The sequence below is a fragment of the Halobacteriovorax sp. genome (genome assembly GCF_041587335.1).
Classification (GTDB): domain Bacteria; phylum Bdellovibrionota; class Bacteriovoracia; order Bacteriovoracales; family Bacteriovoracaceae; genus Halobacteriovorax.
Genome location: NZ_JBFGYP010000012.1, coordinates 1 through 44,291, shown reverse-complemented (window position 1 = coordinate 44,291; position 44,291 = coordinate 1). Strand labels below are relative to the sequence as shown.

General features: G+C 34.7%; 44 protein-coding genes and 2 tRNA genes. 19 read left to right on the top strand and 27 right to left on the bottom strand.

What is annotated here, in order from left to right:
- The coding region (locus ABX784_RS03565; protein WP_372652646.1) for a hypothetical protein at positions 1-212 on the bottom strand (212 nt) is incomplete at its 3' end.
- Positions 213-221: 9 nt separating this feature from the next.
- Positions 222-887 (bottom strand): hypothetical protein, encoded by a 666-nt coding sequence (locus tag ABX784_RS03560; protein WP_372652643.1) that lies wholly within the window; start codon positions 885-887, stop codon positions 222-224.
- Positions 888-962: 75 nt separating this feature from the next.
- Between ABX784_RS03560 and ABX784_RS03555 the strand changes: the two genes are divergently transcribed.
- The 3 genes from ABX784_RS03555 to ABX784_RS03545 are packed head-to-tail and all read left to right on the top strand — an operon-like array spanning position 963 to position 4,884.
- Entirely contained in the window at positions 963-2,327 is a 1,365-nt protein-coding gene (locus ABX784_RS03555; protein WP_372652641.1) for an aminotransferase class III-fold pyridoxal phosphate-dependent enzyme, read from the top strand.
- 8 nt (positions 2,328-2,335) lie between these two features.
- Positions 2,336-3,355: an arginine N-succinyltransferase gene (locus ABX784_RS03550; protein ID WP_372652639.1), complete on the top strand. Its 1,020-nt coding sequence runs from the start codon at positions 2,336-2,338 to the stop codon at positions 3,353-3,355.
- An 8-nt stretch (positions 3,356-3,363) separates the two neighbouring features.
- A complete protein-coding gene (locus ABX784_RS03545) occupies positions 3,364-4,884 on the top strand; it encodes an aldehyde dehydrogenase family protein (protein ID WP_372652637.1) in 1,521 nt (506 codons plus the stop codon).
- A 42-nt stretch (positions 4,885-4,926) separates the two neighbouring features.
- Here ABX784_RS03545 and ABX784_RS03540 read toward each other — a convergent pair whose 3' ends face one another.
- Positions 4,927-5,436 carry a hypothetical protein gene (locus tag ABX784_RS03540; RefSeq protein WP_372652635.1) on the bottom strand — a complete coding sequence of 170 codons (510 nt, stop codon included), beginning with the start codon at positions 5,434-5,436 and terminating at the stop codon, positions 4,927-4,929.
- 190 nt (positions 5,437-5,626) lie between these two features.
- Between ABX784_RS03540 and ABX784_RS03535 the strand changes: the two genes are divergently transcribed.
- Positions 5,627-5,701: transfer RNA gene (locus tag ABX784_RS03535), tRNA-Asn, on the top strand.
- 126 nt (positions 5,702-5,827) lie between these two features.
- A complete protein-coding gene (locus tag ABX784_RS03530) occupies positions 5,828-7,258 on the top strand; it encodes an HEXXH motif-containing putative peptide modification protein (RefSeq protein WP_372652633.1) in 1,431 nt (476 codons plus the stop codon).
- On the opposite strand, the gene ABX784_RS03525 is transcribed toward ABX784_RS03530, so the two are convergent.
- Together ABX784_RS03525 and ABX784_RS03520 are read right to left on the bottom strand one after the other, a co-directional pair.
- Positions 7,253-8,773, bottom strand: coding sequence for a tetratricopeptide repeat protein (locus ABX784_RS03525; protein WP_372652630.1), 1,521 nt, complete (start codon positions 8,771-8,773; stop codon positions 7,253-7,255). The two genes, ABX784_RS03530 and ABX784_RS03525, sit on opposite strands and share 6 nt — an antisense overlap.
- Before the next feature lie 12 nt (positions 8,774-8,785).
- On the bottom strand, positions 8,786-9,127 hold the full coding sequence (locus ABX784_RS03520) for a HesB/IscA family protein (protein ID WP_372652627.1): 342 nt from the start codon (positions 9,125-9,127) through the stop codon (positions 8,786-8,788).
- A 143-nt stretch (positions 9,128-9,270) separates the two neighbouring features.
- Here ABX784_RS03520 and ABX784_RS03515 point away from each other — a divergent pair, with 143 nt between their 5' ends.
- Positions 9,271-10,017 carry an FHA domain-containing protein gene (locus ABX784_RS03515; protein WP_372652625.1) on the top strand — a complete coding sequence of 249 codons (747 nt, stop codon included), beginning with the start codon at positions 9,271-9,273 and terminating at the stop codon, positions 10,015-10,017.
- Here ABX784_RS03515 and ABX784_RS03510 read toward each other — a convergent pair.
- On the bottom strand, positions 10,007-10,603 hold the full coding sequence (locus ABX784_RS03510; RefSeq protein ID WP_372652622.1) for a cob(I)yrinic acid a,c-diamide adenosyltransferase: 597 nt from the start codon (positions 10,601-10,603) through the stop codon (positions 10,007-10,009). The two genes, ABX784_RS03515 and ABX784_RS03510, sit on opposite strands and share 11 nt — an antisense overlap.
- Positions 10,603-13,758 (bottom strand): fused isobutyryl-CoA mutase/GTPase IcmF, encoded by a 3,156-nt coding sequence (gene icmF / locus ABX784_RS03505; RefSeq protein ID WP_372652619.1) that lies wholly within the window; start codon positions 13,756-13,758, stop codon positions 10,603-10,605. The genes ABX784_RS03510 and icmF overlap by 1 nt, the downstream gene beginning before the upstream one ends.
- Before the next feature lie 157 nt (positions 13,759-13,915).
- Here icmF and ABX784_RS03500 point away from each other — a divergent pair, with 157 nt between their 5' ends.
- A complete protein-coding gene (locus tag ABX784_RS03500; RefSeq protein ID WP_372652617.1) occupies positions 13,916-14,341 on the top strand; it encodes a 4Fe-4S dicluster domain-containing protein in 426 nt (141 codons plus the stop codon).
- Between the two features lie 14 nt (positions 14,342-14,355).
- On the opposite strand, the gene lspA is transcribed toward ABX784_RS03500, so the two are convergent.
- The 4 genes from lspA to ABX784_RS03480 all read right to left on the bottom strand — a co-directional run bounded on the left by lspA (position 14,356) and on the right by ABX784_RS03480 (position 19,063).
- Positions 14,356-14,826: a signal peptidase II gene (gene lspA / locus ABX784_RS03495; protein ID WP_372652649.1), complete on the bottom strand. Its 471-nt coding sequence runs from the start codon at positions 14,824-14,826 to the stop codon at positions 14,356-14,358.
- A 37-nt stretch (positions 14,827-14,863) separates the two neighbouring features.
- Entirely contained in the window at positions 14,864-16,363 is a 1,500-nt protein-coding gene (locus ABX784_RS03490; protein ID WP_372652614.1) for a sigma-54-dependent transcriptional regulator, read from the bottom strand.
- A gap of 14 nt (positions 16,364-16,377) precedes the next feature.
- Positions 16,378-18,216, bottom strand: a complete 1,839-nt coding sequence (locus tag ABX784_RS03485; RefSeq protein ID WP_372652611.1) for an ATP-binding protein — start codon at positions 18,214-18,216, stop codon at positions 16,378-16,380.
- 79 nt (positions 18,217-18,295) lie between these two features.
- Entirely contained in the window at positions 18,296-19,063 is a 768-nt protein-coding gene (locus ABX784_RS03480) for a hypothetical protein (RefSeq protein WP_372652609.1), read from the bottom strand.
- A gap of 234 nt (positions 19,064-19,297) precedes the next feature.
- Here ABX784_RS03480 and ABX784_RS03475 point away from each other — a divergent pair, with 234 nt between their 5' ends.
- Positions 19,298-20,134 carry a TIM barrel protein gene (locus ABX784_RS03475; RefSeq protein ID WP_372652607.1) on the top strand — a complete coding sequence of 279 codons (837 nt, stop codon included), beginning with the start codon at positions 19,298-19,300 and terminating at the stop codon, positions 20,132-20,134.
- A 50-nt stretch (positions 20,135-20,184) separates the two neighbouring features.
- On the opposite strand, the gene ABX784_RS03470 is transcribed toward ABX784_RS03475, so the two are convergent.
- From ABX784_RS03470 to ABX784_RS03460, 3 genes are all read right to left on the bottom strand, one after another.
- Entirely contained in the window at positions 20,185-20,691 is a 507-nt protein-coding gene (locus ABX784_RS03470) for a hypothetical protein (protein ID WP_372652604.1), read from the bottom strand.
- A gap of 72 nt (positions 20,692-20,763) precedes the next feature.
- Positions 20,764-21,207 (bottom strand): hypothetical protein, encoded by a 444-nt coding sequence (locus ABX784_RS03465; protein WP_372652602.1) that lies wholly within the window; start codon positions 21,205-21,207, stop codon positions 20,764-20,766.
- Between the two features lie 11 nt (positions 21,208-21,218).
- Positions 21,219-21,932, bottom strand: coding sequence for a hypothetical protein (locus tag ABX784_RS03460; RefSeq protein ID WP_372652599.1), 714 nt, complete (start codon positions 21,930-21,932; stop codon positions 21,219-21,221).
- 60 nt (positions 21,933-21,992) lie between these two features.
- Here ABX784_RS03460 and ABX784_RS03455 point away from each other — a divergent pair, with 60 nt between their 5' ends.
- Complete coding sequence (locus tag ABX784_RS03455; RefSeq protein WP_372652597.1) at positions 21,993-22,184, top strand: 4Fe-4S dicluster-binding protein; 192 nt, start codon at positions 21,993-21,995, stop codon at positions 22,182-22,184.
- On the opposite strand, the gene ABX784_RS03450 is transcribed toward ABX784_RS03455, so the two are convergent.
- From ABX784_RS03450 to ABX784_RS03435, 4 genes are all read right to left on the bottom strand, one after another.
- Complete coding sequence (locus tag ABX784_RS03450; RefSeq protein WP_372652595.1) at positions 22,181-23,089, bottom strand: NDP-sugar synthase; 909 nt, start codon at positions 23,087-23,089, stop codon at positions 22,181-22,183. The genes ABX784_RS03455 and ABX784_RS03450 overlap by 4 nt on opposite strands.
- Positions 23,079-24,095 (bottom strand): aminoglycoside phosphotransferase family protein, encoded by a 1,017-nt coding sequence (locus ABX784_RS03445; RefSeq protein WP_372652590.1) that lies wholly within the window; start codon positions 24,093-24,095, stop codon positions 23,079-23,081. The genes ABX784_RS03450 and ABX784_RS03445 overlap by 11 nt, the downstream gene beginning before the upstream one ends.
- Positions 24,092-24,862 carry a hypothetical protein gene (locus ABX784_RS03440; RefSeq protein WP_372652588.1) on the bottom strand — a complete coding sequence of 257 codons (771 nt, stop codon included), beginning with the start codon at positions 24,860-24,862 and terminating at the stop codon, positions 24,092-24,094. Before ABX784_RS03440 ends, ABX784_RS03445 begins: the two co-directional genes overlap by 4 nt.
- Positions 24,863-24,963: 101 nt before the next feature.
- Positions 24,964-25,626 (bottom strand): LysM peptidoglycan-binding domain-containing protein, encoded by a 663-nt coding sequence (locus ABX784_RS03435; RefSeq protein WP_372652586.1) that lies wholly within the window; start codon positions 25,624-25,626, stop codon positions 24,964-24,966.
- Between the two features lie 287 nt (positions 25,627-25,913).
- Between ABX784_RS03435 and ABX784_RS03430 the strand changes: the two genes are divergently transcribed.
- From ABX784_RS03430 to ABX784_RS03400, 7 genes are all read left to right on the top strand, one after another.
- Positions 25,914-26,900, top strand: a complete 987-nt coding sequence (locus ABX784_RS03430; protein ID WP_372652583.1) for a hypothetical protein — start codon at positions 25,914-25,916, stop codon at positions 26,898-26,900.
- Entirely contained in the window at positions 26,890-27,090 is a 201-nt protein-coding gene (locus ABX784_RS03425; RefSeq protein WP_372652581.1) for a hypothetical protein, read from the top strand. The genes ABX784_RS03430 and ABX784_RS03425 overlap by 11 nt, the downstream gene beginning before the upstream one ends.
- Positions 27,090-27,557 (top strand): 2-amino-4-hydroxy-6-hydroxymethyldihydropteridine diphosphokinase, encoded by a 468-nt coding sequence (gene folK / locus ABX784_RS03420; protein WP_372652578.1) that lies wholly within the window; start codon positions 27,090-27,092, stop codon positions 27,555-27,557. Before ABX784_RS03425 ends, folK begins: the two co-directional genes overlap by 1 nt.
- A gap of 91 nt (positions 27,558-27,648) precedes the next feature.
- Positions 27,649-28,797, top strand: a complete 1,149-nt coding sequence (locus ABX784_RS03415) for an acyl-CoA dehydrogenase family protein (RefSeq protein ID WP_372652576.1) — start codon at positions 27,649-27,651, stop codon at positions 28,795-28,797.
- Between the two features lie 3 nt (positions 28,798-28,800).
- The gene (locus tag ABX784_RS03410; protein WP_372652574.1) at positions 28,801-29,589 is read left to right on the top strand and encodes an electron transfer flavoprotein beta subunit/FixA family protein; all 789 of its coding nucleotides are present in this window, start codon (positions 28,801-28,803) and stop codon (positions 29,587-29,589) included.
- A gap of 10 nt (positions 29,590-29,599) precedes the next feature.
- Positions 29,600-30,556 (top strand): electron transfer flavoprotein subunit alpha/FixB family protein, encoded by a 957-nt coding sequence (locus tag ABX784_RS03405; RefSeq protein WP_372652572.1) that lies wholly within the window; start codon positions 29,600-29,602, stop codon positions 30,554-30,556.
- A 48-nt stretch (positions 30,557-30,604) separates the two neighbouring features.
- The gene (locus ABX784_RS03400; protein ID WP_372652570.1) at positions 30,605-31,792 is read left to right on the top strand and encodes a twitch domain-containing radical SAM protein; all 1,188 of its coding nucleotides are present in this window, start codon (positions 30,605-30,607) and stop codon (positions 31,790-31,792) included.
- 42 nt (positions 31,793-31,834) lie between these two features.
- On the opposite strand, the gene ABX784_RS03395 is transcribed toward ABX784_RS03400, so the two are convergent.
- The 4 genes from ABX784_RS03395 to ABX784_RS03380 all read right to left on the bottom strand — a co-directional run bounded on the left by ABX784_RS03395 (position 31,835) and on the right by ABX784_RS03380 (position 35,118).
- Positions 31,835-33,004 carry a hypothetical protein gene (locus tag ABX784_RS03395; RefSeq protein WP_372652563.1) on the bottom strand — a complete coding sequence of 390 codons (1,170 nt, stop codon included), beginning with the start codon at positions 33,002-33,004 and terminating at the stop codon, positions 31,835-31,837.
- Positions 33,005-33,210: 206 nt separating this feature from the next.
- Positions 33,211-33,402 (bottom strand): hypothetical protein, encoded by a 192-nt coding sequence (locus ABX784_RS03390; protein WP_372652561.1) that lies wholly within the window; start codon positions 33,400-33,402, stop codon positions 33,211-33,213.
- Positions 33,403-33,426: 24 nt separating this feature from the next.
- A complete protein-coding gene (locus ABX784_RS03385) occupies positions 33,427-33,960 on the bottom strand; it encodes a hypothetical protein (protein ID WP_372652559.1) in 534 nt (177 codons plus the stop codon).
- A gap of 9 nt (positions 33,961-33,969) precedes the next feature.
- Entirely contained in the window at positions 33,970-35,118 is a 1,149-nt protein-coding gene (locus ABX784_RS03380; RefSeq protein ID WP_372652557.1) for an Mrp/NBP35 family ATP-binding protein, read from the bottom strand.
- Between the two features lie 179 nt (positions 35,119-35,297).
- On the opposite strand from ABX784_RS03380, the gene ABX784_RS03375 reads away from it, so the two are divergent.
- Together ABX784_RS03375 and ABX784_RS03370 are read left to right on the top strand one after the other, a co-directional pair.
- Positions 35,298-35,870 (top strand): hypothetical protein, encoded by a 573-nt coding sequence (locus ABX784_RS03375; protein ID WP_372652555.1) that lies wholly within the window; start codon positions 35,298-35,300, stop codon positions 35,868-35,870.
- A 30-nt stretch (positions 35,871-35,900) separates the two neighbouring features.
- Positions 35,901-37,961, top strand: a complete 2,061-nt coding sequence (locus tag ABX784_RS03370; protein WP_372652553.1) for a lytic transglycosylase domain-containing protein — start codon at positions 35,901-35,903, stop codon at positions 37,959-37,961.
- Here ABX784_RS03370 and ychF read toward each other — a convergent pair.
- The 5 genes from ychF to ABX784_RS03345 form a co-directional block, all read right to left on the bottom strand.
- Positions 37,951-39,060, bottom strand: coding sequence for a redox-regulated ATPase YchF (ychF, locus tag ABX784_RS03365; RefSeq protein ID WP_372652551.1), 1,110 nt, complete (start codon positions 39,058-39,060; stop codon positions 37,951-37,953). The genes ABX784_RS03370 and ychF overlap by 11 nt on opposite strands.
- Before the next feature lie 12 nt (positions 39,061-39,072).
- Positions 39,073-39,642 carry an aminoacyl-tRNA hydrolase gene (gene pth, locus ABX784_RS03360; RefSeq protein ID WP_372652548.1) on the bottom strand — a complete coding sequence of 190 codons (570 nt, stop codon included), beginning with the start codon at positions 39,640-39,642 and terminating at the stop codon, positions 39,073-39,075.
- Between the two features lie 12 nt (positions 39,643-39,654).
- Positions 39,655-40,599 (bottom strand): ribose-phosphate diphosphokinase, encoded by a 945-nt coding sequence (locus tag ABX784_RS03355; protein ID WP_372652546.1) that lies wholly within the window; start codon positions 40,597-40,599, stop codon positions 39,655-39,657.
- Positions 40,600-40,622: 23 nt separating this feature from the next.
- Positions 40,623-40,697, bottom strand: a tRNA-Gln gene (locus tag ABX784_RS03350).
- Between the two features lie 55 nt (positions 40,698-40,752).
- Positions 40,753-42,624: a transglycosylase domain-containing protein gene (locus ABX784_RS03345; RefSeq protein WP_372652544.1), complete on the bottom strand. Its 1,872-nt coding sequence runs from the start codon at positions 42,622-42,624 to the stop codon at positions 40,753-40,755.
- 143 nt (positions 42,625-42,767) lie between these two features.
- On the opposite strand from ABX784_RS03345, the gene ABX784_RS03340 reads away from it, so the two are divergent.
- On the top strand, positions 42,768-44,243 hold the full coding sequence (locus ABX784_RS03340) for a hypothetical protein (protein ID WP_372652542.1): 1,476 nt from the start codon (positions 42,768-42,770) through the stop codon (positions 44,241-44,243).
- Positions 44,244-44,291: the final 48 nt, after the last annotated feature.

The window sequence follows — 44,291 nt, the reverse complement described above, 5'->3', positions numbered from 1 at the left end:
TGCCTAAGATGTAGGGAGTTTGAAAGTAACCTCAATTCGTTATCAGAAAAGTTCTCTAAAACTTTAATCCTTCTTAAGAATTTAGGAATAGAATTTTTATTTGATGAAAAAAGAGGGTTTGACTGCCAAAAGTATTTCAAGATAGGAATATCTAGCTTTGGAGGTAACTCTTTATTAGTCTCAATATCTTTTTCAAAGCTTTTGTTTGTCATTCTACCCTCTTAAAGTATTCCAATATCTTCTTTTTTAACCCAACCAGATAAACTGACAGGGTGATCGATATAGAACCACTCACTATCTTGCTTACCTAAAATAAACTTTAAGCCACCTGGCAATGTTGCTTTCACATCATAAACAGACGAAGGCCCTTCATATACTTTCATCTCATTTATATTAACTGCAAAAGTCTTACCTGCTAAAGCTCCTTGATGTATTCCAATTGGAAGAAAAGATAAAGCAATCAGTAGTGCAAGAGCGTACTTATTTTTAATTTGTTTAAATTTAAAAAGAAGAACAGAGAGTATCAAAAGTACCAAAGTAATACTTATGCCATATGAGATAGGTATTTGAGATACAATACCAATAAATTGATCAGATACATCATTTGACAAGGTTAGATCTATCCCTTGTATCTTCGATTTAATTACAGATAAGTTATTTAGTAAATCAGATCCAATATATCCCTTTTTCATAGCAAGCTCTAAATGGTAACGCCCCGGTCCAAGGTCACCCATCTTGGTATAAACTGTCCCAAGATTATAGTGAAAGTCGACATCGGAAAGCTGACTCTTACTCCTGAGAAGTAAATCAATCGCTTTATCAAACTTGCTATCTAAATATAGTGTCTCTAATGACTTTGATATTTCATTTATGTTAGTATTCGCCATGAGCATATTATCAACTTAGCACATTAATAATGCAAGTTGCGGTAATGTATACACTTTAAAATTTGAGGTTTTTTTATGACAATTGGTGTTTCAAACGAGGAAGTTCTAGACCTTTCTAATAAGTTATTTTCAAGTATTCTTCTTGAGCAAAAGAAGTTCATGGGTCTTAAAGGTCCAGATGCTGGAAAAGAAAATATGAATGAAGAAATTCTAAGCAAGTATGAAGAAGGTAAAGGTCGTGGCTTTTTCTTCAAGTACGTTTCTTCAGGAAGAGGGCATGGTCCATTTACTGAGTTAGTAGATGGCTCAATTAAGTACGATCTTATTGGAGCAATTGGTCCAAACTTACTTGGACACTCTCATCCGTTATATATCAAAGCACATCTTGAAGCTGCTACTGGTGATGTAATGATGTGTGGAAACCTTTTAACTCATCAAGAGCCACAAAAGCTTACAGAAGAAATTATTAAGTCAGTAAAGGGAAGTAGATTAAAGCATTTCTGGTTTTCTGGATCAGGAAGTTTTGCAAACGATACTGCTTTAAAAATGTTGTGGCAAAAGAAAGACCCTGCTCACAAGCTTATTGCATTTGAAAAAGCATTTGCAGGAAGAAGTATTGCAACTCAAGATATTACTTACAATGAAGACTACAGAGTAGGACAACCAAAGTCTATTGATGTAGACCATGTTCCTCACTTTGATCAAAATGATCCAGAAGGGTCTCTCGAAAAAACTCTTGCAGCACTGAATGAACTAGTTAAGAAAAATAAAGATCAATACTGTGCCATCATGCTTGAACTTATTCAAGGTGAAGCAGGATTTGTATATGGTTCAAAAGAGTACTATCAAGGCGTATTTAAATGGGCAAAAGAAAACAACCTCTACATCTGGGTTGATGAAGTTCAGTCATTCGGAAGAACAACAGAACTATTTGCTTTTCAAATGTTCGAACTAGATGAATATGTCGACATAGTTACAATTGGTAAAGCGCTTCAAGCATGTGGAACACTATTCACTGAAGAATTAAATCCAAAGCCAGGACTTGTAGCAGGAACATTCAATGGGTCTACTGCAGCTCTTAATGCTGGTCAAAAAGTAGTCAACTATCTGAGAGAAGGAAACTTCTACGGACAAGATGGAAGAATGAAATATTTAGAAACTCAGTTTCTAACTAGATTATCAACTCTATCTAAAACAGTTTGTAAGGGAAAGATTGGTTACTCTGGTGGTGTAGGATCCATGATTTCATTTGAAGTTGGAGACTCATCTAAAGAAGTTACAATTTCTTTTATTAAGAAACTTTACGAGAATGGAATCATTTCTTTCATGGCCGGTAAAGAGCCTACAAGAGTTAGATTTCTTCTGCCAACATGTTTAACAGATGAACACATCGATGAAATTTTCAAAGTTATTGTTAAAACAGCGGATGAAGTACTTTAGGAGACTGCATGTTTAATCTAAGGCCAGCGAGGCTTAGTGATATTGAAGATTTATTTGTACTTAGCCAGCACTATGTCTTTATAAGTCTTCCATCAGATAAAGAACTTATAACTAAGAAAGTAAAGAGTTCAATTAAGGCATTTAAGAAGGCCTCAAAAGACATTAGTGAAGATACATATATCTTTGTTCTTGAAGACTTATCAAAAGGAAAAGTCATTGGGTGCTCTATGATTCATGCTCAGCATGGAACTGATGAAGAGCCCCATTTTTTCCTTTCTGTCTCACAGGAAAACAAATTTAGTGAATCTATTAATACAGGCTTTATTCATGGAACGCTTAAGCTTGGTTATGACACAAATGGACCAACTGAAATTGGTGGATTGATTTTAGACCCTAACTATAGAAACAATAATCATAAGCTTGGTAAGCAGTTATCTTATGTACGCTTTCTCTACATGGGTCTAAATCAAAAAAGATTTAAGGATACAATTCACTCTGAACTTATGCCTCCTTTCGATAAGGATGGACGCTCACCATTATGGGAGGCCATAGGAAGAAGATTTTTGAATATGGAATACCATGATGCTGACTTATTAAGTAGAAGTAATAAAGAGTTCATTCTAAGTCTTTATCCATCAGATACAATATATGAAACATTACTACCTCTTGAGGCCAGAAATGCAATTGGTAAAGTTGGACAAGACACATTACCAGTCAAAAGAATGCTTGAAAATATTGGCTTTAAGTACACTAAAGAAGTAGATCCTTTTGACGGTGGACCACACTATCGCTCTAAACTATGTGATATAAAACCAGTCAAGGAGCTCCAGGAGTTCGACCTAAAGTTTAATCAAGATGTTGATAAGAAAGATGTAAAAAACTACCTCGTTTCTTTGAAAGATAGTGATGATTTTATTGCTGTAAAAGTTAGTGGTGTAATAAAAGGTGGAAAGCTTTTAACAAACATGAAAGAAATGGAAGATTTAGAAATAAAAAATAATGCAAAAATAAATGCAATTCCACTTTAGGAGAATATATGACTTATGAATTGAAAGGTAACTTCTTTAATAATGAATTTACTCAACCTCCATTCTCTGGTCCCGAGGCTGTAGAGAAATGGATTACAAGAACAAGTCCCGCGGACTTAACTAAAACTCTATGGAAATGTCCAATTCATTATGGTCATGCTGAGGAAGTAGTCGACTCTGCAACTAGAGGTTTTAAAGAGTGGAGAAAATCTTCTATAGAAGACAGAATCTCTTACTTAAAAAAATATCAAGAAGTTCTAATTACAAAGAAAGAAGAAATTGCAAAAGCAATTTCATTAGAAATGGGAAAACCATACTGGGAAGCTCTTACAGAGGCTGGAGCACTGATTGCTAAAATTGATGTAACAATATCTGATTCACTTCCACGTGTTACTTCAAAGGTCTACAATGACATTATGCCATCAACAAATGGATATATTCACTATAAACCTATCGGACCATGTTTTATCATAGGACCATTCAACTTTCCTTGTCACTTAGCAAACGGACAAATTACAAGTGCTCTTATGGCCGGTAATACGATTATATTTAAGCCATCAGAAAAAACATGTTACTCGGCACAGCTAATGTTTGAATGTTTAGCACAAGCTGGTTTTCCTAGTGGTGTGATAAACCTTGTTCAAGGTGATGGTGAGATTGCTAGAAGAATTCTAAAAAGCAGAGATATTAAAGCTGTCTTTTTCACAGGATCTAAAGATATTGGTAGATCTATTTTAAAACAAACGCATGAAGACTTAGGAAAGTTAGTATCTCTTGAGCTTGGTGGAAAAAACCCTGCCATTGTTCATAGTGATGTGAATATTGACTATGTTCTTGGTGAACTAATTAAAGGGTCATTTTTAACAACAGGCCAAAGATGTACTTCAACTGCCATTGTTCCAATCCATAGAAGTATTTGTAACGAAGTCGTTTCTAAGTTTCACGAATTATCTAAGAAGATAATTGTAGATCACCCAATTGAGCACAATGAAACTCCTTTCATGGGACCCCTAGTAGACCAACAAGCTCTAGATAGCTACCTACTTTATGTTGGAATGGCAAAGAGAGAAGGCCTAGAAGAAATAATGAGAGGAAAGAAGCTAGAGAAAAAGTTTGATGGTCACTATGTTTCACCATCAATTCACCTTGCTCAAAAGTGGGATGACAAAAGTCACTTCTTATCGAGTGAAATCTTTGGTCCAAACTGTACATTTATTCCATACGATGAAATTGAAGAAGCAATTGATATTGCAAATAAAACAGAATACGGTCTAGCAGCTTCTATCTTTACAAAAGATCATTCTCTATATGAATTAGCACTAAGAGATCTTGATCATGGATACGTAAATCTAAATAGGTCTACAGTTGGTGCATCAGCGAAGCTACCTTTTGGTGGTGTAAAAAATTCAGGAAACTATCATCCTGCTGCTGTTACAACAATAGATGCTTGTGTATACCAACAGGCTTCTCTTGAGATTCTAAAAGAAGAAGAAGTTGATTTAAATAACATTGTTGGTTTAAAGAAATAAATATTAAGCGATGCTCTTATTTAGGAGCATCGCTTATCTTTACTAATAATGCTTCTTGTTTATTAAAACACCCGAGTCTACAGACTGAGAAAAGTCATCTTTCATTGCGCGCATCTGATCAACATCTACTGCAGCATTTTTCTTATATAGACTCAATACTTCAATTTGCTTTAATTTTGATTGAGAGTAAGCAAACCTTTCTTTCTCTTTAAAAATAAAGCTAGATGTTTCAACTAATTCACCATCTTCATTCAGAGCAGTATCTTTAACTTTTCTTCTCTCAAAGAATCGATCTATACATTCTTTAGCCTTCCCACCTGAATTTGTTTTAACTGATATCTCATCTTCATCTTTTTCTTTACTCTTAAAAGGTAAAATTTTTGCCATTTTTTCTGCATCAGAAAAGTCATGACTTACACCATCTAACCTTTGGCTAATAATATCTGTTAATGAGGATCTATTCTCTCCTGCTGAAGAACTCGTAAGTTCACTTATTTCCTCAGGTGTGAGTACTCGAAAAATTGACGTCAATAAAAAATTCTTAGCACTCATTGGGCTTCCTTTGGCTAAAACCTACCAAACCTATCGGGTATTACTGGAAATAACTTTAGCCAACAATAATTAATAAAATCAACAAGATAGACAGCTTCTCGTAAGTAAATACCCTTTGTTGGCAATTTTTTTATAAAAAGGTCTAGACAAAAATAGAGATGCCATTTATAAATGTAACTCTCACATCTACTGGGGTGTGGCGCAGCGGTAGCGCAGCGGACTGTTAATCCGTTGGTCGTGGGTTCAAATCCCTCCACCCCAGCCATTTTATTTTCAATTAAATTTATACTTTAAAACTTCTAGTCTAACTGAAATGATATCGTCTTTTCCTGCTCAGTTTACAATCAATATTTTAATAAGCTAAAAGATTTAAAACTCAAGGGGTTAACTGATGATAACGAAGAAAAATATTTTCGATCTAAAAACACATTCAAAAGTAAAGCAAGCTGTCTCTACATCATATGAAGAATTACTACACGATCTACGTGAAGACTTAACATCTGGCTATACTAATGAATTCTTTAGCGAAGGGTTTCTAGATCGTTTAAAAGAAATCATTGGAGATAAGGAATTAAACCTTTATTCTAACTTAAACTTTTACTGGTCTACACTTCTTGAAAATGTCATCTACCTCGTTCAACTACATGAAGAATGTGTAGAAATGAAAGCAGCAAAGAACGATGAAGAGTTTGCTGAAGTTGAAGAAGAACTTTTTAACTTCTGGAATGACAGTGATCTAACAGAGAGTTTTTTAGAACTACTTTCATTAGATAACTCAATCTTAGATTCATCTAAAGTTCTTCAGCCAATACTTGAGAATCAAATAGTTTCTTTCTTCTATTTAAATATATCTAAAAATCCACTACTCGGAGAAGAGAGCTATATCTACAAGGCTATCCCAGAGAAGGGAGACAATGATCAATGTCTATACCTTGGAAATACAAATCAACTTGTTCGTCTTGAACCTGCATGCGAAACCTTTCCAACTCTTCCAATTGTTGGAGTAAACAAGCATCAAAACCTTATCTATCTAGAGGGTGATAAAAGATACGTAATCACTGATGGACTAAGGCCACTAACTATTGAAAATAAAGAAATTCATGTTTTACCTAACTGTGAAAAAGGCTTCTCTAAAGTAGAAGAAGTTAGGACAAACATTACGAAGGCCCTCAGTATAATTAAGGAGAATTCTGAAAATCTTTATAATACATTTTCAAGCTTTTCTCACACCATTATACCAATAGATGAGCCATCAATTGTTAGCTACTCACAACAACAACTTCCTGGATTTTCATGTATCAATGTTTTTGAAAGAGACTTTGTTGATCTCATTGATGATCTTTTACACGAAAATGGCCATCACTACTTGAACGCACTTCTAAACTCAGAGGAACTAATCAATGAAGATGATGAGAAGATATACTTTTCTCCTTGGAGAAAGTCTCTAAGACCAATCAGGGGTATATATCATGGAGCCTTCACTTTCTACTGGGCCCTAGAACTATTCTCAACTCTATTTGAAAATGAAGTACTTAATAAAAAATTAAATAATTTCAACGAAGAACAAAAAAATAAAATAACTCTCAGATTCTTAGAAGAATTTGAAATGTTAACATTTTGTTTTGAAGACTTAGACTCTGCTTATGAGTCAGAGAAAGTAACTGATGAAGGAAGAAAGCTCATTAAGACAATTGAAGAACTTACTTTTGATAAGAAAGAACTTGCTCTAAAAGCTGTAGAGAGCTTAGATAAAGACAGTTTACAATCTCTAAATGAACTTAAGGACCTTCTAAAAAAAGAAGGAAAGCATTACAGATTATAACTTAACAAGCCTTGCCTGCATTTCATTTGCAGGCATAAGTTCCCCTTTCGCACTTGCAACTTCAATACCTTTTACATAGACCTTTTTGGCCTCTTCGATCTCACCAAGAATTTCTAAGGTTTTTCCTAGTAAAGTATAGGCGGTAGAGTATTTATCATCTACAGAAACAACACGCTTTAAATGCTCTTTAGCCTTCTCATATTCTTTTCTATAGAAATATACGTCCGCCATTCCAAAGTTAGCAATCGTATCATCTTTATCAATTTCAAGAACTTGCTTAAACATTGATTCACGCTGATTTATTTGATTCTCTTTTTCTTTTTCCTGCTCTTCTTTAATTTTCTTCTCTTTCGCAACTTTACCAAATTGAGCAAAAGACTTAACTGTAGCCAGGCCTTTTTCTTCTTCGGCCTCTTCAATTTTTCCAAGCCTCATAAGGTATAGAGACTTATTAGTATGTGCCATAACAGAAGTTTCATCTGTAGCTAAAAGCTTATCCATTAACTCTATCCCGAGTTCAAACTTCTCTTGTCTACCGTAAATAACTCCCAGAGACTCATAAGCATCTGAGAAGGCCGGAGTTAACTCAATTACAGCTTCTAGTGCCGCTATTGCTATCTCCACTTTTTCATTTTGAAATGAGCTTACAGCGTATAAATAGAGTTCATGCGAGAAGCTTTCTATACTTTGACCTACTGAGTAGTTTTTAAAGGTAAAGCTTATGCTTCTTTCGTCTTGATTAACATCAAAGGACTTATTTTCAATTCTGAATTCTCTAAAAAGCTTAACCATTGCCACATGAGCTGACTTAGTTATTACTTCTCCGCCTTTTCTATCATTAATTTTAAAAGGACCGAGATTAAGTTTCTCTACGTCTTTTGATTCAAGTAAAGATGGATAAAAACTTGCTCCTCTACCATTATGGACTTTAGCAACTGTCTCTTGACCGAGAAAGCAACCCTTTGTATATGAAACAGCAAGGTCATTAAGCCTCGTATTATTTATTAAATCTCCTGCGTGGACATCGACATTCCAAGTAGGCCAACCCGATTTAATTTTTAATTCTAGTTTTTCATCACTAGATAATTCTTTTAAGTCTGAATTCTTATCTGAAAAGCTTAAGCTTGAAGGAAGTCCATAGAGTAGACCACTTATAAACTCAGCTCTCTGAGTGTCCTTAGATATAGTGTAAAAGACCTTTCTTTCATCTTTAGAAAGTTCCACCTCATCCATTATGATAAATTTATTGAACTCAGCAATTGCAGAATCACTAACGTCACTTGGAAATAATAAAAGAAGTTCATTTTCTGTTTTTATATTTATGAAAAAGAATTGTATCTTCCCTGTTCTATCAACTCTAGAGTTTAAGTTAAACGTATTAACAGGCATTGAAAGTATGTCGTTAGTTGTTTGGCCTTGAAAAAAAGCCTCTCTATCCTTTCCAGATACTACGCACAGATCCCAATCCGAAAGAGTTCCCTTTCGACCTTCTATAAACAATTCAAATTCATTCATTATTTTATTCCATTAGACTGAGAAAGATTCTCCGCAACCACACGTATTTTTGGCATTAGGATTTACAAAGACAAAGCCCTTTCCATTTAAGCCATCCTTAAAATCTAAAATAACACCTTTTAAGTATATTGAGGACTTAGGGTCGATGAACACATTTACATCCCCAAAAGTACATATATTGTCGTTGTCTTTCTTTTGATCAAAATCAATTTTATAATTAAGCCCTGAGCAACCACCACCAATAACACCAAGGCGAAGACCATAGTCTAAACCTTTGTTTTCACTATCAAAGATATGCTTAATATGTTCTAAAGCTTTTTCCGTAATACCTACAATTTGATTATTTTCACTCATAATTATTCCATTTTCTTAATACTAGACTAAATTTGTACCATTTACCTACTTCTATCATACAACATTATCAAGACAAACGCCTTAATTTTCCCTATTTGTCCAAAACACGAAGGTGAATTATCATAAACATTGGAGATCACATTATGCCAGTGCATTTAATAATTAGAGAAAACAACAAAGATAAGAGAGTAAAGCTCACTTCTCGCCCAGTTGTGCTCGGTAGATCAAGTAAAACCCATATTCAAATCCAAGACCAAATGTGTTCAGGAAAACACTGTGCTTTTAAGCTAACTGAACAATTTAAAGTTTTAGTTAAAGACCTTGAGTCTACTAATGGTACCTACCTAAATGATTGTCAGATTATGGACTCGCATCTAATGCTGGATGACATTATTAAAATAGGCCAGTGTGAAATCTTCATAGACCATGCAGGATTATCACCAAAAGAGAAGGCTATTCTAACGAGAGATGAGCCGACGGCGCAGATAAAATTTGTAGACCTTCCCTCTAATCAAAAAGTTCTAAAGCCATCGCAAGTGGTTCGAGCAAGACAGCAAGCTGAAGGCTCTCCAGACACTCAAAAAGTGAAACCTCAAGCTCCAAAGAAATTCTTTCCAGATGCTGACAATGAAAAAAAGGAAGCTAGCTCTAACTCTGATAATAGCTCCAGCCCGAAGAGCTCATTAAAAGATAGAATTGCAGCGAAGGGAAAAAAAATTAATGAAAAGAAGCCTTCAGATAACCCAGGCATTTCAAATGAGCGACAAATAGACCTTGAAGAGTCTAGTGGTGACACTCAGTTTATTAAACTAGATGACTCTACCAGCTCAGGAAAGAAGAAAGACAAGCAATCATTTGCATCGAAAATAAAAAAGGCCTTTAAGAAGTAGGCTTTCCAGGTATCCACCAAACTTCATCTGAGCCCATAACTTTATTTGCATACCTAGAAACTATAAAAAAGAAATCTGATAGCCTATTAATATATTTAAGAGTCTCGACTGGAAGTTCTCCATTATTTTGAGACTCATATGAGCTAGCATATCTCTCAGCTCTTCTACAAGTAGTTCGAACAATATGAAATTGAGATGATATTTTATGGCCACCAGGCAAAACAAAATACTTTAAAGGCTCAAGCTTAGAGTCTATTAAATCTATTTCTTTTTCTAAATTTAATATATCTTCTTCGCTTATTTGAGGGAGAGAGTAGCTATCTCTTTTTGTTTTTTCACAGGCAAAAATTGAACCAATTACAAAAAGGTTGTACTGAATTCTTTTAAGAAATGGCACCAATGATAAAAGGTCACTATTTGAAAACTCTTCAATTAGAGATATTCCCATCCCAAGGTGAGAATTTAACTCATCAACTTCACCATAAATATGAATACGAGAGTCTCCCTTAGAAACTCTCGTCCCACCTACTAATCCAGTCGAACCTTTATCACCAGAACGAGTATAAACCTTAGACTTTTCAGTCATTACATATTCCTTCTGTATCTTCCACCAACTTGGTAAAGAACATTTGTTATTTCACCTAGAGTACAAAAATTAACAGTCTTTAAAAGTTCTTCAAAAATATTACCACCACTTAAAGCAACTTCTTGTAACTTAGCAAGCGCCTCAGTTGAGTGGTCTGAATTTCTATCTTTAAATGAATTTAATCTTGAAATCTGCTCATTTTTTTCTTCATCTGAGCATCTTGAAATTTCTATTTCTTGATTTAATTGCTCTTCAAAGTTATCTGCAATATATGTATTAACTCCAATAATTGGAAGCTCTCCATTATCTTTTAGAGTTTCGTAGTGAAGAGATTCTTCTTGAATCTTTCCTCTTTGGTACATACTTTCCATTGCTCCAAGAACTCCACCTTTATCAGAGATTCTTTCAAACTCATTAAGTACTGCCTCTTCTACAATGTCACATAGCTCTTCATAAATATAAGATCCCTGCATAGGATTATCTGTTTTATTTAAGCCAAACTCTCTATTTATAATCATCTGAATTGCCATAGCTCTTCTTACTGACTCTTCTGTTGGAGTTGTAATCGCTTCATCATAAGCATTTGTATGTAGGGAGTTACAGTTATCACTAAGGGCTAAGAACGCCTGTAGAGTTGTTCTAATGTCATTAAAGTCTATTTCTTGAGCGTGTAGTGACCTTCCCGATGTTTGTATATGATACTTGAACATTTGTGACTTAGTGTTAGCACCGTACTTATCTCTCATAGCTACGGCCCAAATCTTTCTTGCAACACGTCCAATAACTGTGTACTCAGGGTCTAATCCATTTGAGAAGAAGAACGATAAGTTTCCAGAGAAATCATCAATCTTCATACCTCTTGAGAGGTAGTATTCAACAAAAGTGAACCCATTAGATAGTGTGAAGGCAAGCTGAGAAATTGGGTTCGCCCCAGCTTCTGCAATATGGTATCCACTAATAGAAACTGTGTAGTAATTCTTTATCGCTGCTTTACAGAAGTATTCTTGAACATCTCCCATAAGCTTTAATGCAAATTCAAGAGAGAATATACATGTATTTTGAGCCTGGTCTTCCTTTAGAATATCTGCTTGCACAGTTCCCCTAACTTGTCTCATGATCTCCATTCTTTTTTCTTCATTCCAGAAGTCATTCTCACTTAGAGATTGTTTCATTGCCGTGTTCATAAACATTGCAAGAATTATTGGAGCTGGACCATTTATAGTCATCGAAACTGAAGTCATTGGGTCTATTAATGAGAAGCCTTTAAATAAGTCACCCATGTCATCAAGAGTTGCTATAGAAACTCCGGCCTCTCCAATCTTTCCAAATATATCTGGCCTCTTATCTGGGTCTTCTCCATAGAGTGTTACAGAATCAAAAGCAGTTGATAAACGTTTTGCTGGATCATTTTCTGATAAGTAATGAAACCTCTTATTTGTTCTTAAAGGTCCACCCTCACCAGCAAACATTCTTTTAGGGTCTTCATCTGCTCTTTTAAAAGGAAAGATCCCTGCTGCATATGGGAAGTAACCAGGTAAGTTTGCTCTCTTAATAAATCTATATTTTTCTGAGATTGAATCAAGCCTAGGATATGAAACTTTTGAAATCATTGACCCTGAAAGAGATTCAAACTTTGTTGGAACTTTAATTTCTTTATTTCTGACGGTATAAGAAAATTCCCCTGACTTATATTGAGAAATTGCATCTTCACAAATCTTTAGTTCTTTAAAAACTTCTGGAGAGATCGCCTCTTTAACTTCAGCAAGCTTTACTTTTAAGTCACTACTTTCAGGCATGATTTCTGTTGCTTTTAATAAAGCTTCATAATCCTTTAACTTTTCAAAGTTTTCTTTAGCTTCATTATTATAAGAGTTAACAGTTGATGAAATATCTCTTAAGTATAAGCTTCTTTCTGGAGCAATAATTTTTGTCTTATTCTTTGGTGCTCTCTCTGTTTTGATCCCTTCAATTTTTGATGTATCAAATCCAAATTGAGATGCTATCTCAGAAAATAAAGCATTTACTCCAGAGTCATTGAATTGAGATGCCATAGTTCCAAATATTGGTAGCTCATCATCTGTTGGAGCCCCAGGGTGTCCCGCAAATAGAAGATGATTTCTCCTATATTGCTTTCTAATGTCTCTTAGAGCATCTTCTGATCTTGGTTTTTCAAATTTATTTAAAACAATGAAGTTTGCTTGTTCAAGCATTTCAATTTTTTCTAGCTGTGTTGCCGCTCCATATTCCGGAGTCATAACGTAGATACATTTATCTGCAACTTTAGTAATTGCATCAGATGCCTGACCAATCCCCGAAGTTTCAACAATAATTAAGTCATAACTTTGCGACTTTAAGAAGTTCACTACTTTTTCAATCTGTGGTGATAGCTCTGTTTTAGAGTCTCTAGTTGCAAGCGATCTAATATAGAAGTTATCGTAACTTGAACTACCAAGCCTTATCCTATCTCCAAGCAGTGCTCCTTGAGTTTTCTTTTTAGTAGGATCAACTGAAATCAAGGCAATATTGCAATCACTATAGTATCTGTGAAACCTAAGTAGTGTTTCATCAATTAAAGACGATTTACCTGCCCCACCTGTACCTGTAATCCCAAGGACTGGAGTATCTTTTGATTTAATTTCAAATGGCAGATCTACACCATCTTCAATTGATGTAATTGCTTTAGATATTTCTAAGTTCGTTAATTTTTTATTTTCATAATCATTAAAATTCACACCCTCAAGAGTTGAGTAGTCGGCCTTAGCAATCATATCTTTAATGATCCCCTCTAAACCTAACTTCATACCATCTTCAGGAGAATATATTTTAGTAATACCTTTCTCATGTAGTGCTTTGATTTCAGATGGTGTAATCACACCTCCGCCACCACCAAAGATTTTAACATCTTTAGCACCTGCTTCATCTAGAAGCTCTCTTATGTACGCGAAGTATTCATTATGACCACCTTGATAAGAACTCAAAGCAACGGCGTTAGCATCTTCATGAAGACATGCATCTACTACGTCCTTAGCAGACCTATTATGTCCTAGGTGGATAACCTCCACTCCGTTGGCCTGTAGTAGGCGTCTCATAATATTGATTGATACATCATGACCATCAAATAAACTGGCTGCAGTTACGAATCTTAAGCGCTTCATCAACGAATTCTCCATAAAATATATTTAACACTAGTGAATTTACACCAGAGGGAATATATCGTATAAACCAGAGGTTGCAAAATCTCTTTATACATATGCAAATTTAGGCTATTATGAAGCTTAAACTGATTAATATTTACGCAGAAAGGTTATTCCTATGAGTGATGACAGAACAATTATTGTTGAGAACCCTTTTCACACGGCTAGAGTTAAGCCTGTTCGTAAGGGTAAGAAGCCACCGAAATTACTAGCGATTGTGCACCAAAGTGGTTGTACAGGCTGTGAAGTTTGCATTGCTGGCTGTCCGGTCGACTCTATTGAGTTGGTTGCCGGACCCAATCCAGAAAACCCAGGTTTTAATCAAACTGTGGAAATTGACCTCGCAAGATGCATTGGATGTCAGAATTGTTCGCAAGACTGTCCTTGGGAAACGATTACAATGTACAATTCAGATGATGCTTTCACTGCTTGGGGTAACGAAACTCTCAAATCAGAGCTCTACGTTACTGAAGATGTTCTCGGTGAGCTGAATGAAAAGAATGGTGTTGAGACTGAAGAAGAAGAACAAGAAGTAACTGCTTAATATAAAGGCCGCTCCTATGAAGCGGCTTTTTCATTTCTCTTTTTTTCTAAAAACATAAAATCAATAATTAACATAACAGCGGCAATACTTATTGCACTATCCGCAATATTAAATGCTGCAAAATGTTTTGTTCCTATGTAGAAATCAAACATATCGACTACGTACTCTAAGCTATATCTATCAATTAGATTTCCAACAGCTCCTGCAAAGATAAGACTATAGGTTGTGCAAAGCCAAGCGCTCGTATGTCTTGTGCTCCAAATCAGCCACAGCAACCAAAGACAAGCAATCGTTGGAAGAACTAAAAAGAAAGTAATTCTTATAAAATCTCCAGAGCCTGCACCCATTCCGAAAGCTGCGCCAGAGTTTTGCACATAGACCAAGTTAAAAAAACCTGGAATCACTGATAAGCTCTCACCTAAAGTGAAGTTTTGTTGAATCGCCCCTTTTGTAAACTGGTCCAAAAGGATAACCCCCACAATCATGAGGGACATTTTCCAAATTCTATCCATCTATCTATTCCTAATAATACGACTTAGGGTTAATCTCATACTTCTCAATCTTTCTAAGTAGTGTCTTCTTAGGTATATTTGCTTTCAACGCTGTTTGATTGATTTTACCCTTATTCATTTTTAATGCATGAATAATAAACTCTTTTTCAAATAGATCTTTAGCTACTTGAAAGTCCAATTTAATCTCATTATCTTCCGTCACTGTTGCAAAAGTAAATTGATACTTACTCACTTCAGAGTCTTCAACAATATTATCTACCACTGAGTCTTGGATACCTTTGAAATCGATCTGAACTCCTGATTCATCAGAATCTTCCTCAGGACGATCAACAATATTAGCACTCTTTTTTACAACGTCAGGCAGAGAAGAGATATTGATTTGCTCAGATGATTCAATAATAAAAGCATGCTCAATAACATTTCTGAGCTCTCTAATATTTCCTGGCCACGAATAGTTTTTTAGAACCTCTTGGGCATCTGGAACACAGCCCTTCATTTCTAAGTTATGAATTCCATTAAAATATTTCACATAGTAATTAATTAGAAATGGGATATCTGACTTTCTCTCCCTTAAAGGAGGAAGATACACAGGTAAAACATTTAATCTGTAGAATAAATCTTCTCTAAATGTTCCTTCTTTAATCATTTCTTCAAACGGCTTATGTGAAGCCGCGATGACTCTTACGTCACTTTTAATATCTCTATTTGATCCAACTGGTGTAAAAGATTTTTCCTGAAGTACTCTTAGGAGCTTAACTTGCATTGTTGGAGAAATGTCACCAATCTCATCTAGAAATATCGTTCCTCCATCAGCGTATTGAAACTTACCAATCTTTCTTTCACTTGCACCTGTGAATGCACCTTTTTCGTGTCCAAATAATTCTGACTCAATCAAGTTATCAGGAATTGCAGCAAGGTTAATTGTTACAAACCTTTCGTCTTTCAAAGGTCCATTGTAGTGAATTGCCTTTGCAACAAGTTCTTTACCTGTTCCTGATTCACCTCGAATAAGAACTGGAGTATTTACTTGTGCCAATTTTGAAATTACCCCAAATACTTTCTGCATTACATCTGATTCACCAACAAACTTATCATCTCCTCTTCCTAAAGAAAGAGAAGGTGCTGAGAAAATAGATGTCTCAACTAAACTACGCGCCTTTAATGCTCTTTTAATTAAGGCCACTAAGTTTTCTGAAGAGATAGGTTTTTCTAAATAATTATATGCACCTTCCTTAACTGCTTTAACTGCGTCTCCAACATTTGAATAAGCCGTTAGAATAAGAACAATAATTGATGGATCATATTTTTTAATTTCTGTTAGAGCCTCAATACCACTCATTTCAGGCATATTAACGTCCATAACAACTAAGTCATACTTTTCTTTATAAACACAACTGAGGGCCTCTTTACCATTATCTGCTGTATCTACTTTAAAGTGATGAAACTCTAGAGCTTGCTTAACAGAATCCTGTAAAACTTTATCATCATCTACAACAAGTACCTTGTGCATATTATTTCCTTTGTTTATTTATTCTTTAATTTTATTTTAAATGTGGTTCCATTCCCAACTTCTGAAGTCGCTTCAATGGTTCCACCATGTAGTTCTACAAAATATTTTACCAGATATAGTCCAAGTCCGGTCCCTTTAATTGAGTGACTTGCATCATTTTTTACCCGATAGAACTTCTCAAATATATAGTCTAGTTCTTCAGGAGGTATACCTACACCATTATCACTAATTGTTATGTATACCCATTGTTCATCATCCCAAGTTTTAACATTAACCTCAGAGCCTTCCCCAGAGTATTTTATTGCATTCTCAACTAAGTTTGCAAAAACTCTTTTCATCAAATTAACATCAAACTCAATAGGATATAGTGGAGATAATTCTTGTATTACATTTACATCTTTTGTCGATGCTTCATATCTTAAGTTATCAACCGTATTTTCAACGATAGAGTTTATATCCTTGGATTGCATATTCAATGAAATATTGCGCGATTCTACTTTTGTTAAATCTAGAATGGATGAAATAAACTTATTAAGCTCTTTAGTTGCATCAATTATAGACTGAAGACCTGTAGCGAGTTCTATATTACCTGCATTTTTATGCTTCATTACATCTGCCATACCAGCAATTTTTGCGACAGGAGTTTTTAGGTCATGACTCATTAAGGAAATAAAGTTTTGTTTTAGGTTTTCAACTTTCTTTAAGAGCTTAGTTTCTTCCTGAATAGCATATCTTCTCTGATACTCACCAATGGCCCTAAAGGGAACCCATATATAATATACAACAAACACAGTAAGTATTATATGAGTCACATAAAGCCATAAACCTAACATTGAAAATAGTAAATATGCTAAAGTAATCACTCCAAACATCAGTGCAAGTGCCATTGCAACACCTGTTGTCGGCCTCATTTTAGATATAATCACAGATAGAAAAAGAGAGATCAAAATAGCTAATACGTTAGATATATCTCTTGGAACTTGTAAAATCGTTTTATTCTGTAAAAAAGATTGAATAATCTGTGCATGGACAGCTAGCTTTGATGTTATATAGTCCTCTCTATTAAAAGGAGTTAGAACTGTATCGTTTGCATTAGATATATAGCTAGGCCCTATTAAAACAATCTTATCTTCAAAGAATCCCTTAGGAAAATTTCCAACTAACACTCTATGAAATGGAATCTTTTTTATTTTTCCTTTTGAAGATATTGGATTTGTATAATATCGAAATAAAGTGAAAGTTGCATCGGCCTCTTGTAGATAATATGCTCCTTGAATGGATGTAGCATCTAACTTTTCTAACCCTCTCTTCTCTCTAATGGCGTTTGCCATCCAGAGATGAAAAGACTCTTCTCCAGAAATATTTATAAGAGCTCTTCTAGAGATATCATCTTTAGAAAAAGTCACATTGTCTTTATTTAGTACAGATAATGAATAGCCTAGATCCCTTAAGTCTCTGGGAGGTAGGTGTTCATCCCAGTTGTCCATATTGGTGCCAAACCTAAAGACTCCTCCACTCTTTAAATAATTCTGAGTCAGGCCTTTAAATTTAATTTGAGATTCACTTTCTCTTGATGAGTCTGGCTCTAACAGCCCGACCATATACCCTACAGATGCGGGAGAATCGCTAAAGAGCCTTTCAATTAATACTTCATGGGAAGCATAAGTGTATGGAAAGCTCTCTCCAAGAAATTGGTCACTTTCCTCATCCATAGTGATTAGAACGATTTCATCTTTAAAGGAAATACCCCAATCATACTTAATTCTAAGGTCATAAAATATTGACTCTAATGATGCAAATGAGTACTGGAACAAAACGACTATAAAGATAATAGTAAAGATTAGTGGATACAATCTTGATGTATCTATCTTCTTTAAATAGCCGAGAATTATTTTTAATTGTTTCAATTAATAGCCAAAGTTATCAAATTTATTAAAGGCCGTGTTTTACCTTTAAGTAATATGATAACTTCTCTTTCCCTTCTTGGTGAGTGAGGGAAATTGTTTCAGTACAGATATGAAAAAGATATGACCTTTTCGCTACAGTATTTGTATTTATTTTAAATAGTCCTGCTTCAAGCTCATGCTTTAAGTCAAACTTTTCTAAAAATTTCTCGATAGCACTTTGCTCTATCGCCTTACCGTTGAGTACGTAGCTTTTTAAAATAGCAAAAGGCATAAGAAGATACTTTATGATTACAGAAATACCATCAAGTTTATAGCGCTCTAAGATACTACATAGTGCTAATGGGCTTAGAATAATACTAAAGAGAACTAAATAAATAGAATTTTTTCTAGCCACTCCTCTGCTAATAACAAAACAGGCCAAGCTTAAAACGGCTTCTAACTCTCTATCGCTTAATTTTCTTACAGTGTCAGGGTTCACTACTATTACGGGGCTTGAAAAGGCGTTATCTATGATATGCCATCCTCTTACCCTTCTAGAAGAATAAAGATTAACTCTTGGTATCGAGAATTTTAATCTAATATTTGATAGCATATATGCGATTCTATTTTGCTCTACTATCAACTTGGCCCTCATGAAACCAAGAAGGATTCGATCCCCGAACAAAAATTCAATAAGAATCCATACACTAAGGACTGCCGAGGCGTATATTTCTCCAAAGTTTGGAAGAATAATAAAGCCAAGCGCGCTAGTCACACCATAAAAAAATAAAAGAAAACCAAATAAAAACAGCATATTACATATCAAACAAAGAAGGTTGATCCTTACTTTATTACACCTTTTACATGAAATTATAGACAAGAATTCGTAATAGGGATATAACTCACCAAGTCAAGTGCATAAGATTCTCACGGTAGCTCATAACTATATGTTATTAAAGAGCTTTTCACAGTGCGTCTATCACCTGGCGCAATAGTGTGATATGACACTTTTTGCAAAATCAATTTAATAAACGCGCACGGGAGATATATGCAAGCAAATAAGTTATTGTTCGGTACTGCTGGTGTTCCAAATAGTACACAGAAGAAAAACAACCCTATCGAAGGTGTTAAGCAAATTCATGCTCTTGGGCTTGATTGTATGCAATTAGAGTTTGCTCATGGTGTAAGAATGAAGGAAGAAGTTTCTTCAGCACTTAGAAAAGTTTCTTATGAACTAGGTGTTCCATTAACTTCACACGGTCCTTACTACATTAACCTTAATGCTAGAGAGCAAGACAAGATTGACTCTTCTGTTGAAAGAATTATTCAAACAGCGAAGATTTCTGATCTATGTGGTGCTGAATCTATGACATTTCACGCTGCCTTCTACATGAAAGATTCTCCATTTGATGTTTTCGACCTTGTAGAAAAGAGTATGAACGTTATTGAAGAAAGACTAAGCAGACTTGATATTGAAATTGAACTACGTCCTGAACTTACAGGAAAAACAAGTCAATTTGGATCTCTTGATGAGTTAATTACTTTAACTAAGAACGTTTCTTCATGTGCACCTTGTATGGACTTTTCTCACCTATATGCGAGAACAGGAAAGTACAATACTGAAGAAGAGTTCAAGCAAGTACTTACTAGAATTAAAGACGAGATTGGAGAAAACTCACTAGCAAATATGCATATTCATATTTCAGGAATTAGCTCTAACTCTAAAGGTGATTTAAAGCACTTGAATCTAGCTAAGTCTAAATTCAACTGGCAAGACCTACTTAAGAGCTTAAAAGATTTTAATTGCGGTGGTTACATTATTTGTAACAGCCCTAACTTAGAAGAAGACGCTCTCTTAATGAAAGAATTTTATAATTCACTATAATAAAAAGGCCCTCAATTGAGGGCTTTTTTTATATCTATTTTTTTAAAAAATTACGCCGCAATTTCTCGAGACTCACAATACTTTTTAAGCCAGTTTAAAATATCTTCATTTTCATTTGGTAAGAAAATCAGGTAACTTTCTCCGCGTCCAAAAAAACAAACTGTCTTGTAGTCATAATCGATATTTGATTTAAATATTTCATTCATTAAAAATTCTTCATTAAAGTTTTCAAAAATCTTATAGTCTGAATTATTTAACTCAGAAAAAATTGATGGAAAATCTCCCCAGTTTCTAGGGCATGTATAACTCTCGTCTTTTAAGTTGAAGTGAAAAGATGACGTTCCCTCAGAATAGCTCATACATCCAAAACTAACACTTGAGCGAATTAACTTATTTTCCAGAAAGTGATCACTATTAGAGCTTTCAATATTTAAACTTGATCTCGACTCGAAGTATGCAGAGAGATTAGAGCTATCCTCTTTCTCCTCATCTACAGAGTGGTAAGTCTCAGAGACAAGTGTTGCCAGCAATGAATCATCATTTTTATTAGATTTCATAGCTTACTTGTCGGGTATTATTTAAAGAACTTTAGAAGAATACTCAGGATTACGTAATCCTGAGCACTTAGGCTATTTTGACTCTATATCTAATGGTTTTTCGGCATCGATATATGTTTTAACGTTTGTTACGTTTTGAATTTTCCAGGACTTTTCTACTTTCATCATCTCTGCAATTTTCTTATTATCTACTCTAAAGTCTTTACTCGTATCACCATATTGATCATAGCTAATTATATATGTGATGAAGCACTTTTCTTGTGAACAGTTTGAATGTGTAATTTTAAACTTTTTCTTTTTGAGTTTTGATAGGTCTGAGAAGTTTTCAAACTCTTCTTCTTCCATTGCCATTATGGAGTCATTCATTTCACCAATTAAATAATCACCCATCTCATTACGATCTAGATCACCGTTAAATCTTGCATTAACAAAAGTACTTAAAGTTTCTTCAGCACCTTTTTCTTTAAAGCAACCTGTAAGTAACAGTGCAACGACAACAATTAAAAGCCTACGCATTTCTTAACCTCTTAAATATTTATTGGATAAATTCCTCTATCACTAATTATATCATAGAAATCTATCCAGTTAAGACTAGAAGAATTTTGCTCCTTTATAACATAAAGCCCAAATCCATCCTTTGATTGCGTAGCAATTTTAGCATCAAAACTAAAATCTATTCCCTGGTAATTCATCTTTACAGAAATTGTATTGTTAATATTTAACTCAAGATTCTTGCAAGATATAAAGAAGCTTTCTCTTGACCAATTCTGAATAACCCCTAGGGCTTCTTTCCCAGACTCATCAGACAGAGTAACTTTAACCTTTTGTAGTCCTGAGCTTCTTAACTCTCTATTATCAAATCTTGGGTTATAGACAGATTCTTCTAACTCTAATTTCCATATCATTATGAAAAAGAATGAGAGAAAAATATAAAATAGATTATAAAAAAGAATTGTTTTATCAAAAGATTCAATAAACTGAAAAAAGCATATAAGACTAATTATAAAAGAAGTTACTATGACCTGAATGTAGGATAATTTTTTAACTAAGAATATTGTAATAATATTTGTCAGAAGTAATAAAACAACAAATATATAATCTGATACTAGTGTATATAATCTTTCAATATTTAAGGCCGAATAGCCTGTCTTTAAAGAAAATACAACATGAAGAAAAACAAATGAAAAGATTTGAAATAGTATCAAGTTATAAACGTTAGAACTTCTTTTTAATATTTTCATTGCTTACCCGGTAATATTTGCTAATTACTTATTCAAATTTATAGAGGTTATAATATTTCTATGAAACCAGAACTTGAAATAAATAACAGGTGCATTTCCTGTGATAATTGTAGGCTAATCTGTCCAGAAAAGGCCATTATAAAATTTCAGGACTCCTATGCTATAGATACCTGGTCCTGTACCCTTTGCTCTGTTTGTATCGAGGTATGTCCAGTTGATTGCATTAAATTAATTGAAAAAAACCAAGACTAGACTCCAGAGACTTTATCTTTATAGATAACTACTGTTCCCTGGCTTTGAGTTAGGTCTTTACCGTCAATTACAATATTGCCCAAACCATTCTCTAGAAATTCATCATTTAGATTAATACTGTAATCTACTCCTCTAGAATTATAACAGAGATCAGATAGTACCTTCTCTTTCATGAAGGCTTTATTTCTAATTAAAAATTCTTTAAAACGAGATCCTGGCATCTTAAGAACATTTCTCATTGAATTGATATACCTTTCAGTTGTTCCAAAGTCCCAATATTCAAATTCTTCAGGATGATATACAAAAACATCTTCGTTATTATAATCTGCAACAGTATCAAAGAACTTACTTGCTCCGTCACATGCCTTGAGCATCTCTAGGTTAATTATGCTTACACCACTAAATGTATAGTATTCTTTCGAAGAAGAAGGTTTCTCTATAGAACACAGTAAGCTATCCTTAACTATAAGTTCATTATACTGAGAGTTTGCAGGAACCTTTAAGCCTAAAAGACTTGCAACAGAGCTTTTACTTTTAAGTTTGAAATCATTTAAGCTTTGTTCCGACAACATAAGGAACTGATCACCATTGAGTATTAAAACTTGTCCTTCATAATTTAACTTTCTAGCTAAGTTATGAACTGCCCCACCTATATCTAAAAGCTCTTCTTCAAATATAATTTCTACATCTATTTCATTTGAATCAACGTAAGATTGAATTTTATTAGCTTGAAAGTGTGTATTTAAATAAATTTTTTCTGCGCCACACTCAATCGCATAATCGATTTGAAGTTCAAGTAAGCTTTTTTCAAAAACTGGCCACAATAACTTAGGAAGAGATGTTCCAATTGGTCCCATCCTTGTACCTAATCCTGCTCCTAATATATAGGCAACTTTAAGATTCATAATACTTACTCATAATTAAATTAAATAGATCTCTATACTCTGGATACTTTTTAAACTTATTTCTAAGTTTCTCCATTCCAAAGCCTATATATTTTAAATATCTGTTGTCATCACGATCTTGATTTATATATGCAAAACTACCAATCGCCTTAAACGTTCTCTGTATTGTCATTAAATCATAGATTCTATCAAACTTTTCTTTATCAATATTTTCATCAAAAGATTGTTCAATATAATACTTCTTCAATTTCTCAATATTATCTGCAGATAACTGAAAGTAGCAATCTTCTAACATCGAAACTAGGTCATACTGACTAACACCTTGTCTTGCATCTTGAAAATCAATAACAACAGGCTCACCATCTTTCATCATAATATTTCTGGAATGAAAATCTCTATGACAAAGAACCATCTCTTCACATGAAAGCTCTTCGACTAGTTGCTTAAACATATCATCATATAAACAACTCTCTTCAGTTGTTAATTCAATATCAAGAAAAGACTCTATGAAATATTTCTTAGTGAAGTTCATTTCAAACATAAATTTATCAACATCAAATTTGAGACTTCCCCAAGAGTATTCAATATTGGCAGGAATTTTATGAATATTGACAAGTATATCTATAATCTTCTTATATGTTGCAAAGATTTCATCTTCGCTTTGAAGTAAAGAAACATGTGATAGTAACGTCTTATTTCCCAGGTCTTCTTGTAAGAAATATCCTTTCTTAATATTATGATCATATATTTTTGGCACTCTTACATTGGAAGTAGAAAATATATTATAGACGTTTAAGAAATCATTATCTTTATCATTCTCCATTGGTTCACTGAGGCACGAGACAAAGCTATTTCTATCTGTCATAACTCGGTAGTACCTTCTGGTAGAGGCATCTCCTGTTAAAGATATAATCTCCTTTGGAGCTCGATCAAAATCTTTAACTCTAGCTCTTGTATTTTCAAATAACTCTTCAATTAAAAGTCGCTCACTCTCTTCAGGTCTCACTTCGATTTCCTTTTTATGTCTCTAACAAAGTAGTAATAATCAGGTGTGGAGTTTGCCTGTCTTCCTGAAAATGCTTCTTTATTCTTCAATTCTGATATGAAACTTTTAAATAAAAACTCTTCTCTCGATATAAGCTGTGTATTACCGTACTGAAGAGTAAAGTCTAATGTATTCTTATTCATTGTCTGTAACCAAATTAATAATGCGTAAGGGTCATGACCAGATCGCTTTAGAACATAGTATGCCCACTTATTAACTTCAGATTTAATACTCACCGGCAGTCTTGTATAATTAAGTATATCTTTTGTACTGATGTATCCCTTAGGTATTATTGTTTTTGCTGCGTATAACTCTCTTTGGCTAACTATTATCTCTTTTGTAAATGCAGCAATAAATATTTCTTCGTTTTTCATATAGTTAACGATTAAACCACTTGAAAAAAAGAAGTTTCCTTTTGGAAGAGAAAATAAAAATGGGATATTACTTTTGATGACATTAAAGCTTGGTTTTTCTGGTTCTTTTAGTAGGAGTTTATTATTTGTAACAATTTTAAAATATATTGATTCTAAATATTTTTTTGTCTTATTACTTAGTCTAACTTTTCGAACTCCATCAGTTCGTAAATAGCTTTCTCCAACAGAAGAGAGCTGATCTATATAGTCACGCTCTTTTGTTAAAAAAATATTTTCATCAAACTCATATTCATCTTTTTGTAGTAATGAACATGAACTCAGTAGAATAGAAAGTAGTAGTATAAATTTAGTCATTCTTTCAATTATACCAATGACTTCCTACAATACAAGTCAGGCAAATGAAAAGGCCTGCAATTATGCAGGCCCATTTCATTTTATTTATTTATATATAAATATTAGATATCTTCAGATGCGATGTCTCTGTCTGGTAAGTAATGTAGTGTGAACCCAGCAAAGATAATGTTTGGATCATGAATCATTTCTCTATTATTGTCCCAAATCTCTCTCCATCTCTGGTTTGTTCCGTACTTCTCTCCAGAAATAGATCCAAGAGACTCACCAACTTTAATAAGGTGAGGTAGACCTTGTGGGTTATAAGCAAAACCTGCAGAGTCGTGATTTAACATCATTCCTGTTGTTAAGTTTCTAGCTGAAACATTTGAGTTTAAAGACGATAAGTGTTGCCACTTTCTATAATCACCATAAAGCTTGAAAGCGATCCACATTAAAGTATCACCTTTCTCTACTGTATACTGACCACCAACTATACTAATATCAGATCCTGCAGCTACGCTACCCTCGGCCATTGGCTCTTCAGCAAATAAAGGAGCTGGCTCTTCTGACTCAGACATTGCAACTTCCTCAATAACACCAAGACCTTCATCTTCTTCTAAGAGTAGATCCTCATCTTCAGAGTCTACGATGAAATCAGCATCTTCAGCGCTAACTTCCTGCGATATATCTGCCATATTCTCAGCACTTTCTTTCTTTCTTTTACTTGAACAACTTACCCCTAGCGTTAAAAGCGCTAGAACTATGAGTATTTTTGATACTTTCATTAACATCTCCCCGTGATATCTAAATAGGTTTTCCATTACTTTAGATACTTGTCGGATAATTATATCAAGTACTTAATTTTTTTTAAGCTTTTAATTAATCTTTCCCATGTGATAGAAAAACAAGTACTTGGAGAGCAAATCTTTACTCAAAATATGCATTTTTTGTGAAAATGCTGGATTTCTTGTCAGTTTGACTACAATTCTTTGCTCATCCTCTATTTTTATCTAATAATAAAGATAGTATTGCCCTATTTAATAAAGCTGACTTAAAAGGTATTATTTTTTTAATGATGAGAAATCTATTAATTCTACTTACATTTATTTTCTTTACGCATAATTCATTTTCACAATCCATTGTGGATGAATTCAATGAGGACTCAGAAAGCAACCGCTTAGCCTCTGAGTTAGTTACTGAAAAGATTTCTAGAGTATCTAACTCTAAAAGAACCTACATCATTACAAATGAGAATCAATCATTCTACAAAGGCGACTTTATTACACTTGTACTAGCTAATAAGCTTGCTGCAAGGGCGATTGTTGCAAAAAATATAAATAACCTAGCAGGAATCAAAATTATAAAAATTTATTCCCTAGACTTATTCAAGAGCTTTACACCAGGCGTAGAAGTTCAAATTATACGCGGTGATGACAGCTTCTTTGGAGCTAAGAAATTAACAGAGGAAGACAAGGAAGAAGCTAACCTTCTAAAAGAAGAGGAAGACTTATTCAATGGGACACTATTAGAAGACGACCTATCTCTAGATGAGAATTCTAATAGGAATATCAAGACTGATAATATCATCTCTCTAAATGTTGGCCTTATTTCAGGACTTAATAATGATGGTTCAAGCCAAAACTACACGCACCTAAATGGTATGTGGATGTATCAATTTGAAGATAACATATGGGCAGAAATTGGTTACGGACAAAATATTATTAACGACTACCCAAGCCCTGGCTTTGACACAACAATGTCTAACCTTTTCGTTAGAGCAAAGTACACAATAAGCGCCCCTCTTTATTCTTATGTTCAACCTTATGTTGGCTTCCAAATGATTAGTGCTTCAAGCCCACAGGCCGGAGTAGATGATCCAACAGATGATATTACGCCAACACAAGCAGAACTAGACAACGAGATTTTATTAGTTGAAAACTTAAAAAAGAGACAGGTTATATTTGGTATTACTGTTTTAAAAAGACTAGTTCCAGGATGGTTTATTCGTGCTGACCTTGGCTCTGATATTATGAACCTAGGATTTAGCCTTGAATTTTAAACTACTAATGATGTTGAGCTTTCTTATATATGGATGCGGAGTAAAAGGTCCCCCAAGACCTCCAGCAGGGACAGCTGTTCCTTCATATTTAGACGCTTATTTAAAAAGTAATGATCAATCAACCCTTTCCTCTCCAAATGACGAAGAAAATACAAGTGATCAAGAAGCTCAACAAAAAGTTAGCAAGTAATGGCCCTAGTAATTGCCACTGGCTCAAACTTAGATAACAGACTACAAAACCTAGAAAAAGCGAAAGAAGCTCTATCCGCATCTTTTAAACTACTAGAGGAAAGTAATGTCTACGTATCCAAAGCTGTTGACTACCAAAACCAGCCAGACTTTTATAATCAAGTTCTTATTTTTGATAGCCCTAATACTGAGCCAAATGAACTTATGAGTGCACTACTCTCTATTGAGTCTACTCTTGGTAGGACCAGAGATATAGACAAAGGACCAAGGGTAATAGACATAGACCTTCTTTTCTTTGATGAGCATACTTTCAATACTCAGCACTTAACTCTTCCACACCCTAGATTATTTGAAAGAAGCTTTGTCGTTTTTCCACTTATGGAGCTATCGTACTTCAATGTACTAAAAAACAAATATGACTTTCATACAAACTTTGACAACTCTGCTTCAGTGCTAAAGTTTAGCTAAAATAATTGCTCCCTCATTGACCCCCAATCTTTATACTCATATAATTTTATTCATATCCAACTAGTTAAATCACCAATGCAAGGATGCAAATATGGTTAACTTTGACCTTTCAAGCGAACAGAAAGAAATAAAAGAAATGGCAATGAAGTTTGCTAAGAACGAAATGATGCCAAAGGCTGGGGAGTTTGATGAATCTGGCAAAATGCCAATGGACATCCTCACTAAAGCTTGGGAGCTTGGACTAGTGAACACTTGTATTCCTCCAGAGTTTGGTGGAACAGGTTTTACAACTCTTGATTCTATGATCATAACCGAGGCCCTTGCCTATGGCTGCCTGGGGATGAACACAACCTTAATGGCAAATGACCTTGCACTCCTACCTATTGCTTTAGGTGGAAATAATGAACAAAAAAAGAGATTCTTAACTCCATTCACAGAGTCATATAAAATTGCTTCTTTTTGTCTAACTGAACCAGGGAATGGATCAGACGCAGCTGGACTAAAGACCACGATAAAAGAAGATGGCGACCATTATGTTATCAATGGTCAAAAAATGTGGATAACAAATGCAGGGTACGCAGACTTATTTGTTATTTATTGCACTACTGACCCTGAATTAAAACATAAAGGTATTTCTTGTATTGTCTTAGACGATAAAAATGTTGCTGGATTAGAAATTGGAGCTAAAGAAAAGAAGATGGGTCACCGAAGTTCTGATACTCGTGCAGTTACATTCACAAATGTTCGTATACCTAAAGAAAATTTGATTGGAAACTTAGGTGACGGTTGGAACCTTGCAAAAATGACGCTTGACCACTCTAGACCTATGGTTGCTGCTAGCGCGGTGGGTGGAGCGCAGTGTGCATTGGATCACGCTGTAAAGTATGCTAAAGAAAGAGTACAGTTTAATAAGCCTATAGCAGGCCATCAGGCAATTCAGTTAATGATTGCAGATATGGCCATGAATGTTGAGGCTTCAAGACTCCTAGTTCATAAAGCCGCATGGCTTTTAGATCAAGGTAAGTCTAATACAGAACTAGCTTCATACGCAAAAGCGTTTGCAGCCGATAAGTTTATGGAAGTGGCTACTGATGCCGTACAAATCTTCGGAGGATACGGATACAGTAACGAATACCCGGTAGAAAAGATCATGAGAGATGCCAAGCTTATACAAATATATGAAGGGACATCTCAGATACAAAGATTGGTAATTGCTAAAGAAATTTTTTCAAGGAGCTAACAAATGAATATCTTTGTTTGCATTAAACAAGTTCCGGACACGGAAACAAAAATTACACCTAACGGTGATGGTACTTACATCGAAACTTCTTCGATTAAGTGGATTATGAATCCTTATGATGAGTTTGCTGTAGAGCAAGCGCTACTCACTAAGCAAGCGAACAGTGGTTCTACTGTTACTGTTGTTAGAGTTGGAGGTGTTAAAGACACTGAAGCTTTAAGAACTGCTTTAGCAATGGGCGCTGACGATGCAATTCTTGTTGAATCTGATGACAACTTAGATTCTTTTATGACTGCAAAAGCTCTTAAAGGTGCTATTGAAAAGTCTGGAAAGACTGCTGACGTTATCTTCACAGGGAAACAAGCTATTGATGACGACTGTCTTCAAGTTCCTCAACTTCTAGCTGGAATGCTTAACATTCCTTCAGTGTCAGTTGTTGTTGGTTGTGAAGAAGCAGGTGGAGCCTTTACTCTCAAAAGAGAAGTTGAAGGTGGAGCACTAGAAGTTTATGAAGTTAAGTCACCTGCACTAATTGCATGTAACAAAGGTCTAAACACTCCTAGATATGCTTCACTACCAGGAATCATGAAAGCAAAAAGAAAGCCACTTGCTCAACACTCTCTTGCAGATGTTGGTGTTAGTGATGCTGACAGAAGAGTTAAATACTCTAACTTCCAACTACCACCAGAAAAACCAGCTGGTAAAAAGTTTGAAGCAATGGACGAAGCCGTTCAAGCTTCAGTTGTAGCGGAAGTTGTAGGCCTTCTAAGAAATGAAGCGAAGGTAATTTAAGGAGTTAATCATGGCAAAAGTATTAGTATTTACAGAAGTTACATCTGACAATGTAAAGTCTGTTACATATGAAATTTTAGGAAAACTTGCTGGTAATGACGTTGACGTTGCAGCAGTAGGACAAGTTCCTGCTGGAGCAGTTTCAGAACTAGCAAAGTATGGTGCGGCAAATGTTCACTCACTAAAAGGTGATAACTTAGATAAGTATTCTCCAGAGGGATATGCCAATGCACTTAAAGAATTTATTGGTAACGGCGGATATGACTATGTATTCGCAGGTTCTACTTCTCTAGCAAAAGATCTATTCCCGAGACTATCTGGAATGTTCGATGCAGGAATGGCATCTGAAGTTACAAACTTTACAATGGATGGTGGAACGTTCGCAGGAACAAGACCACTATTTGCTGGTAAGTGTTTAGCTAAAGTTGAAATTGAAGGCCCTAAGCCTCACTTTGTAACTGTAAGACCAAATGCTCTAGGAATGCCATCATCAGAAAGTCCAGCCGCTGGAAATGCTGCTGACGCTTCTGTTGCTGCTGGTGAAATCAGAGCTGCCATTAAAGAAATTATTAAAGGCGCTTCTGAGAAGCTAGACCTAACTGAAGCAAATATTATTGTTTCTGGTGGTAGAGCAATGAAAGAAGCTTCTAACTTTAAGATCCTTGATGAGCTAGCTGATGCAATTGGCGCAACTGTTGGTGCCTCAAGAGCTGCTGTTGACTCTGGATATGCTCCTCACTCAATGCAAGTAGGACAAACAGGTAAAACTGTTGCTCCATCACTTTACATTGCTTGTGGTATCTCTGGTGCTATTCAACATTTAGCAGGGATGAGAACATCTAAATGTATTGTTGCAATCAATACTGATCCAGATGCTCCTATCTTTACAAAAGCTGACTACGGAATTGTTGGAGATTTATTCCAAATCGTTCCAATTCTTACTGAAGAATTAAAAAAGATTATGTAATAAAGATGCCACCTTCGGGTGGCATTCTTCTCTTTCAAAGTCTGTATTATGACTTCTCCAAATATAACAAAGATATGTTCAGCCCCCTGGGTGTCCCTTGCAATCAATGCTGATAAATCATTTTCATTATGCTGTAATACTCTACTTGATATTAACGTAGGAAGCTGGGATGAATTTAGTATTTTGGAAGTATTTCAAAGTGCTGATCTTTCTCATTATAGAAGTCAATTTCTAAAAGGCTCTTACGAGAAAGCGTGCAAAGGGTGCTACGCTGATGAAGAGAGCAACCTTCAAAGTAAGCGCGACGAATACATTAAGAGTTATAGGTTTGAACCTTCTCAACAAGCTTTCGCCTATTCTGATATAAAAAGACTTGAATTGTTTCTAAGCAATAAGTGTAATTTTAACTGTAGAACATGCGGTAGCTTTTTTAGTACCTCTTGGAACAAAGACAATTTAGCTCTATCAAGAGATACATTTATTCATAAACCTCCTACACAAAAACAAATGAAAGAGCTTCTTGAGATTTCTAAAAGCTTAGACTCTATTTATATAGCAGGAGGAGAACCCCTCATATGCCAAGAATTATACCTACTACTTGAATCTTTTGTTAAATTTAATAATGAATGCAATATAACCATTAATACAAACCTATCAACGCTTCAGTTTCAAAGGTTCGACCTTCTAAGCTACATTGAAGAACTGCCGAACTTAAATTTAAATATCTCTTTAGATGGCTTGTATGAAAAAGGTGAATATATTAGAAATGGATTAAACTTTAATCGACTTGAGACGTACTTAGATCAACTATCTACAACGAAAGTTAAAGTATCATTTATAATTACTGTGAGTATTTTAAATATTCTAGATATTGATAAAATAATTCTCTACATTGTAAAAAGTCAGCCTATTCAAAATTTTAGCATCGAAATTAACTTTGTTCAGGACCCTTCTTTTTATAATATTCAAATACTGCCAGACCCTGTAAAGTCGCTAATAATTGCTAGTTTATATTCTAGTATTATTGAATTTAACCTCTCTCCTAAGCTAAAGTACCATTCGTACAAACTACTCTCTATTTGCACTTTCCTAAAAGTAAGTAATAATCTATCTAACCTATCTAGCTTTTATCATGAAGTTTCAAAAATTGATCAGCTTAGAAAACAGAGCTTTGAAACGACCTTCCCAGAACTCTCTGCTACATTAAATTCCTATAAACGAAAAAAGCCAGAGTAGTTCGCTACACTGGCTTTTTTATATATGGGGGAGTTGTATTTATTATTTAGATGCTGGAGCTCTTTCTGTTTGACCAAAAGAAAATCCTCTTTCTTCTGTAATTCTTGCAAATTCTTCTTCAGTTTCTGGCTCTATAATTTCTTCTTCATCTTCGTAGCTTGCTTCTTCATCAATTTCATAAATATTATTACCTTGTGCAGCTCTTGAAAATTCTGCATCATTTTGCTCTTCAACAACTTCAATCTTATCAGAAGTTAAATCTCTCATTTCTTCTTTAGCATATGCTGCTTCTTCTTCAATTCTATTTAACTCATCCATTTTTTCTGCAGTTACAAAGTTTAACATTGCACCTTGAAGTGGACCTGTTGCAAATCTTATTCTATATCCATCTTTTCCGTTGTTAGTAATGATACCTGTTACTTCACCACTATTTGTTTCTCCAGAAAATTGACCTCCGGCCTTAATCTCTGGTGAGTTTATAAAGCTTAGTGGTTGCTCATAGTTCTTTCCAATTCCTACTACAACATTAAACTCTTCAATTCTTCCAGTGCTTACAACAATATTTCCTGAAACAATACTTTCACCTCTAAGAACATTTGGATCTTTAGTTGGGTGAAGTGCTCTTTCTAACATTAAGTCTTGAACTCTTTCTATTACTACGCCTGTAGTATTTTCTTCAGAAACTTCTTCAGTTTCTTCAAATCTTTCTACTCTTGCTACTTCTTGAACTTCTATCTTCTTCACTGCTTCTATAATTTCGTAACCTTTTCCATATTGTCTAAAAAGAGCAATCGTTCTTCCACTCTCATCTAAGTAAGAAACTCTAAGTACCATCGGCTCTTCTTCACCAACTTTAACAAGTGAAGTTCCTACTAATTCAAAATCCATTTCAACTTTGTTTTCTGATTCATTTGCATTGAAAACAACATTACTATTCTCATCTTGAATTCTTCTAATTTCCCACTCACCATCAATAATGCTTGAGTTTAATTTATTTAATGGAAGATACTGAACTGCAGGTCTTTTTGCAGACTCTGAAGCAACATGTCTAACAACCTTTTGATCATCTAGTCTCTTTACAACTTGAACAGTATTCTTGTTCATAAACTCATTTGAGTTAAAGTTGGCATCTCTAACTGCTTTTACTCCAACAAGAACTGAACTAGCTGTTAAGAATCCTGTTAATGTTTTAAGCGTCAGTAGTGACTTCATGATTTTCTCCCTTTTAAACTTACTTATATATAAGCAAGTACCGTGCCAAGCGTCATTGGTTATAAAAGGGGCATTATTACATATAACTGGACTCTAACCGCCTGTAATCATGTAGTCTTAAATTTATGAGATGGATTTAAATAAAAAAGGCCGTCTAGAATTTGGACGGCCTGTATAAAAAGTATATAGATTATTGAACAGCAGATTTATTCAGGCTGAACCTTTGTTCCTTCATAGTCACTATGGCTCACTCTAAATCTCTTAAGAGCAATTACAACAAGGTCATCAACCTTATACCCTGTGTTTTCAGACATTCTTACAAACGCTTCAACAATTTCTTTCTCAACATTAACAGTTAACTCTTTTAATTCACCTTTATTATGCTCTTGTGTCTTCAAACTAGCTCTCCAGTTATATTAAATTTATTTACTTACTACTTTTATAGCCTTCTTTTTCCTAAGAGAAACAAGGCCAGCTGTAACCTCAAAATCATAGAGATCACTATTACTATAAATATCCGATACTAATGAGTATTCCGTCAAGACACTCATTAGTTTAAATTCTGTATCCGTGACATTTGCGCCAGCTGAAACAAAATCACCGTTTAAAACCAACCGCATATCCATAGCAGGCCTTAACGCCTTGGATTCACGGTGTTTTATATATAATGATTGAGAATTGTTCTTAAAATCTTCATAAGCTAAATTAAAGTTCTTATGTTCTTCTAAAACAACCTCAGGCTCCACAATAAACTTAAGTGGAGTGTGATCCATATCGTCGAATAAAGCAAGATATAGTGCCTTTTCACCCTTTAAACCACCGTAACTACAGTCTACGATAAGACCGTCAGAAATTAAAACAATTCCTAAATACTGTCCGCTCGTACGATTAAGGATATTCACCCTTCCCGTAAATCCAAATGTAGTTTGCTCCTCAATGGTTCCAAGTAACGACAATTCTATCTCCTACTTTCCTAAAATCTTAGAAAAGAAACCCTTTTTCTCTTTACCATTCATCTTGCTATCAACTTTTGTTGCAAGATCCATATAGGCCTTCCAAACTGGTCTTCCCTCATGGTCCGATGAAGACATATAAGGAATTCCTGTATCAGAACCTACTCTTAAAGCTATCTCCATTGGAATTTCTCCAAGGAAATCAGAATTTAGCTCAGAACATGCCTTTTTCACGCCACCTTCACCGAAAATGAAGTATTTCTTCTCTAAATTATCATCTGGAACAAAATAGCTCATATTTTCAATCATTCCTAAAATTGGAACATTTACCTTTTCAAACATTTTCATCCCTTTTCTTGTATCTAAAAGGGCCACTTCTTGTGGTGTAGAAACAACTACTGCTGCATCAACCTCTGTTGCTTGAACCATGCTCAATTGCATATCTCCTGTACCTGGAGGAAGATCAATTATTAAATAGTCCAATTCTCCCCAATCTACATCAAAGAGAAATTGATTTAATACACCACCAAGCATTGGTCCACGCCAAATTACAGCATCGTCTTCCTGGATAAATAATCCAAATGAAATGAATTTTAGCCCAAATGACTCAATAGGGAGTATTTTCTTATCCTTATTTGCCTCTGGTTTGGCATTTCTCTTTCCAAGTAACATTGGCATAGAGGGACCGTAGATATCTGCATCTAGGATCCCTACCTTATAACCCTTATTTTTTAGAGACATGGCCATATTTACAGAAACTGTAGATTTACCTACTCCACCTTTACAAGATGATACCGCGAGAACATTTTTAACATTTGGTATACGCTTCTTATTAGCTCCAACTGGTCCATGACCCGTCTTTATAGAAGCTTGCTCCTGCTTTGGTGCAGCTGGTGCAGCTTTCCCTGCAAAAACGTCTTTAGAATCTTTAGAAACTGTCATTATAGTAATATTATCTTCTTCAAAATCTGCTTTTAGAAGTCCGTAAATAGAGTCTTCAATCACTCTTTTTTGAGCTGGTGATATCCCCTCACGATCATACTTAATAAGAACGTTCTTCCCATCAACCTTGACCTCTGTAATTCTCTCTTCCGCACCGAGAGTCATTCCTGTAGCAGGATTTGCAATTGTACGAATTAAATTCTTGATCTTATCACTCATGTATTACCTCTTTATTAGTCTATATATTTATAACTCGAAATAACTTATTCGTTAAGAACAATGATCCAAACTTGACTGAATTACTTGAATAACTTGAATTAATTTATTGGTGGCACTAGGAATAATTCTCTTATATCATGAAGAGTAGAAAGCTCAATCTGTTGAAAGGAATCGACCGAATGTCTGAACCATATAAGAGAAGTATTATACTGATCAATCCAAGATTTCAGATTAAATTCAGTATCTTGGTATGCCTATTTTTGTTTATCTCAAGTGTATTTTATCCACTCACTATTTATGACCTAGTCACTAAGCTTGTAGAGCAGGCCAATGCTACATCTCCAGATATGGCGGCCAAAATGGCTACATATAAAAATAACCTCGTATTTGTTCTTGCACTCTTTCAATTAGGTTTTACTGCAGTAACTTTCATAGCTTGCCTACTGTTTAGCCATAAAATTGCTGGTCCAATATACAAAGCCCAGAAATATCTTGCCGCTATCAGAGATAGGGAAGGAAATGGTAAACTATACTTCAGGCAGGGGGATTACTTCCAAGAGCTGGCTGATGACTTTAATGATACATTTGAAGTCATTCAAGAAGACTATAAGAAAGATATGGTCTACCTAAGCGAAGTTTCCTCATATATTAATAATCTTACGATGGTGGTTCCAGAAGACAAGAAGGTCGTTTTAGATGAGATAAGCTCAAAGCTAAACGAAATTCAAGAAAGATATCATACGATATACTGATAAACGTACAAAAATGACAGGAGGTCATCTTTGTTAAACTTAGCAACGATTGCTACATTCACTTTTATTTCATTTAGCTCATTTGCTGCAACGACAGGTTCGCAAACATTCTCAATCAAAACATCTAAAAATGATGAGAAGTTCGCAAGATCCTTTCAACAGTTCTATAAAAACATTAAGAGAAAAAAACTTAACTACACTTCAATAGCTCTCATGAATAAGAGATTTAAATATAGTGCTGCATTTCAGGAGTACGAACCTCTTGTAAAAACACTAATGAAATTTAAAAAAGCGAAATTAAGTAGCGAAGAATTTCATACAGTGTGCAAGCCCCAAAGCTTTGATTCAGGAAATACTCCAGACTTAGTTAAAAGGTCATATGTTCATTTAGATAGTTATTGTAGATGGAAGTTTCTTAAAAATATTTCAAAGAATAAACGTAGCAAATCTATTTCTTTTAAAAATTTAGATTATTTAAAGTATGCACTACCTTTTTATTTGAAAGAAAAGAATAAAAACAATCTCGCTAGTTATTTATCAAAGATAGATAAAAACTCAAACTTACATAAACTCGTTTCAGAGCTTATGACGGAACAATACTTAGAAAATCAATTAAAACCAAACTCAGATCATTTAAAGTTTATTACAATCAATAATGCTTTAACGAGCTATGTTCAATCTGCTGGACTTAAAGATACTTCAGAAAAGAACTACTTCACGAAAGCCTTCTATGAGATTAGAGCTGATATAAAAGAGTCAATTGCGAGTGAGCAATTTGATCTCGCCTATCAAAGAGGTCATCAACTTGTAAGTTTCTATGACTCTAATAAACAATATATTAATGCTAATAAAGCGTGGTTAAATATTCTAACAACTGGAAAAAACTTTCTCTACAATCAAGAGAATGATAAAGCACGTTTCTTCTTCGAGTACGCCTTAACTATTTCTACTAATGATCAACTTGATGAGTCTATTTTTCAATTACTATGGTCAGACATATTAGTTGGTAAGTATAAAAAAGCAGTAACTACAATTGAAAAGTTTCAGCTAATCAAAAACTATACAAAATATAACTCTAAGGTGAAATTTTGGATTGCCTATACTCTTTATAAAAATGGAGAAAATGAATTATCAAAACATCTTTTTACAACTCTAACCGAGTCCTCTCCTCTAAACTTCTATGCGATTATTTCTTACAAAAAACTTTTAGATATATTTGATGTTGAAGATAAATCGAAGCTACTTGGGAAGTATACAGAGGAAATAAAACCCAAAGTCCCTAAGAATAAAAAGTATTCTAAGAATTTTATCTCTTCTCTTAAGAGACTTTCTCTTTGGCTAGATCTAAATCTAGATGCATTTTCAAATAATGAAATAGCAGAAATCATCTCTCGAGATTCAAATTATGTGTTCCAGGATAAGAGAGTTGCGAGCAAAGTAGAAAATAAAGAACTTAGAAAGTATTTAATTGAGAAGCTTGTTAACCTATTCACTAAAGAAAAGAAGTATCTTCACTCATTTAGGCTTGTTCATAACTCACTTGAAAATGAAGTATTTGAATTAGATGCATTCACTCTCAAAAACTTATTTCCTTTTCAATATCTTCAAAAAATAAAAAAAATTGATAACACAATTGATCCACTCGTTGTTATCTCGCTTATAAGACAAGAGTCTGCTTTTAATCCTAGCGCTAGATCTCATGTTGGGGCCAGAGGATTAATGCAGCTTATGCCTGCAACTGCGAGACAGTACAAAAGAAACGTAAGAACTTCTCATCTCAAAAGACCTGATGTGAATATTAAAATAGGAATTACTTATTTAAAGAAGCTTCTTAAAAAGTACGATGGGAATCTCATCTATACATTATCTGCTTATAACGCTGGTGAGTCTCGTGTTAAACGATGGAAGAAAAATATTTTTATAAATGAAGATCCAATGGTAACAATTGAATCTATACCATTTAGAGAAACTAGAAAGTATGTGAAATTGATTTATAGGAATATATTCTTTTATAATCTACTTTCAAATAAAACTGTCCTCGAAAAATCTCTCGAAGACAGCTTTTATGTAAGTTTAAATACTAAACGTTAAATCTAAAGTGAATAACATCTCCGTCTTTTACGAGATATTCTTTACCTTCAATTCTAAATTTACCTGCTTCTTTGACCTTTTGTTCTGAGCCTAGCTCAAAAAGGTCATCGCAGTGGTAAATCTCTGCCTTGATAAATCCTCTTTCAAAATCTGTATGGATTACACCTGCAGCTTGAGGAGCTTTATCTCCGGCCTTAAAAGTCCAAGCACGTACTTCTTTTTCACCCGCTGTAAAATATGTTCTAAGCCCAAGCATTTCATAGGCTGTCTTAGTTAAACTTTGTAAACCAGATTGCTCAAGTCCAGCAGCTTCTAAGAACTCTTTCTTTTCTTCTACTGTTTCAAGTGATGCGATCTCTGATTCTAACTTACCGCAAATCACACTTACTTCAGCATTATCTTTCGCTGCTAGCTCACGAACACTTTTTACGTAATCATTATCACCATCGACACAGTCTTCATCTACATTACATAGATAAAGAACTTGTTTCATTGTAATTAAATTAAGCTCAGCAACTAATTCTCTTTCGTCATCAGAAAGTTCTAATGCTCTCGCTGCTAATCCCTCTGTAAGGTGAGCTTCTAATTTCTCTAAAACTGGATGCTGTGCTTTTGCCTTACTTGAAATATCTTTATTTTGATTTTTCATAAGCTTAGGAAGGTTACCTAATTTCTTAGTAACAACTTCAGCGTCTGCAAGCGCTAACTCTATATTGATAGTTTCAATGTCATCAATAGGATCAATTCTTCCATGAACATGGACAACATCACCATCATCAAAACATCTTACAACATGAATAATTGCATTCACTTGTCTGATATGACCAAGAAATTGATTTCCTAAACCTTCACCTTTACTAGCACCTTTTACTAAACCTGCAATATCTACAAATTCAACAATTGTTGGAATTGTCTTACTTGGTTTAATTAAAGATGTAATCTGCTCTAATCTAGTATCTGAAACACTTACAATTCCAACATTTGGCTCTATCGTACAAAACGGATAGTTAGCAGCTTCTGCTGGAGCTGATGTTAATGCTTGAAAGATTGTTGATTTACCAACGTTTGGAAGTCCTACGATTCCACAATTTAATGCCATACTTATATCCTCTTAAATTATTTTCTTTTTACTATATGTTCTAGCTGCGCTTTGAAAACCTTTTTCAATATAAGCTTCTACCGCTTTTGCTGCACCTTTTAAATAACTTTCTAAAAACTCACCATCTTCTCCATGATACCCAGAAAGAACCCAATTACTGACAGAGCCATGAACTGGACGTCCAATTCCCACTCTCAACCTTTTGAAGTTTTGTTTCCCAAAACACTGAGCGATAGACTTTAACCCATTATGGCCGGCCAAACCGCCACCATCTTTATATGCAACTGTTCCAAAGTCTAGATCCAATTCATCATGAACCACTAGAATATCTTCTAATGGAATCTTAAAGAAATTTGCTAAGGGTGCTACAGACTCACCACTTAAGTTCATGAAAGTTAAAGGCTTTATGAATATAACCTTTTCACCGTCAATCTCTAATGTAGCCATTTCGCCCTTATATTTATCCTGCCATCTTAAGTCACTGGCAAAAGATAAATTATCAAATATCTGCCAAGCAATATTATGGCGCGTATTTCTATACTCTGAACCTGGATTACCAAGCCCAACAATTAATTTAGTCATCATCTCACCCGATTATATAAATAGAGAACTCACAGAGTCATTGTTAAAAGTTCTGTGAATGGCCTTTGCTAGAATTTCAGCCGTATCTAGTACTTGAATTTTATCTATAGATTCCGCTTCAGGACTAAGGGGTATCGTATCTGTCACTATTATTCTATCTAACTCATCTGCTGCAGATATTCTCTCCAATGCTGGGGTAGAAAAAACAGGATGAGTAGCACAAGCATAAACCTTAAGTGCGCCATTATCTTTAAGTGCTCTACAGGCCTCAATTAAAGTTCCTGCCGTATCAACCATATCATCAATGATAATACACTCTTTGCCTTCTACGTTACCTACAATATTCATTGCTTTAGCTACATTCTTTCCAATACGCCGCTTATCAATCATTGCAATGTCTGCTTTTAATTTCTTAGCATAATGTCGCACTCTTTCAACACCACCAGCGTCTGGAGATATAAAGATTGTATTATCATTGAAAATTTCAGTTCTAATATACTCTAAGAGTACTGGAGAGGCGTAAATATTATCAAATGGAATATTAAAAAAGCCTTGAATTTGGCTCGCATGAAGATCCATTGTAATAACTCTTGTAGCGCCAGCAGCTGTCAAAATATCTGCTATTAACTTGGCAGATATTGGTGTTCTGGGTGATGCTTTACGATCCTGTCTTGAGTAACCATAATGTGGAATAACCGCAGTGATTGAAGCAGCTGATGCTCTCTTTAGCGCATCTATCATTATTAGAAGCTCCATTACATGGTCATTAACTGGAGCACTTGTGGACTGTATAACAAAAACGTCCGCACCGCGGACATTCTTTTCAATTTCACAATATATTTCACCATTAGCAAATCTTACTAATTGTGGGTCTACTAATGGAACATCGAGGAATTGGGAGATCCGAGAAGCAAGCTTCGGGTTTGAAGATCCGGAAACAAGAACGATCCGCTTCATATAAACTCCCATCAAAAAAAAGATGGCTGGGCTGGAAGGGTTCGAACCTTCGCATGTCAGAATCAAAATCTGATGACTTACCACTTGTCGACAGCCCAACATATTTTAGAATTATCAATGAATATACTTATGTACAGCTTATTTGACAAGTCCCTATCTAATCAAATCTCCACTTTTTTCACAGTTTAACTCACCCATTCTTCTTCCACGAGTCAATAAAAACTGCTGAAACACCTTAAATGAAGTAGTACTTCCATAGAGCCTTAGCCCATCCCCACTTCTATTAGAGTCAATCCCTGTCCAAATAACACCTAAATTCCAACCATCGTAGAATACGAACCAATTATCATAGCCATTATTTGAAGTACCTGTTTTTCCAAAAAAATTTAAATCTCTAAGGTTCTTAGATACAATCCTTTTAATTGTTGTCTTTGAAGGGTCTCCCAAAATATAGAGCATAGTATCTTCCCAGGACTTTTTTCCACTTACAACTTCATCACATTCTCTTTTGAGTATCCTTTTATAAACTTCAAATAGTTCATAAGTAGATAACTCTATTGAGCCAAGTAGCTGACTTGGATATTGTGCCAAAGGAACCTGAAGCGAAGGGATATAATCTAGCGCAAGCTTTTCTATTTTATCAAAGCCATAACTATTTGCTAGCCTTACCAGTGGTCTATTCAGAGACTCCTGTAAGGCCCTAGAAACTGTAACATATTCATCATCAACTTTATGAGACTCTCTTGGTGACCATTCTCCAGAGTTAAGCTTTAGAGTAACTTCTTTAGATTCAACTTCATCCGTCCACTTTAGCCCCAAGTATGTCATAAGAGTGTAATAGAAAGGCTTTAGAGCACTACCAACAGAGTTTCTCTCCGTACTAATTGCTTTAATCTTGTCTCTTTCCCACTTGGAATAATATGAGAAGAATTCATTATTTTTTAAGTTACCCATTACTACTTTAATAGCAATATCTTCATCCTTATATTTCTCTTTTAAAGTGCTTAGAACTGAGATTGAAGACTTTACTAAAATATATTGCTCATAAGAGCTAATACCAGTCTCATCTTTTTCTCTAGAAATATAGATAAGAGGCTTATACCTATCTCCAAGAGATCTATTTTTTAAGTCAGTTAGCCATCTCTTCCAGTCCGTATCACTCCATACCTTGTCAGCGCTATCTGAAAATAGATTCATATCTACTAATTTATTAAAAACGACTTTAGATCTTTGCTTCAATCTATCTAACTGAGAAAGGGGGTTATAGTAATAAGGACCCTTTAGGAGTCCTATTAAAATAGCCGCCTCAAAAGGGTCTATCTGGTTCGGTCTTTTTCCAAAGTAAAACAAGGATGCTGAATATAGACCTTTAATTCTTACTCCATTAAAACTTCCCCAGAAAACTTCATTAAAGTACGAGGTTAGTATCTCTTCTTTAGAAAATTTAGTTTCAATATAAATAGCAACAATCATTTCCTTAATCTTTCTCCTAAAAGATTTCTCATTACTATAGAATAAATTCTTAACTAACTGTTGAGTCAGAGTAGAGCCTCCCTGTGCTAGTCTAAGCTCAACAATATCGGTAGCAAGAGCTCTGAAGATAGACTTCAAATCAACTCCAAAGTGATTTAAAAACCTAGAATCTTCAATGCCTATTAATCCTTTCCAAAATACGGAAGGCATCTCCCCAAATTGTAGTCTTCGCTGATAGCAAGCAGACTTCTCACATTCATTGAGAGCAACTTTTGGCAATTCAATTCCATCTTTAGTGAGAAAACCTTTTTGGTATCTACTTACCTTTCCTGTACTTAACAGCAAATCAATATACTCATCAAAGCTAAGTTCACTATCAGTAAAGAGCCAGTAGTCATAAAGGTCTTTTTTATTGATATAAACATCGCTATCAATTGTTGATTTTGATATCTCAATTGATTTACCTTTATCGAACCTATTTATTCTTTCAGCTGGAACTTCACTGATCGTATGAACGACAAAAATTGACGCACCCATCAGGGCCATAATCATTATGATTAATAGTACTAGAATTATTGATTTTATATGACGCGCTATTACCAAAGTATTTCTCTACATTTTTGACTTCATTTCTTCTTTTCATATATTATCATGGGACGTTCAAATACTTAAATTCATTTATTAAGGAGTAACTTGTGTTACGTAAGAAATTTATCTATTTATCAAAATTTGCGGCGCTAGCTGCATTATCAATAAATACAACTCAAGCACTACCAATTGACTGGCATGGTGTTTTTGGTGTTGATACAACTTTAATTAATAACTATAGAAAAATTAAGAATACTACTGATAATAAGCCAATAGCATCAAACATAGGCTCACAAGAAATTGGTGTTGGATCTGGAAATGAAAAAGCATCATTTCAAAGTTATATTTTCAGATTAAACCCACATATCATAGTTAATGATACTGCTAGTTTTAAGGCAGAGCTTACTTCTGGTTATGGAAGAGGTGGACGTCTTGGTGATGATAGCGCAACTGACAAAACAAATGATAACTTTGGAAATGCTCTTTATATTCAAAATAAATCTTCAAGTTCAAAGAGTATTGTAATTAATCAAGCATATATGGAACTCTATTCCGATACGGCCACATATATTATTGGACGTCACTCGACTGACTGGGGTCTTGGTGCCGTTTACAATTCTGGTAAAGGGACGTGGGATAGACATGCTTTCTCAAGAGATGGTGTTACTGCAAAAATTAAAATTGGTAACTTCTTAATTGAACCATACTGGGCAAAGATTGATTCAACAGGATCACTTTCAAGAAATACAAAATCTAGTGAGATCGGAGCAGGTCTACTTTATGATAATGTTGATAGAGATATTGCATTTGGACTTCTATACTCTAAAAAGAATAATAAGCAAGACAATGCAACTGCAGATACGAACACTACAGGAGCATCTAGTGCCTACGCTCTTGGTGAAACTGATGTAAAAGTAACTGATATCTACTTCAAAAAAATCTTTGGTAACTTCAAGTTAGAATTAGAGGTACCAATCGTTAGTGGTCAACTTGGAAAAGTTTATAATTCTGAATCGACAAAGGTAAATTCAAAGTCTTTCATCTTTGAAACAGAGTATAAGGTTAGTGACTCATGGACTATCGCATTTGATTTTGGTTCTATAAGTGGTCATACTGGTTCTACAGCTGGTTATGAAGCAATGTATCTTAACCCTAACTACCAAGTAGCTAATCTTCTTTTTAGATATAACCTACAAGCAATTGGAAACACTTCTTACAATCTTTATGACTCTTATATGACAAACGCTACTTATGCGAAAATTGCTGGTGAGTACAAGTCTGACAAATGGTCATGGGTTGCAGCAATGATTTGGGCCAAGGCAAATGAAACAGCCAAGCTAGGGGAAAGTGCATACAACCATACGAACAACAAAGTCTTCACTGCGAATGATACTCAAGCAGATGACCTTGGAATGGAAATTGACTTAAACTTTGATTACCACTGGAATAGTGCTGTTAAAGTTGGTGGATCTCTTGGTTACTTATTTGCTGGAGACTACTTCTCATTTACAAATGATCCAACAAATAAGAACACTGCAGATAACTCTTTTGCTTTACAGCTAAACTCTTCAATCGAATTCTAAAAAGTTTGCATTTATAAAAACAAAAAAGCTCCGAAAGGAGCTTTTTTT

What these genes read in the sequence shown, in the direction of transcription:
- ABX784_RS03465 (WP_372652602.1), bottom strand. Translation starts at nt 21,207, where the DNA reads ATGCGTAGGCTTTTAATTGTTGTCGTTGCACTGTTACTTACAGGTTGC.
- ABX784_RS03560 (WP_372652643.1), bottom strand. Translation starts at nt 887, where the DNA reads ATGGCGAATACTAACATAAATGAAATATCAAAGTCATTAGAGACACTA.
- ABX784_RS03415 (WP_372652576.1), top strand. Translation starts at nt 27,649, where the DNA reads ATGGTTAACTTTGACCTTTCAAGCGAACAGAAAGAAATAAAAGAAATG.
- ABX784_RS03430 (WP_372652583.1), top strand. Translation starts at nt 25,914, where the DNA reads ATGATGAGAAATCTATTAATTCTACTTACATTTATTTTCTTTACGCAT.
- ABX784_RS03550 (WP_372652639.1), top strand. Translation starts at nt 2,336, where the DNA reads ATGTTTAATCTAAGGCCAGCGAGGCTTAGTGATATTGAAGATTTATTT.
- ABX784_RS03355 (WP_372652546.1), bottom strand. Translation starts at nt 40,599, where the DNA reads ATGAAGCGGATCGTTCTTGTTTCCGGATCTTCAAACCCGAAGCTTGCT.
- ABX784_RS03480 (WP_372652609.1), bottom strand. Translation starts at nt 19,063, where the DNA reads ATGCTGTTTTTATTTGGTTTTCTTTTATTTTTTTATGGTGTGACTAGC.
- ABX784_RS03530 (WP_372652633.1), top strand. Translation starts at nt 5,828, where the DNA reads ATGATAACGAAGAAAAATATTTTCGATCTAAAAACACATTCAAAAGTA.
- ABX784_RS03475 (WP_372652607.1), top strand. Translation starts at nt 19,298, where the DNA reads ATGCAAGCAAATAAGTTATTGTTCGGTACTGCTGGTGTTCCAAATAGT.
- ABX784_RS03545 (WP_372652637.1), top strand. Translation starts at nt 3,364, where the DNA reads ATGACTTATGAATTGAAAGGTAACTTCTTTAATAATGAATTTACTCAA.
- pth (WP_372652548.1), bottom strand. Translation starts at nt 39,642, where the DNA reads ATGACTAAATTAATTGTTGGGCTTGGTAATCCAGGTTCAGAGTATAGA.
- ABX784_RS03410 (WP_372652574.1), top strand. Translation starts at nt 28,801, where the DNA reads ATGAATATCTTTGTTTGCATTAAACAAGTTCCGGACACGGAAACAAAA.
- ychF (WP_372652551.1), bottom strand. Translation starts at nt 39,060, where the DNA reads ATGGCATTAAATTGTGGAATCGTAGGACTTCCAAACGTTGGTAAATCA.
- icmF (WP_372652619.1), bottom strand. Translation starts at nt 13,758, where the DNA reads ATGAAGCGCTTAAGATTCGTAACTGCAGCCAGTTTATTTGATGGTCAT.
- ABX784_RS03450 (WP_372652595.1), bottom strand. Translation starts at nt 23,089, where the DNA reads ATGAATCTTAAAGTTGCCTATATATTAGGAGCAGGATTAGGTACAAGG.
- ABX784_RS03455 (WP_372652597.1), top strand. Translation starts at nt 21,993, where the DNA reads ATGAAACCAGAACTTGAAATAAATAACAGGTGCATTTCCTGTGATAAT.
- ABX784_RS03395 (WP_372652563.1), bottom strand. Translation starts at nt 33,004, where the DNA reads ATGAAGTCACTACTGACGCTTAAAACATTAACAGGATTCTTAACAGCT.
- ABX784_RS03460 (WP_372652599.1), bottom strand. Translation starts at nt 21,932, where the DNA reads ATGAAAATATTAAAAAGAAGTTCTAACGTTTATAACTTGATACTATTT.
- ABX784_RS03375 (WP_372652555.1), top strand. Translation starts at nt 35,298, where the DNA reads ATGTCTGAACCATATAAGAGAAGTATTATACTGATCAATCCAAGATTT.
- ABX784_RS03345 (WP_372652544.1), bottom strand. Translation starts at nt 42,624, where the DNA reads ATGATTATGGCCCTGATGGGTGCGTCAATTTTTGTCGTTCATACGATC.
- ABX784_RS03520 (WP_372652627.1), bottom strand. Translation starts at nt 9,127, where the DNA reads ATGAGTGAAAATAATCAAATTGTAGGTATTACGGAAAAAGCTTTAGAA.
- ABX784_RS03400 (WP_372652570.1), top strand. Translation starts at nt 30,605, where the DNA reads ATGACTTCTCCAAATATAACAAAGATATGTTCAGCCCCCTGGGTGTCC.
- ABX784_RS03380 (WP_372652557.1), bottom strand. Translation starts at nt 35,118, where the DNA reads ATGAGTGATAAGATCAAGAATTTAATTCGTACAATTGCAAATCCTGCT.
- ABX784_RS03435 (WP_372652586.1), bottom strand. Translation starts at nt 25,626, where the DNA reads ATGAAAGTATCAAAAATACTCATAGTTCTAGCGCTTTTAACGCTAGGG.
- ABX784_RS03440 (WP_372652588.1), bottom strand. Translation starts at nt 24,862, where the DNA reads ATGACTAAATTTATACTACTACTTTCTATTCTACTGAGTTCATGTTCA.
- folK (WP_372652578.1), top strand. Translation starts at nt 27,090, where the DNA reads ATGGCCCTAGTAATTGCCACTGGCTCAAACTTAGATAACAGACTACAA.
- ABX784_RS03490 (WP_372652614.1), bottom strand. Translation starts at nt 16,363, where the DNA reads ATGCACAAGGTACTTGTTGTAGATGATGATAAAGTTTTACAGGATTCT.
- ABX784_RS03510 (WP_372652622.1), bottom strand. Translation starts at nt 10,603, where the DNA reads ATGACTGAAAAGTCTAAGGTTTATACTCGTTCTGGTGATAAAGGTTCG.
- lspA (WP_372652649.1), bottom strand. Translation starts at nt 14,826, where the DNA reads ATGATTGTGGGGGTTATCCTTTTGGACCAGTTTACAAAAGGGGCGATT.
- ABX784_RS03405 (WP_372652572.1), top strand. Translation starts at nt 29,600, where the DNA reads ATGGCAAAAGTATTAGTATTTACAGAAGTTACATCTGACAATGTAAAG.
- ABX784_RS03540 (WP_372652635.1), bottom strand. Translation starts at nt 5,436, where the DNA reads ATGAGTGCTAAGAATTTTTTATTGACGTCAATTTTTCGAGTACTCACA.
- ABX784_RS03555 (WP_372652641.1), top strand. Translation starts at nt 963, where the DNA reads ATGACAATTGGTGTTTCAAACGAGGAAGTTCTAGACCTTTCTAATAAG.
- ABX784_RS03500 (WP_372652617.1), top strand. Translation starts at nt 13,916, where the DNA reads ATGAGTGATGACAGAACAATTATTGTTGAGAACCCTTTTCACACGGCT.
- ABX784_RS03470 (WP_372652604.1), bottom strand. Translation starts at nt 20,691, where the DNA reads ATGAAATCTAATAAAAATGATGATTCATTGCTGGCAACACTTGTCTCT.
- ABX784_RS03515 (WP_372652625.1), top strand. Translation starts at nt 9,271, where the DNA reads ATGCCAGTGCATTTAATAATTAGAGAAAACAACAAAGATAAGAGAGTA.
- ABX784_RS03525 (WP_372652630.1), bottom strand. Translation starts at nt 8,773, where the DNA reads ATGAATGAATTTGAATTGTTTATAGAAGGTCGAAAGGGAACTCTTTCG.